This window comes from Pseudomonas sp. efr-133-TYG-5, assembly GCF_030209175.1.
In the GTDB taxonomy this organism is placed as follows: Bacteria; Pseudomonadota; Gammaproteobacteria; order Pseudomonadales; family Pseudomonadaceae; genus Aquipseudomonas.
In genome coordinates, this window is sequence record NZ_JARVSM010000008.1 from 1 (window position 1) to 55,455 (window position 55,455).

The 55,455-nt window shown below is 61.6% G+C and carries 56 protein-coding genes, 1 tRNA gene and 1 pseudogene (1 of these 58 only partly in view); 41 read left to right on the plus strand and 17 right to left on the minus strand.

Features of this window, described 5'->3' with window-relative positions; all coding sequences use genetic code 11:
• Positions 1–769: 769 nt before the first annotated feature.
• The 3 genes and pseudogenes from QRN70_RS23970 (at position 770) to QRN70_RS23975 (ending at position 2,737) form a co-directional block, all read left to right on the plus strand.
• Complete coding sequence (locus QRN70_RS23970) at positions 770–997, plus strand: hypothetical protein (RefSeq protein ID WP_285420371.1); 228 nt, start codon at positions 770–772, stop codon at positions 995–997.
• Positions 998–1,144: 147 nt separating this feature from the next.
• Positions 1,145–1,426, plus strand: a pseudogene (locus QRN70_RS27895) (PAS domain-containing protein); the annotation flags it as partial.
• Between the two features lie 207 nt (positions 1,427–1,633).
• The gene (locus tag QRN70_RS23975; RefSeq protein WP_502941676.1) at positions 1,634–2,737 is read left to right on the plus strand and encodes a methyl-accepting chemotaxis protein; all 1,104 of its coding nucleotides are present in this window, start codon (positions 1,634–1,636) and stop codon (positions 2,735–2,737) included.
• A gap of 34 nt (positions 2,738–2,771) precedes the next feature.
• Here the strand turns inward: QRN70_RS23975 and QRN70_RS23980 are convergent, their stop codons facing one another.
• From QRN70_RS23980 to norR, 5 genes are all read right to left on the minus strand, one after another.
• Positions 2,772–3,521: a YkgJ family cysteine cluster protein gene (locus QRN70_RS23980; RefSeq protein ID WP_285420373.1), complete on the minus strand. Its 750-nt coding sequence runs from the start codon at positions 3,519–3,521 to the stop codon at positions 2,772–2,774.
• Positions 3,522–3,604: 83 nt separating this feature from the next.
• On the minus strand, positions 3,605–3,931 hold the full coding sequence (locus tag QRN70_RS23985) for a hypothetical protein (protein ID WP_285420374.1): 327 nt from the start codon (positions 3,929–3,931) through the stop codon (positions 3,605–3,607).
• Positions 3,932–4,054: 123 nt separating this feature from the next.
• Positions 4,055–4,513, minus strand: a complete 459-nt coding sequence (locus tag QRN70_RS23990) for a GNAT family N-acetyltransferase (RefSeq protein WP_285420525.1) — start codon at positions 4,511–4,513, stop codon at positions 4,055–4,057.
• Positions 4,514–4,540: 27 nt separating this feature from the next.
• Positions 4,541–5,443: a chemotaxis protein CheV gene (locus QRN70_RS23995; protein WP_285420375.1), complete on the minus strand. Its 903-nt coding sequence runs from the start codon at positions 5,441–5,443 to the stop codon at positions 4,541–4,543.
• Positions 5,444–5,660: 217 nt separating this feature from the next.
• Positions 5,661–7,220 (minus strand): nitric oxide reductase transcriptional regulator NorR, encoded by a 1,560-nt coding sequence (gene norR / locus QRN70_RS24000; RefSeq protein ID WP_285420376.1) that lies wholly within the window; start codon positions 7,218–7,220, stop codon positions 5,661–5,663.
• 164 nt (positions 7,221–7,384) lie between these two features.
• Here norR and hmpA point away from each other — a divergent pair, with 164 nt between their 5' ends.
• From hmpA to QRN70_RS24045, 9 genes are all read left to right on the plus strand, one after another.
• Positions 7,385–8,566 (plus strand): NO-inducible flavohemoprotein, encoded by a 1,182-nt coding sequence (hmpA, locus tag QRN70_RS24005; RefSeq protein ID WP_285420377.1) that lies wholly within the window; start codon positions 7,385–7,387, stop codon positions 8,564–8,566.
• Between the two features lie 235 nt (positions 8,567–8,801).
• Positions 8,802–9,362, plus strand: coding sequence for an ester cyclase (locus QRN70_RS24010; protein ID WP_285420378.1), 561 nt, complete (start codon positions 8,802–8,804; stop codon positions 9,360–9,362).
• A 25-nt stretch (positions 9,363–9,387) separates the two neighbouring features.
• On the plus strand, positions 9,388–9,897 hold the full coding sequence (locus QRN70_RS24015) for a disulfide bond formation protein B (protein ID WP_285420379.1): 510 nt from the start codon (positions 9,388–9,390) through the stop codon (positions 9,895–9,897).
• Positions 9,898–10,735: 838 nt separating this feature from the next.
• The gene (gene cyoA, locus QRN70_RS24020; RefSeq protein ID WP_285420380.1) at positions 10,736–11,677 is read left to right on the plus strand and encodes a ubiquinol oxidase subunit II; all 942 of its coding nucleotides are present in this window, start codon (positions 10,736–10,738) and stop codon (positions 11,675–11,677) included.
• A 3-nt stretch (positions 11,678–11,680) separates the two neighbouring features.
• Positions 11,681–13,711, plus strand: a complete 2,031-nt coding sequence (gene cyoB, locus QRN70_RS24025; protein ID WP_285420381.1) for a cytochrome o ubiquinol oxidase subunit I — start codon at positions 11,681–11,683, stop codon at positions 13,709–13,711.
• A gap of 3 nt (positions 13,712–13,714) precedes the next feature.
• Complete coding sequence (gene cyoC, locus QRN70_RS24030) at positions 13,715–14,338, plus strand: cytochrome o ubiquinol oxidase subunit III (protein WP_003227982.1); 624 nt, start codon at positions 13,715–13,717, stop codon at positions 14,336–14,338.
• Positions 14,338–14,673, plus strand: coding sequence for a cytochrome o ubiquinol oxidase subunit IV (gene cyoD / locus QRN70_RS24035; RefSeq protein ID WP_103304512.1), 336 nt, complete (start codon positions 14,338–14,340; stop codon positions 14,671–14,673). The genes cyoC and cyoD overlap by 1 nt, the downstream gene beginning before the upstream one ends.
• 11 nt (positions 14,674–14,684) lie before the next feature.
• Entirely contained in the window at positions 14,685–15,572 is an 888-nt protein-coding gene (cyoE, locus tag QRN70_RS24040; RefSeq protein ID WP_285420382.1) for a heme o synthase, read from the plus strand.
• A gap of 207 nt (positions 15,573–15,779) precedes the next feature.
• Positions 15,780–16,271, plus strand: coding sequence for a RidA family protein (locus QRN70_RS24045; protein ID WP_285420383.1), 492 nt, complete (start codon positions 15,780–15,782; stop codon positions 16,269–16,271).
• Between the two features lie 69 nt (positions 16,272–16,340).
• Here the strand turns inward: QRN70_RS24045 and QRN70_RS24050 are convergent, their stop codons facing one another.
• From QRN70_RS24050 to QRN70_RS24060, 3 genes are all read right to left on the minus strand, one after another.
• The gene (locus QRN70_RS24050) at positions 16,341–17,045 is read right to left on the minus strand and encodes a hypothetical protein (RefSeq protein ID WP_285420384.1); all 705 of its coding nucleotides are present in this window, start codon (positions 17,043–17,045) and stop codon (positions 16,341–16,343) included.
• A gap of 140 nt (positions 17,046–17,185) precedes the next feature.
• Positions 17,186–17,590, minus strand: a complete 405-nt coding sequence (locus QRN70_RS24055; RefSeq protein WP_285420385.1) for a GNAT family N-acetyltransferase — start codon at positions 17,588–17,590, stop codon at positions 17,186–17,188.
• 56 nt (positions 17,591–17,646) lie between these two features.
• Positions 17,647–18,552: a LysR family transcriptional regulator gene (locus tag QRN70_RS24060; protein ID WP_285420386.1), complete on the minus strand. Its 906-nt coding sequence runs from the start codon at positions 18,550–18,552 to the stop codon at positions 17,647–17,649.
• A 102-nt stretch (positions 18,553–18,654) separates the two neighbouring features.
• Here QRN70_RS24060 and QRN70_RS24065 point away from each other — a divergent pair, with 102 nt between their 5' ends.
• On the plus strand, positions 18,655–19,827 hold the full coding sequence (locus tag QRN70_RS24065; RefSeq protein ID WP_285420387.1) for an aspartate aminotransferase family protein: 1,173 nt from the start codon (positions 18,655–18,657) through the stop codon (positions 19,825–19,827).
• 55 nt (positions 19,828–19,882) lie between these two features.
• On the opposite strand, the gene QRN70_RS24070 is transcribed toward QRN70_RS24065, so the two are convergent.
• Entirely contained in the window at positions 19,883–21,802 is a 1,920-nt protein-coding gene (locus QRN70_RS24070) for an alkaline phosphatase D family protein (protein WP_285420388.1), read from the minus strand.
• A 72-nt stretch (positions 21,803–21,874) separates the two neighbouring features.
• Positions 21,875–22,627, minus strand: coding sequence for a hypothetical protein (locus QRN70_RS24075; RefSeq protein WP_285420389.1), 753 nt, complete (start codon positions 22,625–22,627; stop codon positions 21,875–21,877).
• Between the two features lie 241 nt (positions 22,628–22,868).
• On the opposite strand from QRN70_RS24075, the gene QRN70_RS24080 reads away from it, so the two are divergent.
• On the plus strand, positions 22,869–23,321 hold the full coding sequence (locus QRN70_RS24080; RefSeq protein WP_285420390.1) for a hypothetical protein: 453 nt from the start codon (positions 22,869–22,871) through the stop codon (positions 23,319–23,321).
• 11 nt (positions 23,322–23,332) lie between these two features.
• On the opposite strand, the gene QRN70_RS24085 is transcribed toward QRN70_RS24080, so the two are convergent.
• Positions 23,333–23,662: a hypothetical protein gene (locus QRN70_RS24085; protein ID WP_285420391.1), complete on the minus strand. Its 330-nt coding sequence runs from the start codon at positions 23,660–23,662 to the stop codon at positions 23,333–23,335.
• A 92-nt stretch (positions 23,663–23,754) separates the two neighbouring features.
• A tRNA-Leu gene (locus tag QRN70_RS24090) sits at positions 23,755–23,839 on the minus strand.
• Positions 23,840–23,947: 108 nt separating this feature from the next.
• Between QRN70_RS24090 and queA the strand changes: the two genes are divergently transcribed.
• From queA to QRN70_RS24120, 6 genes are all read left to right on the plus strand, one after another.
• Positions 23,948–24,997, plus strand: a complete 1,050-nt coding sequence (gene queA / locus QRN70_RS24095) for a tRNA preQ1(34) S-adenosylmethionine ribosyltransferase-isomerase QueA (RefSeq protein ID WP_285420392.1) — start codon at positions 23,948–23,950, stop codon at positions 24,995–24,997.
• A 14-nt stretch (positions 24,998–25,011) separates the two neighbouring features.
• Positions 25,012–26,127 (plus strand): tRNA guanosine(34) transglycosylase Tgt, encoded by a 1,116-nt coding sequence (gene tgt, locus QRN70_RS24100; protein WP_161794909.1) that lies wholly within the window; start codon positions 25,012–25,014, stop codon positions 26,125–26,127.
• Between the two features lie 43 nt (positions 26,128–26,170).
• On the plus strand, positions 26,171–26,506 hold the full coding sequence (gene yajC / locus QRN70_RS24105) for a preprotein translocase subunit YajC (protein ID WP_041071802.1): 336 nt from the start codon (positions 26,171–26,173) through the stop codon (positions 26,504–26,506).
• Positions 26,507–26,571: 65 nt separating this feature from the next.
• Positions 26,572–28,440 (plus strand): protein translocase subunit SecD, encoded by a 1,869-nt coding sequence (secD, locus tag QRN70_RS24110; RefSeq protein WP_285420393.1) that lies wholly within the window; start codon positions 26,572–26,574, stop codon positions 28,438–28,440.
• A gap of 9 nt (positions 28,441–28,449) precedes the next feature.
• Positions 28,450–29,364, plus strand: coding sequence for a protein translocase subunit SecF (gene secF / locus QRN70_RS24115; protein ID WP_285420394.1), 915 nt, complete (start codon positions 28,450–28,452; stop codon positions 29,362–29,364).
• A gap of 119 nt (positions 29,365–29,483) precedes the next feature.
• Positions 29,484–30,032: a glycine zipper 2TM domain-containing protein gene (locus QRN70_RS24120; RefSeq protein WP_041071808.1), complete on the plus strand. Its 549-nt coding sequence runs from the start codon at positions 29,484–29,486 to the stop codon at positions 30,030–30,032.
• Between the two features lie 239 nt (positions 30,033–30,271).
• On the opposite strand, the gene suhB is transcribed toward QRN70_RS24120, so the two are convergent.
• Positions 30,272–31,090 carry a type III secretion system regulator SuhB gene (gene suhB / locus QRN70_RS24125; RefSeq protein WP_003227916.1) on the minus strand — a complete coding sequence of 273 codons (819 nt, stop codon included), beginning with the start codon at positions 31,088–31,090 and terminating at the stop codon, positions 30,272–30,274.
• Positions 31,091–31,235: 145 nt separating this feature from the next.
• On the opposite strand from suhB, the gene trmJ reads away from it, so the two are divergent.
• The 21 genes from trmJ (at position 31,236) to QRN70_RS24230 (ending at position 50,055) form a co-directional block, all read left to right on the plus strand.
• Positions 31,236–32,006 (plus strand): tRNA (cytosine(32)/uridine(32)-2'-O)-methyltransferase TrmJ, encoded by a 771-nt coding sequence (trmJ, locus tag QRN70_RS24130; RefSeq protein WP_285420395.1) that lies wholly within the window; start codon positions 31,236–31,238, stop codon positions 32,004–32,006.
• A gap of 2 nt (positions 32,007–32,008) precedes the next feature.
• Entirely contained in the window at positions 32,009–32,785 is a 777-nt protein-coding gene (gene cysE / locus QRN70_RS24135; RefSeq protein ID WP_285420396.1) for a serine O-acetyltransferase, read from the plus strand.
• A gap of 236 nt (positions 32,786–33,021) precedes the next feature.
• Positions 33,022–33,513, plus strand: coding sequence for a Fe-S cluster assembly transcriptional regulator IscR (gene iscR, locus QRN70_RS24140; protein ID WP_285420397.1), 492 nt, complete (start codon positions 33,022–33,024; stop codon positions 33,511–33,513).
• Between the two features lie 47 nt (positions 33,514–33,560).
• Positions 33,561–34,775 carry an IscS subfamily cysteine desulfurase gene (locus QRN70_RS24145; RefSeq protein WP_285420398.1) on the plus strand — a complete coding sequence of 405 codons (1,215 nt, stop codon included), beginning with the start codon at positions 33,561–33,563 and terminating at the stop codon, positions 34,773–34,775.
• Positions 34,776–34,858: 83 nt separating this feature from the next.
• Positions 34,859–35,245 (plus strand): Fe-S cluster assembly scaffold IscU, encoded by a 387-nt coding sequence (iscU, locus tag QRN70_RS24150; RefSeq protein WP_003248539.1) that lies wholly within the window; start codon positions 34,859–34,861, stop codon positions 35,243–35,245.
• 34 nt (positions 35,246–35,279) lie between these two features.
• On the plus strand, positions 35,280–35,603 hold the full coding sequence (iscA, locus tag QRN70_RS24155) for an iron-sulfur cluster assembly protein IscA (protein WP_003227904.1): 324 nt from the start codon (positions 35,280–35,282) through the stop codon (positions 35,601–35,603).
• A gap of 8 nt (positions 35,604–35,611) precedes the next feature.
• Positions 35,612–36,133, plus strand: coding sequence for a co-chaperone HscB (gene hscB, locus QRN70_RS24160; RefSeq protein WP_285420399.1), 522 nt, complete (start codon positions 35,612–35,614; stop codon positions 36,131–36,133).
• Positions 36,134–36,184: 51 nt separating this feature from the next.
• Positions 36,185–38,050 (plus strand): Fe-S protein assembly chaperone HscA, encoded by a 1,866-nt coding sequence (hscA, locus tag QRN70_RS24165; protein WP_285420400.1) that lies wholly within the window; start codon positions 36,185–36,187, stop codon positions 38,048–38,050.
• Positions 38,050–38,391: an ISC system 2Fe-2S type ferredoxin gene (gene fdx, locus QRN70_RS24170; protein ID WP_285420401.1), complete on the plus strand. Its 342-nt coding sequence runs from the start codon at positions 38,050–38,052 to the stop codon at positions 38,389–38,391. Before hscA ends, fdx begins: the two co-directional genes overlap by 1 nt.
• 14 nt (positions 38,392–38,405) lie before the next feature.
• A complete protein-coding gene (gene iscX, locus QRN70_RS24175; RefSeq protein ID WP_103520545.1) occupies positions 38,406–38,606 on the plus strand; it encodes a Fe-S cluster assembly protein IscX in 201 nt (66 codons plus the stop codon).
• Between the two features lie 87 nt (positions 38,607–38,693).
• A complete protein-coding gene (gene ndk, locus QRN70_RS24180) occupies positions 38,694–39,119 on the plus strand; it encodes a nucleoside-diphosphate kinase (protein WP_285420402.1) in 426 nt (141 codons plus the stop codon).
• A 28-nt stretch (positions 39,120–39,147) separates the two neighbouring features.
• Positions 39,148–40,296 carry a dual-specificity RNA methyltransferase RlmN gene (gene rlmN, locus QRN70_RS24185; RefSeq protein WP_285420403.1) on the plus strand — a complete coding sequence of 383 codons (1,149 nt, stop codon included), beginning with the start codon at positions 39,148–39,150 and terminating at the stop codon, positions 40,294–40,296.
• 12 nt (positions 40,297–40,308) lie between these two features.
• The gene (pilW, locus tag QRN70_RS24190) at positions 40,309–41,067 is read left to right on the plus strand and encodes a type IV pilus biogenesis/stability protein PilW (RefSeq protein ID WP_285420404.1); all 759 of its coding nucleotides are present in this window, start codon (positions 40,309–40,311) and stop codon (positions 41,065–41,067) included.
• Positions 41,067–42,095, plus strand: coding sequence for a RodZ domain-containing protein (locus QRN70_RS24195; RefSeq protein WP_285420405.1), 1,029 nt, complete (start codon positions 41,067–41,069; stop codon positions 42,093–42,095). Before pilW ends, QRN70_RS24195 begins: the two co-directional genes overlap by 1 nt.
• A gap of 3 nt (positions 42,096–42,098) precedes the next feature.
• On the plus strand, positions 42,099–43,208 hold the full coding sequence (gene ispG / locus QRN70_RS24200; RefSeq protein WP_285420406.1) for a flavodoxin-dependent (E)-4-hydroxy-3-methylbut-2-enyl-diphosphate synthase: 1,110 nt from the start codon (positions 42,099–42,101) through the stop codon (positions 43,206–43,208).
• Between the two features lie 23 nt (positions 43,209–43,231).
• Positions 43,232–44,521, plus strand: a complete 1,290-nt coding sequence (gene hisS, locus QRN70_RS24205; RefSeq protein ID WP_285420407.1) for a histidine--tRNA ligase — start codon at positions 43,232–43,234, stop codon at positions 44,519–44,521.
• 41 nt (positions 44,522–44,562) lie between these two features.
• On the plus strand, positions 44,563–45,204 hold the full coding sequence (locus tag QRN70_RS24210; RefSeq protein WP_285420408.1) for a tetratricopeptide repeat protein: 642 nt from the start codon (positions 44,563–44,565) through the stop codon (positions 45,202–45,204).
• On the plus strand, positions 45,197–46,348 hold the full coding sequence (bamB, locus tag QRN70_RS24215) for an outer membrane protein assembly factor BamB (RefSeq protein WP_285420409.1): 1,152 nt from the start codon (positions 45,197–45,199) through the stop codon (positions 46,346–46,348). The genes QRN70_RS24210 and bamB overlap by 8 nt, the downstream gene beginning before the upstream one ends.
• Positions 46,349–46,484: 136 nt before the next feature.
• Positions 46,485–47,957 (plus strand): ribosome biogenesis GTPase Der, encoded by a 1,473-nt coding sequence (gene der, locus QRN70_RS24220; protein ID WP_285420410.1) that lies wholly within the window; start codon positions 46,485–46,487, stop codon positions 47,955–47,957.
• 170 nt (positions 47,958–48,127) lie between these two features.
• Positions 48,128–49,276 carry a pyridoxal phosphate-dependent aminotransferase gene (locus tag QRN70_RS24225; RefSeq protein WP_285420411.1) on the plus strand — a complete coding sequence of 383 codons (1,149 nt, stop codon included), beginning with the start codon at positions 48,128–48,130 and terminating at the stop codon, positions 49,274–49,276.
• Positions 49,264–50,055: an amidohydrolase gene (locus QRN70_RS24230; RefSeq protein WP_285420412.1), complete on the plus strand. Its 792-nt coding sequence runs from the start codon at positions 49,264–49,266 to the stop codon at positions 50,053–50,055. Before QRN70_RS24225 ends, QRN70_RS24230 begins: the two co-directional genes overlap by 13 nt.
• Positions 50,056–50,245: 190 nt before the next feature.
• Here QRN70_RS24230 and leuA read toward each other — a convergent pair whose 3' ends face one another.
• The 4 genes from leuA to QRN70_RS24250 form a co-directional block, all read right to left on the minus strand.
• Positions 50,246–51,925 (minus strand): 2-isopropylmalate synthase, encoded by a 1,680-nt coding sequence (gene leuA / locus QRN70_RS24235; protein WP_285420413.1) that lies wholly within the window; start codon positions 51,923–51,925, stop codon positions 50,246–50,248.
• A gap of 478 nt (positions 51,926–52,403) precedes the next feature.
• Positions 52,404–53,225, minus strand: coding sequence for a peptidoglycan DD-metalloendopeptidase family protein (locus QRN70_RS24240; RefSeq protein WP_285420414.1), 822 nt, complete (start codon positions 53,223–53,225; stop codon positions 52,404–52,406).
• Between the two features lie 3 nt (positions 53,226–53,228).
• Entirely contained in the window at positions 53,229–54,608 is a 1,380-nt protein-coding gene (gene xseA, locus QRN70_RS24245; protein WP_285420415.1) for an exodeoxyribonuclease VII large subunit, read from the minus strand.
• Between the two features lie 10 nt (positions 54,609–54,618).
• Positions 54,619–55,455: the 3' portion of a LysR family transcriptional regulator gene (locus tag QRN70_RS24250; protein ID WP_285420416.1), read on the minus strand. 54 nt of this gene lie beyond the right edge of the window; only the last 837 of its 891 coding nucleotides appear in the window; its start codon lies off the right edge, out of view — the gene reads right to left on this strand; its stop codon occupies positions 54,619–54,621.

A 55,455-nucleotide genomic window follows, 5' to 3' on the forward strand; every position in this document is an offset into this window, starting at 1 on the left:
TCATCCGGGGGCATCGCCTCCGGTTTGCTGCGCTGCACCTCCTCTCGATGTGTTCGACTTCGTCGAACGGTCGCTGCGCTCCCACCCCCGGATGAACCCCTCCACTCAGCCTGCCGAAGGGGCCGGCACGTCAAGAGCGGTACTTGATCTAACGCTCATCGTGTTGAGTGGTGGGAGGCGGGAGGCGGGAGGCGGAAAGCGGAGAGCGGAGAGCGGAGAGCGGAGAGCGGGAAGCAGAGAGTAGAGAGTAGAGAGTAGAGAGCAGAGAGCAGAGAGCAGAAGGCAAACGCGGACCGCTTGATCGTTCCCACGCTCCGCGTGGGAATACAGCCCGGGACGCTCCGCGTTCCATTCTCGAGTGTTTGCGGATGACTCGGGTGTACCGTTTCCCGCCGCGCAGCTTTGATCGTTCCCACGCTCTGCGTGGGAATGCAGCCCGGGACGCTCCGCGTTCCATTCTCGAGTGTTTGCGGATGACTCGGGTGTACCGTTTGCTGCCGCGCAGCTTTGATCGTTCCCACGCTCCGCGTGGGAATGCAGCCCGGGACGCTCCGCGTTCCATGTTCGAGTGTTTGCGAATGGCTCGGGTGTACCGTTTGTTGCGGCAGAGCTTTTGGCTTGGTTGGCAGAGGTGGTCCGTTAGTCGACCCATCCCGAAAAGGCACTGCTCGTCCCCTTTCGGGGGCTCTTTAAACTCCGCGGGCGCAGGTATACTGCGCGCTTTCGCGGCTCGGCCACCGGGCCGGACTTTTTGCTTCGCGGAGCTTTCATGACTTCCCCAATCGACAACGCTGTCAGCGATGTCCCGGCAGAGCTGGCCGATGCCGGCGAATCCAAACCGACCATCGCTGCGTTCAAGTTTCCGTTCAAGCCTGGTGAGCTGGCGGCGGCCAAAGCGGCCAAGCAGCCGCAGTTCAAGGGCAAGAACGGCGATCGTCACGCCAAGATCCCGGGTGTGGCGCCGTCGGGTACGCGTCGTTCGATGGGCAAGCGCTGATTCCGTCCCGCTTCGGCCGTCACTGTGATTTTTGCTCGCAGTGATGGCTAATTGCTCAGTTCCTGAGCCAGATCAACGTTCAACCAGTAAGTGCGCTTAGAGTCAGCAGCCCTGCCGACTCTTTCCAATAAAACGAGCGCGCTTTCCATGAAGATCAATCTCCCGGTGACTGGGCGCAACGTCGATGTGGCGCCTGACGCGAACATTCTCTCGACCACCGATCTGAGCAGCGCGATCACCTACGCCAACGACGATTTCCTGCGGATCAGCGGTTACAGCCGCGATGAACTGCTGGGCACGCCGCACAATCTGCTGCGCCATCCCGACATGCCCGCGCAGGCGTTTGCGCATATGTGGCAGACGCTCAAGCGGGGGCGGTCGTGGATGGGGCTGGTGAAGAATCGTTGCAAGAACGGTGATCACTACTGGGTCAGTGCCTATGTCACACCGGTCACGCGCAATGGCGCGGCGGTGGAGTATCAGTCGGTGCGGACCCGGCCCGACCCGCGGCAGGTGGCAGCGGCCGAGCGGGCGTATGCGCAGTTGCGGGAGGGGCGGGCGTCGCGTTGGCAGTGGTTGCCGGTGGTCAGCCTGCGGACGCGGATCAGCGCGACGGCCATAGCCCTGTTGGGGCTGGTGCTGGGGATCGAGACATGGCTGCGGCCGGAGACCTTGTGGCTCAATGCCGCGGCATTCGTGCTTGGCAGCGCAGCCTGCGCGCTGGCGCTTGGCGGCTTGCTGCGGCCACTGGAGCGTCTCACCGCGCGGGCCCGCGCGATCGCCGACAATCCGTTGAGCCAGGCGATCTACACCGGGCGCCGCGATCAGTTCGGCCAGATCGAGTTCGCCTTGCAGATGCTCGAGGCGCAGGTCGGTGCGGTGGTCGGGCGGATCGGCGATGCTTCGCAGCGCCTCGCCGGGCACGCCGCGCAACTGGTCGATCATCTGCACAGCAGCCACACCAGCACCCTGGCCCAGCAGGCCGAAACCGATCAGGTCGCTGCGGCGATTCACCAGATGGCCGCCAGCGTGGCCGAGGTCGCCAGCCATGCGCAGCAGGCATCCGTGGCGGCGGACATGGCCGGCACGGAAACCCGCGAAGGGCATCTGCTGGTCGGCGAGAGCCGCAGCGCAGTGCTGCGCCTGGCCGAGGAACTGGCGCGGGCCACCACCGTGATTCATCAGCTCGAAGGCCACAGCAGCGAAATTTCCGGGGTGCTGGAGGTGATCCGCAGCATCGCCGAGCAGACCAACCTGCTGGCACTCAACGCTGCAATCGAGGCGGCGCGGGCCGGTGATGCCGGACGTGGATTCGCCGTGGTCGCCGATGAAGTGCGTGGGTTGGCCCTGCGCACCCAGCAATCGACCAACGAGATCCAGCGGATGATCAGCACCCTGCAGAATGGCGCGCGGGATGCGGTGCTGGTGATGCAGCAGAGCAGCGAACATGTCGACAACAGCGTCGAACAGGCGCAACGCGCGGCACAGGCGCTCGACGGAATCAGTGGCCGGGTCGAGCAGATCACCGAGATGAGCCTGCAGATTGCCGCGGCGGTGGAGCAGCAGAGCGCGGTCAGCGAGGACATCAACCGCAACATCGTCAGCATCCGCACGGCGTGCGAACTGACGGTGGATGAAGGGCGGCAGAGCCAGCTCAACTCAGAGGATGTCGCAGGGCTGGCGGGGGATCTGCGGGCGCTGGCGCGCGAGTTCTGGGGGCGGCGCCAGCTGCGCGAGTGAACGCGTCGCCGTCGCGGGCGCTAGCGGCGCTGAGTCAGGCCGCCCGCAACGAAATGAACGCGTAGCTCTGCGCCGGTTCCGTGACCACCTGCGCACCGGCCGCCAACACCTGCCCGGCGATGTCATCACCGGACACATGAAACCGCCATTCGCTGGCCGCTGCGCTCGCTGGTTGCGCCTGCACCTGCTCGAGCACCGCGGCGAATGCGCCCATGTCCGGCAGGTAGGCGGTAAAGCCATCGCCCTTCAGCGCGGTGGTGCGAATTCCGAGCGAGCCGCAGATGCTGTCCTTGAGCTGAATGTCATCGCGATCGGCCTGGCGCGAACGCTGGATCAGCCCGACCAGTTCCTGATCCACCAGCGTACCGCCGACGATCAGCTGCGGCCCTTGCTGCCACGACTCTGGCGGGCAGTCCTTGGCCATCGGGTCGAGCGCGATGTGCGGATTGATTTCGGCCGGGTAGATGCGGCACACCAGTGGCCGGCGCTCGTAGATGCGGCACAGGTTGTCTTCGTCAAGATTCCGGCAGCGGCCGACGTTATAGGCGGCGAAGGTGATCGCCACGTGCGCCTGCGATTCGCCGCTGCGCACCCGCACCGAGCGGCGTTCGGCATGCTCGCGTTGCTGCGCCGGCAAGCCCAGGCCATTGCCGAGGAAGGCCTCCACCAGGACGATCACCTGACCACCATCGGCCGCCCACATGCGCGTTTCGGCCAGGGTCAGCGGTACATGGTGGTCGGTGCAGCACTTGCCGCAGCCTACGCAGGAAAACGTCGTATTCATTGCGCGATCAATCTTCAATCAAGGTGTGAAGCGGCGCCGGAAAGTCGCCATGCAGGCCCTGATCGAAGCAAGTTGTGCGCCACTCAGCGGGTTTTGCCGGTCGGGCGGATCGAGTCCCACTCGGTGACGTAGGCGGTTTTCGACTTTTTGTTGTACAGGCACAGCTCGGTGCCTTGCTGGCCTTTCATGTGTTTCTGCGGATATTGGCCTTGCAGCAACACCGCGGTGTAGCCGACCCGATCATCGAATTGCGCGGCGTTACCGACCGGTTTCGGGCTCTTCAGGCCGCTGGCCTGGGTGCAGCTGGCGAGCACGGTTTTGTCGTAGGCGGCCCAGGCGTCGGGGCTGGAGGCGTGCGCTTGAGTGGCGAGCGCGCTGAGGCAGAGCAGGCTGAAGGTAAGGGTTTTCATGCGGGGGCATCCTTGGACTGAGTGGAGTCGAAGGTTGGAGTATGGCCAAAGGCATTTGTTGCGTCAGGACTGCAGGCTTTGGCAGCGCCGGCAGGCGCTGTCCAGGCGAGGCTGCGGATGCGCTCAGTCCGGCACCCATTCGCGGCGGACCACATACATCCCGGCACTTTCATACAAACGCTGCGCGCGCAGGTTGTCCTCCAGCACCTTCAAGTCGACGAAGCCTTCGCGCCGCTGCAGAAATGCCTTGAACGCGTGCAGCAGCAAGGCGCGCCCCAAGCCCTGGCCCTGCCGGCGTGGATGCACCACCAGATTCTTGATGTAGGCACTGGTCCAGCACTGCGCCACGCCGACAATGCCCGCGGCATCCCTGGCAATGAAGCACAGCGCCGGGTCGTATTCGGGGTCACGCTCGAAGCGCTGTTGCCAGACCGGCAGCGCCGGCACCCGGCCGCCGCTCTCGCGGTAGCCGAGTTGCATCAACTCATGCAGCGCCGGCGCCAGTTCCGCGCGGTAGGTGCCCAGTTCGACACCCGCTGGCCAGGCGCAGTCCGGCACGTCGGCGCGAAGATCGCGGCGCATCAGCAGGCAGTAGCTGTCGGCCAAGACTCAGTGACCCTGGGCGGCGACATGTTTCGCCGCCTCGATCAGGCAGTGGGTCAGCTCCGGCGAGGAAAACTTGGTCAGCACACCGTTGGCGCCGGCCTGCCGGGCCTTTTCGCTGTTCATCGCGCTGTCCAGCGAGGTGTGCAGCAGCACGTACAAATGGGCGAAATCCGGGGTTTCGCGCAGTGTGCGGGTGAACGCATAGCCATCCATCTCGGACATCTCGATGTCGGAGACGATCAGGTTGATCTGCTGCGCTGTGCCTTGCAGGTCGAGCAGGCAGTCGATGGCTTCCTTGGCACTGCGCGCGGTGTGGCATTGCAGGCCGAGGTTGCGCAGGGTGTGCACCGATTGCTGCAGCGCTACCTGGCTGTCATCGACCACCAGAATGCGCGCATTGCCGAGCACTTCGGCGTCTTCCATGCTCAGCTCGGTCGGGGCCATGTCGATCTGCGCCGGGGCGATGCCGTGGATGACTTTTTCGATGTCCAGCACCTGCACCAGCGTGCCGTCCACCGAGGTCACGCCGGTGATGTAGGCACGGGTGCCGCCGGAGCCGAAGGGCGGCGGTTTGATGTCGGTGGTCAGGCAGTGGACGATCTTGCTCACGGCCTGCACGTGCAGACCCTGTTTCGAACGGCTGACGTCGGTGACGATCAGGCAGCCGCCGTTCGGGTCTTCCAGCGGTCGTTCACCGATGGCGCGGCTCAGGTCGATCACCGACAGCGACGCGCCGCGCAGGGTGGCGATGCCTTTGACGTGGGGGTGCGACTCCGGCAGCTTGGTCAGCGGCGGGCAGGGGATGATTTCACTGACTTTCAGCAGGTTGATCGCCATCAGCTTGCCGCTGCGCAAGGTAAACAGCAGAAGCGAAAGTGAATCTGCGCGGGCTTTGGTGGAAGACATATGAACCTTCTGTGGAAAACGTGGTGGGCGAAGGTGGACATCGCCAGAAACGATTGATGCCGGGTTATCGGCGTCAACAGGTCGGGCTTTAGGTCGGTTGTCGCGGCGGCGGGAGTCAAAAGCCCCTCACCCCAACCCGCTCCCAGAGGGAGAGTAGCCGACCGCATCCCCAATCAGTCCTTTTCTCCAAGGGGGAGAGGGTGGGATGAGGACGCTTTTAGCCTTTGATCCCCAAGCGCTTGGCCATCCGCCCGAGATTCGCCCGATCCAGCCCTAACTCGCGCGCCGCACTCGCCCAGTTATCCTGATTGCGCGCCAGCGCCGCGCTGATCAGGCGCCGCTGATACTGCTCGGTCGCACTGCGCAGATCCGCGCTGATCAGCGGCATCTCGCTCACCGCCCCAGCAGGCGCCTCAACCGAGTTATCCACAACCTCGCGCGGCAGATCCAGATCTGCCGCACTGAGGCTGAGAATCTTCGGCCGGACCTTGCAGTTGCCCAAGGCTTTCAGTGCGCTGCGACCAATCAGGTGTTCCAGCTCGCGCACGTTGCCAGGCCAGGTGTAGGCGAGCAACGCTTCCTGAGCGTCGCTGCTCAGGCGCAGGCTGTTGAGGCCCATGCGCGAGCGGTTCTGTTCGAGGAAAAAACCGCTGAGCAGCAACACGTCGCGCCCGCGATCGCGCAGTGCCGGCACCCGCAACGGGTAGACGCTGAGGCGATGGTAGAAGTCGGCGCGGTAGCGGCCACTGCGCACTTCTTCGGCGAGGTCGCGGTTGGTCGCGGCGATCAGGCGGACATCGACCTGATGTTCCTTGTCCGAACCCAGGCGCTGCAACTGGCCGCTCTGCAGCACGCGCAACAGCTTGGCCTGCACGGTCAGGGACAACTCGCCGACCTCGTCGAGAAACAGCGTGCCGCCATTGGCCAGCTCGAACTTGCCGCGGCGGTCGCTGGTGGCGCCGGTGAAGGCGCCGCGCACATGGCCGAACAGTTCGCTTTCCACCAGGGTGTCGGGCAGGGCGGCGCAGTTGAGGCTGATGATCGGCTTGTCGGCGCGCGGTGAGGCCGCGTGGATGGCCTGGGCCACCAGTTCTTTGCCGACCCCGGTTTCGCCGGTGATCAGTACGGTCAGGTCACTGCCGCCGACCAGGGCGATTTCTTCCACCAGGCGTTTGTGCGCCTTGCTCTGGCCGATCATCTCGCGCTGCTGCTGGCCGCTGGCCTGGCGATAGACCTCGGCGCGCTGGTGCTCGTCCTCGACCCGCAGCGCCAGGCGCTCGATGCGCTCGGCGGCGTTGACGGTGGCGGCGGCGAGGCTGGCGAAGGCTTGCAGGGCGTCCAGTTCGATCGGCTCGAAACGTTCAGGGTCGAGGGCGTCGAGGGTAATCAGGCCCCAGAGCTTTTCATCGACGAACAACGGACAGCCGAGGCAGTCGTGAACTTCCAGGTGATCGTCGAGGCCATCGACCAGGCCGTCATAGGGGTCGGGCAGGTCACTGTCGGCGGCGAAACGGGTCGGCCCGCTGCCGGCCAGCAGCACCGCGAAGCGCGGGTGTTCGCTGACCTTGAAGCGGCGACCGAGGGTGTCGGTGCTCAAGCCGTCCACGGCCAGCGGCACCAGCCATTCGCCATCAAGGCGCAGCAGCGCGGCGGCATCGCACGGCAACAGCGCACGCATGGCTTCGAGCAGGCGTCGGTAGCGCTCGCCCTCGGGCAGTTCGCGGGACAGGTCGGACACCAGGGGCAGCAGGGCGGTCAACAGGGATTTGGCAGTCATGGTCGTGTAGTCAAAGAGACTCGATGTAGTCGAAGCGACTATACGGCGTTGATTGTCCATATGACTACACTGTTTTTAAGTTATTGATTTTTATAGATAAATTAGTTGGCACGAAAGGTGGAATGGATAAGGCAACTTTTCAATATCGCTCGGGAGTCAACCTTATGCTTAGCGTTCAGGATCGTGCCATCGTCAAATCCACCGTGCCTTTGCTGGAAAGCGGCGGTGAAGCGCTGATCACCCACTTCTACCGCATGATGCTCTCTGAATACCCGGAAGTCCGCCCGCTGTTCAACCAGGCGCACCAGGCCAGCGGCGACCAGCCCCGCGCGTTGGCCAACGGCGTGCTGATGTACGCCCGGCACATCGATCAGCTCGACCAGTTGGGCGATCTGGTGGCGAAGATCATCAACAAGCATGTCGCCCTGCAGATTCTTCCGGAGCATTACCCGATTGTCGGCACCTGCCTGCTGCGGGCGATCAGCGAAGTGCTCGGCGAGGAAATCGCCACTCCCGACGTGATGAGCGCCTGGGGCGCGGCCTACGGGCAACTGGCGCAGATTCTGATCGGCGCCGAAACCGCCATCTACGACCAGAAGGAGCAGGCCGTGGGCGGCTGGCGCGGGGCGCGGACGTTCATCGTCGCCGCCAGGGTCGAGGAAAGCGCGGAAATCACTTCGTTCTATTTCGAACCGGCGGACCAAGGCCCGATTCTCGCCGCCGAGCCGGGGCAGTACATCGGCATGAAACTGCTCCTCGATGGCGAGGAAATCCGGCGCAACTACTCGCTGTCGGCCCTGGCCAACAAAGGTCAATACCGCATCAGCGTCAAGCGTGAACCGGGTGGTCGTGCCTCCAACCATTTGCACGATCGACTGCACGTCGGCGCGAGCATTCAGCTGTTCCCGCCTTCGGGCGAATTCACCCTGGCGGCCAGTGACAAACCGCTGGTGCTGATCAGCGGCGGCGTCGGCATCACCCCGACCCTGGCCATGCTCGAAGCGGCGCTGCAGACCGAGCGCCCGGTGCACTTCATCCACTGCGCGCGCAATGGCCGCGTGCATGCCTTCCGTGACTGGATCGATGAGCTGGCCGCACGTCATCCGCAACTCAAGCGTTTTTACTGCTACGCCGAAGATGACGGTGTGAGCCCGGCGGCGGACAAGGTCGGGATGTTGACGCAGGAGTTGCTGGGCGAGTGGCTGCCGCAGCAGCGGGATGTCGATGCCTACTTCCTCGGGCCAAAGGGTTTCATGGCGGCGATCAAGCGTCACCTCAAAGCGCTGGGCGTACCGGAGCAGCAGAGCCGTTATGAGTTCTTTGGCCCGGCCGCTGCTTTGGAGTAATTGTCAAAACCGAGTCGTCTGCATCGCGGGCAAGCCCGCTCCCACAGGATTTGTGGCGTGCACAGAATCTGTGAACGACGCTGAATCTGTGGGAGCGGGCTTGCCCGCGATGGTCGTTATGCGGTCTTGATTGTTAAATTCTGTTTAAAGGTTAATCGTTTCTTAACCGGTTTATCGTTTATTCCCCGATGCTGATGATAGGCGCTCGTTCGTTTACATGATCAGGATCGCCCCCATGTCGCACCTCACCGCATCCCGCCGTTGCCGTCTCGCCGTTTTCAGCCTGTCCGGCTTTTTGCTGGCCAGCCCGTTGGCCCACGCCGAATCCGCGTTGATCCAAGCGCAGACGCTGATCGTCGATCAGAGCCTGCCCAAGGCCCAGCGCGAGGCGATGGAACTGGCGGCGCGGCGTTATGGCAGTTTCTGGAACAGTGGCGATGAGGCTCTGGCCAACGCTGCCCTGTCGCCGCAGTTTGTCGACAAGACGCCACCGGAAGGCCGGGTGCAAGGGCCGACCGGGCCGTTGCTGGCGTCGAAGTTCTTTCGCACGGCGGTGCCGGACCTGAGCTGCGAGATCGAGCAAATGATCGTGGCCGGTGATCGCGTGGTGGTGCATCTGCACTTTCGCGGGCATTTCAGCGGCACGTTCAAGGCTCTCAAAGGGCAGGGCCAGCGTGTAGACTTCCGGGCAACCGATATCTATCAGATCGACAACGGTCGCATCGCGGCCAATTGGCATATCGAAGACAACCTCAGCCTGATGGCGCAGCTGCAAGCGCAGCCGCCCGCCAGCTGAACCATGGACATGAAAGGGAAACGCGATGAGCGAGGAAACGATTCGGTTGGGACGTGAGCGGCGCTACCTGGTACTGCTGGGGATCATCTGCCTGGCGCTGATCGGTGGCGCGCTGTACATGCAAGTCGTGCTGGGCGAGGCGCCATGCCCGCTGTGCATCCTGCAGCGCTATGCGTTGCTGCTGATCGCGCTGTTCGCGTTCATCGGCGCGGCCATGCGCACGCGGCGCAGCATCACCGTGTTCGAGGCGCTGGTGGTGATCTGCGCCATCGCCGGGGCCGGGGTTGCCGGGCATCACGTGTACACCCAGTTCTACCCGGCGGTGAGCTGCGGCATCGATGTGCTGCAACCGATCGTCGATGACCTGCCGCTGGCGAAGATCTTCCCGCTGGGCTTCCAGGTCGACGGTTTCTGCTCGACGCCGTACCCGCCGATCCTCGGTCTGTCGCTGGCGCAGTGGGCGTTGGTGGCGTTCGTGCTGGTGGTGATTCTGGTGCCGCTGCTGACCTCGCGTAATCGAAAAGCCCTGCGCTGAATCAACTCTTCGGCAGATTGGCCGATACAGAAAACGCCTCGATTTGCGTATCAGCCGATCGGGGCGTTTTGCATTTCAGAGTGTTTGTGAAATCACCGTGACGAACGGCAACAGAGGGTGCGTCAGGTGTGCGACATGTTGTCACACACGCCGTGTCGCAGGGCGTTTCCGCGACCCGGATTGGCGTAATGTTACAAAAAAGGATTGGTCTGTTTCCGCATTTTTCTGGTTTTGCACGCGTGTGCCAGATCAGGCAGTTTTAACAAGTTCCGGGAGATGGCCAGAGGCCTTTGAATATCGGGCTTTGCGCCGATTCGCTAGTGGCAGAAAGGCTTCGGAACTGTCTGAACTGAGGTGTAAAGGCCTACATTTTTTGGTGTTTTTGTTGAGAATCGATTTCGATAACATGCGGAACTTTTGCAAAAACGGTGATGGATTGTTGCTCTGAGCGATAAAAATTATTTCGGGATAAGACATGGTGTATAGGGCGCTACCTATCTACAATCGCCCGCACTGAATTCCCGGCACTGTTCAGCCTTTATTAAGGAGCACTTCGATAGGGCGCTGCGCAGGAAGTCGGGTGTCGAGCGGTCGGGAGGCTGCGAGACACCCAGGTGTCGGTGCCTTCCAACTTTCCGCACCAAATGGAATTGGTCTGTAACAAGGCCTTTGACCACGAATTCGAATAAGAACTCACCGCTGTCCCAGGATTTGTCGAGCGTCTGACGCGCGACGGGCGGCCCTTATTCAATCCAAAGAAAATGCCAACCCTTGGCAGGGTGAAGTGTTGGCGATCAAAACCCAACTGCATTGCGCAAGCTGCTTTAGAGGTCGTGAGATGAGTAAAAACAGGTACCCCAGATTACTAGGCCTAGTGCCGCTGCTCGGCACGTTGCTGCTGGGAGGCTGCAACATGACCTTGCTCAATCCAACGGGCCAGGTCGGCCTGGAACAGCGCAACCTGATCATCACCGCGACCCTGCTGATGCTGCTGGTCGTGGTACCGGTCATCGTCATGACGTTCCTGTTCGCCTGGAAGTACCGCGCCTCCAACAAGGACGCCGTCTACACCCCGAAATGGTCGCACTCGACCAAGATCGAAGTGGCTGTCTGGACCATTCCGGTCCTGATCATCATTGCCCTGGGTTACATCACCTACAAGTCGACCCACGCCCTGGACCCGTATCGTCCGATCGAATCCGACGTCAAGCCGGTGACCATCGAAGTGGTCGCGCTGGACTGGAAGTGGCTGTTCATCTATCCGGAACAAGGCATTGCCACGGTCAACAAGATCGTGTTCCCGGCGCACACGCCAATCAACTTCAAGATCACCTCCGACGCCGTGATGAACTCGTTCTTCATCCCGGGCCTGGGCGGCCAGATCTACGCGATGGCGGGCATGCAGACCAAGCTGCACCTGATCGCTGACCGCAACGCTGAAATGGACGGTATCTCCGCCAACTACAGCGGTGCCGGTTTCACCGGTATGAAATTCAAAGCGATCGCAACTTCTCAGGAAGATTTCGACGCCTGGGTAAGTGAAGTCAAAAAGGCACCTAAACAGCTTGATCAAGCTGAATACGCAGCCCTTTCCAAGCCAAGCCAGAACAACCCGGTTGAGCTCTACTCCTCGGTCACGCCGAACCAGTTCCAGATCATCGTCGACAAGTACGAAGGCATGAAACCGGGCAAGCCGCTGAAGCACGAGAAGAAAGAGAAAGAAGTGGCCGCAACGGAAATCGACTCGAATTCGCATTCAGCTGCCGGGGCAGAGGAGTAAACGATGTTTGGTAAATTAAGTTGGGAAGCGATCCCTTTCCACGAGCCGATCGTGATGGTCACCATCTCGATGATCGCGCTCGGTGGTCTGGCGTTGTTCGCTGCAATCACCTACTTCAAGAAGTGGACCTACTTGTGGACCGAGTGGCTGACGTCGGTCGACCACAAGAAAATCGGTGTGATGTACATCATCGTGGCCATGGTCATGCTGCTGCGTGGCTTTGCCGACGCCATCATGATGCGTACCCAGCTGGCCATGGCCACCGAGGGTTCGCCTGGCTACCTGCCACCTGAACACTATGACCAGATCTTCACCGCTCACGGTGTGATCATGATCATCTTCATGGCGATGCCATTCTTCACCGGCCTGATGAACCTTGCAGTGCCGCTGCAGATCGGTGCGCGTGACGTTGCGTTCCCGTTCCTCAACTCCCTGAGCTTCTGGCTGCTGGTGTCCGGCGTCGTGCTGATCAACCTGTCCCTGGGTGTCGGCGAATTCGCCAAGACCGGCTGGGTTGCCTATCCGCCGCTGTCGGGTCTGCAGTACAGCCCTGGCGTGGGGATGGACTACTACATCTGGGCGCTACAGCTATCCGGGTTGGGTACGACGCTAACGGGGGTCAACTTCCTCGCGACCGTGCTGAAAATGCGTACCCCTGGCATGAAACTGATGGACATGCCGATCTTCACCTGGACCTGCACCTGGGCCAACGTCCTGATCGTGGCTTCGTTCCCGATCCTGACCGCTACCCTGGCACTGCTGACCCTCGACCGTTACATGGATTTCCACATTTTCACCAATGAACTTGGTGGCAATCCAATGATGTACGTCAACCTGTTCTGGGCCTGGGGCCACCCTGAGGTATACATCCTGATCCTGCCGGCATTCGGCATCTTCTCGGAAGTGATCTCGGCGTTCACCGGCAAGAAACTGTTCGGCCACCACTCGATGATCTACGCTTCGGGCGCGATCTCGGTACTGGGCTTCATGGTTTGGCTGCACCACTTCTTCACCATGGGTTCGGGTGCCAGCGTCAACGCCTTCTTCGGTCTGGCGACGATGCTGATTTCCATCCCGACGGGTGTGAAGCTGTTCAACTGGCTGTTCACCATCTACCAGGGCCGTCTGCGCTTCACCAGCCAGGTGCTGTGGACCCTGGGCTTCATGGTGACCTTCGCCATCGGCGGCATGACCGGCGTACTGCTGGCCATCCCGGGTGCCGACTTCGTTCTGCACAACAGCCTGTTCGTGATCGCGCACTTCCACAACGTGATCATCGGCGGCGCGGTATTCGGCTACATCGCCGGTTTTGGCTTCTACTTCCCGAAAGCGTTCGGCTTCAAGCTGCACGAAGGCTGGGGTAAAGCAGCGTTCTGGTTCTGGATCTCGGGCTTCTTCGTCGCGTTCATGCCGCTCTATGCACTGGGCTTCATGGGCATGACCCGTCGTCTGAACGCCACCACCAACCCTGAGTGGGTCCCGTACCTGTACGTGGCCATGTTCGGTGCGGTGATGATCGCTGTCGGTATCGCCTGCCAGCTGATCCAGCTGTACGTATCGGTACGTGACCGCAACAAGCCGGAAAACATGTGCGAACACGGTGACCCGTGGAATGCCCATACCCTGGAATGGTCGACCTCGTCGCCACCACCGTTCTACAACTTCGCTGTGCTGCCGAAGGCTGACTGCATCGACCCGTTCACCGAAGCCAAGGAAAACGGTACCGCGTACCAGACTCCGGCCAAGTACGAGCCGATCCACATGCCGAACAACACCGCTACCGGTGTGGTCATGGGCGCACTGCTGACCGTGTTCGGTTTCGCGATGATCTGGCACATCTGGTGGTTGGCGATCGCCAGCCTGGCCGGCACTGTCATCTACTTCGTGATCCACGCTGCACGTGACGATCAGGGCTACATGGTGCCGGTCGATGTGATCGAACGCATCGAAGCCGAGCAGCACAAGCGTCTGGTCGCGGCAGGGAAAATCCCGGCCAATGCCACCCGTGTTGAAACCTCGTTGGAACAGGCTTAAACCATGTCGAACTTAGTGACCAATGTTGGACACGCCCATGGTGACCATGGGCACGATGACCATCACCACGACTCGGGCGAGATGACCGTATACGGTTTCTGGCTCTACCTGATGACCGACTGCATTCTGTTTGCGTCGATCTTCGCGGTGTACGCAGTCCTGGTAAACAACGTTGCCGGTGGCCCGTCGGGCCACGACATCTTCGAACTGCCTTACGTGCTGGGCGAAACCGCTCTGCTGTTGTTCAGTTCGATCACCTACGGCTTCGCCATGCTGGCGCTGTACAAAGGTAAAAAGCAGCAGGTCCTGGGCTGGTTGTTCATGACCTTCCTGCTCGGCGCAGGCTTCATCGCCATGGAGATCAACGAGTTCCATCTGCTGATCTCCGAGGGCTTCGGTCCTAGCCGTTCGGGCTTCCTGTCCGCGTTCTTCACCCTGGTCGGTACCCACGGTCTGCACGTGTCGGCGGGTCTGATCTGGATGGGCATCATGATGTACCAGGTCAACAAGCACGGCCTGACGGCGACCAACAAGACCCGTCTGAGCTGCCTGAGCCTGTTCTGGCACTTCCTGGACGTGGTGTGGATCTGCGTATTCACCGTTGTTTACCTGATGGGGACCCTGTAATGGCTAATGCACACTCCCATGACAGCCATGATGCTGGCCACGGCAGCGTAAAGTCGTACGCCATCGGCTTCATCCTGTCGGTGATCCTGACCGTCATTCCTTTCGGCCTGGTGATGTACCCGAGCCTGCCGAAAGCCACGACGCTGGCAATCGTCCTGCTGTTCGCGGTGATCCAGGTGATCGTTCACCTGTATTACTTCCTGCACCTGGACCGCTCGGTGGCTCAGCGTAACAACGTGATTGCGTTCGTCTTCACGGCCATCGTGATCCTGCTGCTGGTTGGCCTGTCGCTGTGGATCATGTTCAGCATCCACACGTTCATGATGGCGAAGTGAGGTAAGACCCGATGTCGCTCAAGCACTTTATCCAAATCACCAAACCGGGGATCATTTTCGGTAACGTGCTTTCTGTGGCAGGCGGGTTCTTCCTGGCCTCGAAAGGGCATGTCGATCTGGCGGTGTTTCTGGCAGCCATGATCGGCACTTCCCTGGTCGTGGCCTCCGGTTGCGTGTTCAACAACTGCATCGACCGCGACATCGACCTGAAGATGGAACGCACCAAGAACCGCGTGCTGGTCCAGGGCCTGATCTCCCTGAAACTGGCACTGGTCTATGCGACTGTCCTGGGTGTCGCCGGCGTTGCGTTGCTGTACAAGGTGGCCAACCCGTTGGCTGCCCTGTTCGCCGTGATCGGCTTCATCATCTACGTCGGCTTCTACAGCCTGTACCTCAAGCGCAAGTCGGTTCACGGCACGCTGGTGGGCAGTCTGTCGGGCGCCATGCCGCCAGTGATCGGTTACGTGGCCGTGACCAACAGCTTCGACATGGCCGCACTGACCCTGCTGGTGATGTTCAGCCTGTGGCAGATGCCGCATTCCTACGCCATCGCGATCTTCCGCTTCAACGATTACCTGGCCGCATCGATTCCGGTGCTGCCAGTGAAGCGCGGTATCGAAGTGGCCAAGAAGCACATCCTGCTCTACATCCTGGCATTCCTCGTGGCGACCTTGATGCTGACCTTCAGCGGCTACGCCGGCATGAGCTACCTCGCCGTCGCCGCGGCCATGGGCATGTACTGGCTGTACATGGCCTGGACCGGCTACAAGGCGGTGGATGACACGGTCTGGGCACGCAAGCTGTTCGTGTTCTCGATCTTCACCATCACCGCGTTGAGCGTCATGATGTCCCTGGACTTCAAGGTGCCCACCGAGCTGCTGCTGACGTACGCACCGTAAGGTTTGCAGGTTGTACGAAAAACCCCGCCATCGGCTGATGCGCGGGGTTTTTTATTGCGCGAATTTTGCCTGCCGCGAGGTTGCGGTGCCTGGGCAAAAGCCCTAAATTCGGATCCAAACCACGTCAGTGATAGCGTCATGCCACTCCTGCGGCGTGCAACTATCGTAACTTGCAGCACTACCGCATCGATCAAGAGGCTGGGCGACATGACTGAGAGGATGACCTGCGACGAACGCTTCATTGCCCTGGCAAAAGAGCTGAACTACGACATCTACGGCGAGAACACGGCGGGCGGCAACTACGCGCCGCTGATCCGCCATCACGATGAGCTGTACATCAGCGGCATGGTGCCGCGCACGAACGGCAAGATCCAGTACCCGGGACGGGTCGGCCTCGAGTTGAACCTCAAGGATGCACAGGCTGCCGCGAGCATCAGCGCCATGCGTTGCCTGGCGTTGATCGTCGATGCGGTCGGCTCGCTGGACAAGATCCGGGCGCTGTTGCGGGTCACGGTCTACGTCAAGTCGACACCGGATTTCGTCGACCTGAGCGAAGTGGCCAATGGCGCCTCGGACGTGTTCAGCCATGTGCTCGGCGATGCCGGTCGGCACACGCGCACCACCGTCGGCGTCTACCAGTTGCCGAAGAACGCCGCCATCGAAGTGGACATGATCGCGGCGCTGCATCCTTCGACATGACCACCGCTTGCGGCCCACGAAAAAGCCCCGCCTGAATTTCAGTGCGGGGCTTTTTCGTCTGCGTCGGCGTTACTGCGCGGCGATGCTGTAGCCAGCGAACGCGGTCTGCTGTTGCAGCGCGGTGATGATGTTCTTGCGGTTGATCGCGTGTTCGGTGCCGGCGTTGTCGACGAAGGTCTCGCCGTCGATCTCGGCTTCTTCGCCTTCACCGACGAAGGTGAAACCGAGGAATTCCAGGGCCTCGCGGTCGACGCTCAGGCGCGAGCGCGGTGTACGCAGTGGCAGGGTCACGCTGATGCCGTCCTTGCTGATGCTGAACACTTCGGCTTCTTTCTTGGCGCGGGCGGCCTTGCTCTTGCCGCCGCTCGGATTGCTGATCGCCTGATGGGTCTGGTTCAGTACCTTGAGGGCCAGGCCGTAGACGATTTCCTGGAACGCCGGGTCGTCCTTGAAGCTGGACAGGATGCGGCTGATCGGGAATTTGCTGCTGAGGTCTTCGAGGGCGGCGATGTCGGCGGCCTCGGCGTCCTTCAGACGCTTGAGCTGGCCCATCAGCTCATAGGCCTGGTCATCATCGAAGCGGTCGTGAGCCTGGCGGATCGCTGCGCGCAGTTCACGGATCTGCTCGCTCTCGCGGGTCGACTGGAACGCGTCCAGAACCATTTCGCTGATGATTTTGGCTTGTGGAAGGTGTTGTGAAAGATTGATGGAGTTTTCGTATTCCGCTTTGGACGACAGGGTGACTACGGATTCAGCGGTGTTGAAATCGGACATTGAAATTTCACTACTTCTTTAACTTTGAATTGAGGCGAAAACGCGCGGCGGCGTTTTCAGGCCGACTAATTTAGGGGAGCGGGGCGGTGTTGTCACGGAGCAACGGGCCTGTGGTCGAGGTTTTTTCCGAGCGCTGTCGGCTATTGTGTGCGGGGGCGCTCCATGGCGATCAGCGACGTTTCAAACCCCAGGCTGGCAAAGAATGCCTCGGCGCCTTCGCGTCCGGCGCGCAGCACCCAGGTGATGCCGGGGTTGTCGCCCATGACATGCTCGACCAGTGCCCGGCCAATCCCGGCACGCCGGTGCTGTTCGTCGACGACGACCATCGACAGATAGCCGTTGGATAAACCGTCGCACAGGCCACGGGCGAAACCGATGATCCGTGCGCCGCTGAGGGCGACGGCCGTGCGCTGGGAGTTGTGGATAAGCTCGGCGAAGTGCTCGGACGTGCCGGTGCGTTGTCCCCAGCCGTGTTGTCCGAGAAACAGCCTGGCCGCTTCCACTTCACTTGGAAGAAGGTCGCGTACGGTCAGAGAGGGGTTCATGTGCTGGTCGCTCCTTGATGGCGTTTTTGTCGCGGGCAGGCCCATCGCTGCGGCGATCAGCGCTTACCCCATTTGTGCACGGCGAAATCGACGAAGCGGCGCAATTTCGGCAGCCTGTAGCGATCTTGCGCGTAAAGCAGGTGCATCGGTCGACTGGGCGGCTGGTAATCCTTCATCACGGTGACCAGCCTGCCGGCCTGCAGATCGTCCTCGACCAGCGCATCCGGCAGCATCACGATGCCCATCCCGGTGCGGGCGGCCTGATGCAGGCCGGCGGAGCTGTTGATCAGCATCGGCCCCTTCACGGCGACCATTACCTCGCCGTCCGGCCCGCTGAGGCGCCATTCCTTTTCCACCGATTGCCAGTCATCGCCCGCCGGATAGGCGAACGACAGGCAGTCATGCTGTTGCAGGTCCGCGGGCGTCTGCGGCATGCCGCGACGCTTGATGTAGTCCGGCGAGGCGCACACGGTCAGCGTGTAGTCGATCAGCGGCCGGGCGATCAGGCTCGACGGTTCGAAATTGCCCAGGCGAAAAGCCACGTCGAGTCCGCTTTCGAGCAGTTCCGGGCGGCGGTTGGTCAGCACCACATCGAGTTTCAGTTGCGGGCATTGCAGGGAAAATTCGCTGAGGGCCGGGGCCAGGCGCTCGACGCCGAAGGTCAGCGGCGCAGTGATCCGCAGGATCCCGCGCGGCTCGTCGAGGGCCTGTTCGGCGAGGCGCTCGGAGTCGGCCACCAACCCCAGCACTTCCAGGCAACGCTGGTAGTAGACGCTGCCGAATTCGGTCAGGCGCTGCCGCCGCGTGGTGCGTTGCAACAATTGCACGCCAAGCCTTTGCTCGAGCGCCCGCAGATGATTGCCGACCATCGTCGTCGACATTTCGCACTGCAACGCGGCCGCGGTCATGCTCCCGGCTTCCACGACCTTCACGTAGACGCTCATCGCCTGCAACACGTCCATTATCAAGCTCTGCTGTTAAATGATTGAAGTTTTGCCGAGTTTATCCAGTTCTGGTGGCTAACCATACTGCGAACACACCGACCTTCTCTGGAGTTTGCCGTCATGAGCGCCGCCCTGATGAACACCTATCAACCGCTGGCCCTGAGTTTCACCAAGGGCCTGGGCACCCGCCTGTGGGATCAGGCGGGCCGCGAGTATCTGGACGCGGTGGCCGGTGTCGCGGTGACCAATGTCGGCCACTCGCATCCGCGTATCGTCGCGGCGATCAGTGAGCAGGCCGGGTTGCTGCTGCACACCTCCAACCTCTACAGCATCGACTGGCAGCGGCAACTGGCCCAGCGGCTGACGCAATTGTCAGGAATGGAGCGGGCGTTTTTCAACAATTCCGGTGCCGAGGCCAACGAAACCGCCCTGAAACTGGCGCGCCTGTACGGTTGGCGCAAAGGCGTCGAGCAGCCGCTGGTGGTGGTGATGGCCAACGCTTTCCACGGGCGCACACTGGGTACATTGTCGGCCAGCGATGGTCCGGCGGTGCGCCTGGGGTTCAACGAGTTGCCGGGGGATTTCGTCAAAGTGCCGTTTGGCGATCTGGCGGCGCTGGAGCGGGTCCGCCAGGAGCATGGCGCGCGCATCGTGGCGGTTCTGGTCGAGCCGATCCAGGGCGAAAGCGGCGTGCAACCGGCACCGCCGGGTTATCTGCAAGCCCTGCGTGAATTGTGCAGTCGTCACGCCTGGCTGCTGATGCTCGACGAGATCCAGACCGGTATCGGTCGCACCGGCCGCTGGTTCGCGTTCCAGCATGAAGGCATCGTCCCGGACGTGATGACCCTCGCCAAGGGGCTCGGTAACGGCGTGCCGATCGGTGCCTGTCTGGCCCGTGGGCGGGCGGCGGATCTGTTCACCCCCGGCAGCCATGGCAGCACGTTTGGCGGCAATCCGCTGGCCTGTCGGGTCGGCTGCACCGTGCTCGACATCATCGAGGAGCAGGGCCTGCTGGCCAATGCACGGATCCAGGGAGAGCGCCTGCTCAGCCGTTTGCGCGCAGAACTGGCGGACCACGCCAATGTCCTGGCCATCCGTGGCCAGGGCTTGATGATCGGCATCGAGCTGAAACAGCCGATCCGCGACCTGACCCTGATCGCCGCGCGCGAGCATGCCTTGCTGATCAACGTGACGCGGGGCAAGACCATTCGCTTGCTGCCGCCGCTGACGATTGATGAGCGCGAGGTGGGGATGATTGTCAGAGGCCTGGCGCGGCTTCTGGCCAGCGATTGATCAGCCGCTGGCAGGGATAGCGGCAGGCGCGGCGGCCAGGCTCAGCGCCTGCAAGCTAGTGCGGATAGTCGGCCAGATCCGGTGCCAGCATGCGTGTTGGCGGCGCGCCGTTGGCGTTGTGCTGGATGATGGCTTGCGGCTGGCCGTGCTCATTGAAAAACACCTGGCCGATCCCCGCCGAGTTCCACAGGCGTTCGCCGGTCTCGGCGTGTTCCGGCACGTACGGCACGATGCGCATACGGCGGCGCTTGGTCAGCCAGTTGAGTGGTGAACGCGGCGAGTACAGCCAGCGGTTGAGGCGGTCGAACCATTCCAGCAAGGTCTGGGGAAACTCGTTCTTGATGCCGCTGCTGGTGATCTGCCAGATCCGCGGGCCGGCCTTGCGGTGTCGGATCAATACTTCGTAGACGAAGGAATAATGCACATCGCCCGACAGCACCACGTAGCTGCCGGGTGTGCGCGAGTGTCGGAAAATGTTCAGGATCACCTGGGCCGCGCCGCGATGGGCCATCCAGTTTTCCGCATCGACCAGCAGCGGATAACCGCACCAGCTGAACACCTTCTGCACGGTTTCGATCAGCTTCACGCCGAAGATCGGTGCCGGCGAGACGATGATCGCCGACGGATGATCGAGCAGTTCCTGTTGCAATTCGCTCAGGGCTTCCCAGTCGAGCAGGCCGGACGGCTGCTTCAGCGCCATTTCGCTGCGCCAGCGGCGGGTGCGGGTGTCGAGCACCACCAGCGCCGGGCTGCTCGGCAACACGAAGTGCCAGTGCTGGAAGCGCAGCAGTTCATCGATCAAGTCATCCTGAAGTGGGCTGTCGAGATAACGCTTGTTCGCGGTGGCGCTCAGCTGGCGGGTTTTCTCCAGGATCCCGGCGAAGGCATCCGGATTGTTGCCCCAACCCTGGCACAACATATAGGCGATCAACGCATTGCCGATGATCCGTTTCGAGAACGGATGGCCGTAGGCTGTTTCCTCCCACTGCGCAGAAAGATTCCAGTCGTCGGTGATGTCGTGGTCGTCGAAAATCATCAGGCTCGGCAGGTGCGCCAAGGCGCGTGCGACGTTGCCGAGCCCGGCCTTGAAGTCATCGATCCGGGTCTGTTCGAGGTGGTAGCGCTGGCGTCGCTCCGGTGTAAGGGCCGGCGCCTGCGGATCGATCAGCGTCCACGCCGTCGGTGACCACACCAGCAGGTACATGGCCATGACTTCGGCGAAGGTCACCAGGTGATTGTCGGCGCTGCTGCTGGTGAAAATCGGCTTGCGAGAACCGCCGAAAAAGCGCTCGCGCAATGTCTCGTTGCTCTCCAGCGCCGGTAACAAATCCGCGCGGTGGTAGTAACTGGCCGGGTGCTCGTAGAGCCTGGCGCTGTCACTGACCACCGCACCGTCGAGCTGCTCATCGAACAGACCGAGGCGCGCGATCAGCGCATGGATCGCCCGCAACATCGGGCCGGCGACATCATCGGCGTAGACCTGATCGCCGCTCATCATCAACAGGGCGGGGCGCTCTTGCGGCGTGGTTTGCGCTGCCAGCAGCCGGTCGACGCACAACAAACCGTCTGCCGCCGGGTGGTGTGGCTTGCGGCAGGAACCATGCAGCAACTGCTCAATCCGCGAGCGCAGGACGAAGTTCGGACTCGCGGCGTCGTTGTAGAGCAGGTGCGCGGCCCATTCGGCGATGCCCTGCTGGCCGTCGATCAGCACGTCGTAGTCGATGTACGTATCGCAGGGCAGGGCGTTTTCCAGGGGGACGTCGATCAAGTGCACAAAGGCGTAACGGCCTACGGCGATGACCGTGCATTTCGTCGCATCCAGCGGGATGTCTCCTACACCTCGCAGGCGCAGGGTCAGCGCCAGTGGGCGCGTAGCGACCAGCCACAAGACCAGTCGCGTCGGCTCCAGGCGTCGCAGCAGCGGGCCGGCCAACACCGCTGGCAGCGGAGACAGATCATCAGCAGGTCGAGGCATCAAAGGGCAAGGCTCAAGGCGCACAGGCCGGCGATGATAGCGCAGGCGGCGCCTTTCACCCTTAAACCAGGCTTAAGACTCGATCTTTTTCAGCTTCAGATCGAGCAAGTGCCACGCGGCTTTGTCGGTATCCTTGGCGTCCACTTGCTGCACCGAACAGTCAAAAGTGTATTTGACGTCGTCGCCGAGCATGTTGCGCGCGGTGACGGTGCTGCTGATGGTGTAGGTCTGATTGTTGAAGCGCTGGCTGCGAGCATTCTTGGGGTCGGCGATCGCGGCCGACGCGGAAAAGCGCATGGCGCGCTTGATGAGGGGGTCGCAGACCATGAACGCCATCAGCGATCGGTCCGCGTTCGCATGCGTGCCGGCCAATCGGCGGTCAACGGCGAAGTCGTTGCGCACGTTGTCCTTGATGTCCTTTTCCAGCAGCGACGCGGGCAGGCGTTTGCTGTAGTTCGGCAGCAGGGCGGACTCCGGTGGTGACGGCTCGTTCTGGGGGGCGCTGGCGACGTAGTCCGGCAGGTTGTCGTATCCGCTCGGCGTCGCGGGGATGCTCGGTCTGGGCTGATTGGCCATTTCCAGTTCCGGCACCAGGGCCGATGCGGCGTCCTGTACCTCGCTGCTCTCGGTTTGCGCCACAGGGGGTTGGTCTGGCAGCGGGAACAGGGCAAGGGTGATCGACAACACCACCATGGCCACGATAAAACCGGCCAGGACACCGGCGAAGGTGGCGAAGAACAGGTTCCAGCTGCCGCGTTTTTTCACCACCCAGCGCCACATCAAGCCCCAGACCAGCAGAAACACCAGAAAATGCAGAAACTCCATTCGATCCTTTTCCTTAACCAACCAGACACATGAAAACAGCGCCCGTCACTACACGGGGCTGACAATGGACGGCACGATAACAAAATAGAAAGTTCGCGCCACATCAACCTTAGCGTTGTCGGAAATCAGATGGCTGTTAGGTTCTGATGCAACGCGCAAACGGCGCGGCTGCTGAACGTATCGCCCAGCCAGCTACAGTGAACGTGTCACGCAGTGCGTCATGGAACAGAGGAGAGCGAAAATGAAGCGAGTCATCCTGCCGGCGCTGGTCGTGTTGATTGCGGCGCAGTCGCCGGCGTACGCCATCAACGACAAGTATCGCAAACAGCTCGAGCAGTCCGGCTGCACCCAGGTCAGCGAAACCCAGGGCTGCGACATCCACAAGAGCAAGGCGGAAAACGCCAAGGCCGGGTTCAGCAACCCCGCCGCCGAAACCCCGGCCGCACCGACCCCGTATGTCGGGCAGTGGGTGGCCAAGAGCGATTCCGGCGCGACCGTCGCCACCATCCGCATCGATGCCAAGGAGCAGGTCTGGGTCAACGGCAAAAAAGTCAGTGCCAAGCGCACCGATGGCACGCTGCAATTCCGCCAGGGCAAGCTGCTGTTCACCCTCCAGGGCGACCGGCGCCTGCAGAATGAGGATTACTGGACGGACAGCGATGCCGGCACCAAGGGGCCGATCCAGATCGAGTGATCAGCCGCCGCTCAGAGAATGTCTTTCAAGTAACCCTTGAGCGCGAGGAGCGGCCGATCAAGCTGCTCCAGCGACTGCGCCTGGTGCAAATCGCCGGACAACCTGTGCAACTCGCGCCCCAGCGGCTTGCCGACACCGCCCAGCGCCTCCAGCGCCAGCCCCAGGCATTCGTGCATCTTGTCCTGAATCGTCGCCACATCGCCCCGCCGCACCAGCAACTCGAACACATCGCGCTGGTAATCGCCCATGACCAGATCATCCCGCAGAATCGGGCTCAGCCCTTCTTCCTCATACGCCAGTTTGAGGGAGAACAGGGCGACGGTTTCCAGGGATGATTCCATGCGGGTGGATCCTTGAGCGTTCGACGGGATAACGGCGGGGCTTTTCGGCAGACGAAAAAAAAGGCCTTGCTAAGCAAGACCTTTCTTAATTTTGGTGCCCCGAGGGAGACTCGAACTCCCACTCCTTTCGAAAACGGATTTTGAATCCGCCGCGTCTACCAATTCCGCCATCAGGGCTCAATGGCGGCGAAGTATAGAGAGGTGCCTACCGTTGGTCAATCACGTTTCATGGTCAATTTTTGATAATTCCGCTAGACTTTCCGGCCCTGCTAGACGAACCCCATCATGCGCGTTGCTGACTTTACCTTCGAGCTTCCTGATTCGCTGATTGCCCGCCATCCCCTGGCCGAGCGTCGCGGTAGTCGCCTGTTGACCCTGGATGGGGTCAGCGGCGCCCTGGCACACCGTCAATTCACTGATCTGCTTGAGCATTTGCGCCCGGGCGATCTGATGGTGTTCAACAATACCCGGGTGATTCCGGCGCGGCTGTTCGGCCAGAAGGCTTCCGGCGGCAAGCTGGAAATCCTCATCGAGCGGGTGCTCGACGCGCACCGCGTGCTGGCTCATGTGCGCTCCAGCAAGTCGCCGAAGCCGGGGTCGAAGATCCTCATCGACGGCGGCGGTGAAGCCGAGATGCTGGCGCGCCACGATGCGCTGTTCGAGCTGGGCTTCGCCGAAGAAGTGCTGCCGCTGCTCGATCGCGTCGGGCACATGCCGTTGCCTCCTTATATAGACCGCCCGGACGAAGGCGCGGATCGCGAGCGTTATCAGACCGTGTACGCCGAGCGCCTGGGCGCGGTGGCGGCGCCGACTGCGGGGTTGCATTTCGACCAGACGCTGCTGGAGGCGATTGCCGCCAAGGGCGTGGAGACTGCATTCGTCACCCTGCACGTGGGCGCCGGTACGTTCCAGCCCGTGCGCGTCGACAAGATCGAAGATCACCACATGCACAGCGAATGGCTGGAAGTCGGCCAGGACGTGGTCGACGCCGTGGCCGCCTGCCGCGCGCGCGGTGGCCGGGTGATCGCGGTGGGTACCACCAGCGTGCGTTCGCTGGAGACCGCTGCCCGTGATGGCGTGCTCAAGCCGTTCAGTGGCGATACCGACATCTTTATCTACCCGGGCCGGCCGTTCCATGTGGTCGATGCCCTGGTGACCAATTTCCATTTGCCCGAATCCACGCTGTTGATGCTGGTTTCGGCATTCGCTGGTTATCCGGAAACCATGGCTGCCTATAAAGCCGCCGTGGACAACGGCTACCGCTTTTTCAGCTACGGTGATGCGATGTTCATCACCCGTAATCCCGCGCCACGCGGCCCAGAGGAAACAGTATGAGTCGCACCTGTCGCATGTCGTTCGAGTTGCTGGCCACCGATGGCAAGGCCCGTCGTGGTCGTCTGACCTTCCCGCGCGGTACCGTCGAGACCCCGGCCTTCATGCCGGTGGGTACCTACGGCACGGTCAAGGGCATGTTGCCGCGTGACATCGTCGCCACCGGCGCGGAAATCATTCTGGGCAACACCTTCCACCTGTGGCTGCGTCCTGGCACCGAAGTGATCAAGGAGCACGGCGACCTGCACGATTTCATGCAGTGGAAAGGCCCGATTCTGACCGACTCCGGCGGCTTCCAGGTGTTCAGCCTGGGCGCAATGCGCAAGATCAAGGAGGAGGGCGTGACCTTCGCCTCCCCGGTCGACGGTTCGAAAGTGTTCATGGGCCCGGAAGAGTCGATGCAGGTGCAGCGCGACCTGGGCTCCGACATCGTGATGATTTTCGACGAATGCACGCCGTATCCGGCTGACGAAGATGTCGCGCGGGTGTCGATGGAACTGTCGTTGCGCTGGGCGCAGCGTTCGAAGAACGCGCACGGCGACAACACGGCGGCGCTGTTCGGTATCGTCCAGGGCGGCATGCACCAGGACCTGCGCATGCGCTCGCTGGAAGGCCTCGACAAGATCGGCTTCGATGGCCTGGCCATCGGCGGTCTGTCGGTGGGCGAACCGAAGCATGAAATGATCAAGGTGCTGGATTACCTGCCGGGCATGATGCCGGCTGACAAACCTCGTTACCTTATGGGCGTTGGCAAACCGGAAGATCTGGTTGAGGGTGTGCGCCGCGGTGTGGACATGTTCGATTGCGTGATGCCAACCCGTAATGCCCGCAATGGGCATCTGTTCATTGATACCGGCGTGCTGAAGATCCGTAACGCGTTCCATCGCCATGATGATTCGCCGCTCGATCCGACCTGCGATTGCTATACCTGCCAGAACTTCTCCCGCGCTTATCTGCATCATCTGGACAAGTGCGGCGAAATGCTCGGCAGCATGCTCAATACCATCCACAATTTGCGCCATTATCAGGTGCTGATGGCTGGTTTGCGCGAGGCTATTCAACAGGGTACATTGGCCGCCTTTGTCGATGCCTTCTACGCCAAACGCGGACTTCCCGTTCCGCCTTTGGACTGAGTTTTCTGACCCCAAGATTCAACATTTGCAACTGGAGTGCTAAATGAGCTTTTTTATCTCTAACGCCATGGCTGACGCGGCTGCACCGGCTGCAGCGCCTATGGGCGGCGGCTTCGAGTGGATTTTCCTGGTCGGCTTCCTGGTCATCTTCTACCTGATGATCTGGCGTCCACAGGCCAAGCGCGCCAAAGAGCAGAAGAACCTGCTGAGCAGCCTGGCGAAGGGCGACGAAGTGGTCACCACCGGCGGCATCGCCGGCAAGATCACCAAAGTGGCCGATGACTTCGTGGTACTGGAAGTTTCCGACACCGTGGAAATGAAGTTCCAGAAGGGCGCTATCGCCGCCACGCTGCCAAAAGGCACGCTGAAAGCGATCTGAAGGCAACAACTTCTACTCAATCGACGGGGCGCGCAAGGCGCCCCGCGTTCATAACGGGCGGCGTGATGCTGAACAAATATCCTCTGTGGAAATACATTCTGATCCTGGCGGTGCTGGCGATCGGTCTGATTTATTCCGCTCCCAATCTATACCCCGATGACCCGGCCATTCAGATCAGTGGTGCCAGCACGGCGCTGCAGGTCAACCAGGCCGATCTGGATCGCGTCAGCACGGCGCTGCGTGAGTCCGGCATCAACGTCAAGGCCTCGAGCCTGGCGGCCAACGGCAAGGGCGGCCTGATCCGTCTGACCAAGGCTGAAGACCAGTTGCCGGCCAAAGACGTGGTGCGCAAGGCATTGGGCGACGACTACGTGGTCGCACTGAACCTGGCCCAGACCACTCCGCAATGGTTGCGCAGCCTCGCCGCGCACCCGATGAAGCTGGGTCTGGACTTGTCCGGTGGTGTGCACTTCCTGCTCGAAGTGGACATGGACAAAGCCCTCGATGCCCGCCTGAAAGTCTACGAAGGCGACGTCAAGAGCCTGCTGCGCAAAGAAAAACTGCGTTATCGCAGCCTGCCGCAACTGGACGGTGCCATTCAGTTGGGCTTCAGCGACACTGATTCCCGCGAACAGGCTCGTGCGCTGATCCGCAAGAACTTCAACGATTTCGACATTGTTCCGGCCGACCTCAACGGTCAACCGGTGCTGCGTCTGGCGATGACCCCGGCCAAGCTGGCGGAAATCCGTGAATACTCCATCAAGCAGAACCTGACCACGGTACGTAACCGCGTCAACGAGCTGGGTGTTGCCGAGCCGATCGTCCAGCGTCAGGGCGCCAACCGCATCGTGGTTGAGCTGCCGGGCGTGCAGGACACTGCCGAAGCCAAGCGTATCCTCGGCAAGACGGCCAACCTCGAGTTCCGTCTGGCCGCCGAGCCGGGTGCTTCGAAAGCCACGTCCGAGACCTTCGAATTCCGTGAGGGCAAGCGTCCTCCTGCGCAGATCGAGCGTGGCCTGATCATCACCGGTGACCAGGTCACCGACGCCAAGGCCGGTTTCGGCGAGCACGGCACGCCGGAAGTGAACATCCGTCTGGATGGCCACGGTGGCGAGCTGATGAGCCGCGCAACCCGTTCGAACGTCGGTCGCAGCATGGCGGTGATCTTCATCGAACAGCGTCCGGTTACCACTTACACCAAGCAAGTGGTCGACGGCGTCGAGAAAGACGTGCCGGTACAGACGTTCAAGGAAGAGAAAAAGATCATCAGCCTGGCGACCATCCAGTCGCCGCTGGGTGCGCAGTTCCGTATTACCGGCCTCAACGGCCAGGGCGAATCGTCCGAGCTGGCGCTGCTGCTGCGTGCCGGTGGTCTGGCCGCTCCGATGTACTTCGCGGAAGAACGTACCATCGGCCCTAGCCTGGGTGCGGACAACATCACCAAGGGTATCGATGCGTCGCTGTGGGGCATGCTGTTCGTCTCGCTGTTCATCATCGCCATCTACCGCTTCTTCGGCCTGATCGCCACCGTCGCGCTGGCGGTGAACATGGTCCTGCTGCTGGCGCTGATGTCGCTGCTGGGCGCAACGCTGACCCTGCCGGGTATCGCCGGTATCGTTCTGACCATGGGTATGGCGGTCGACGCCAACGTGCTGATCTTCTCGCGGATTCGTGAAGAGATCGCCGCCGGCATGACCGTGCAGCGTGCAATCAACGAAGGCTTCGGCCGGGCATTCACCGCGATTCTCGACGCCAACCTGACCACCCTGTTGGTCGGCGGCATCCTCTTCGCCATGGGCACCGGCCCGGTGAAGGGTTTCGCAGTGACCATGTCCCTCGGGATCTTTACCTCGATGTTCACGGCCATCATGGTGACCCGCGCGATGGTCAACCTGATCTTCGGCGGTCGTGACTTCAAGAAGTTGTGGATTTAAGGGGCTGCCATGTTACGTACAATCAACTTCATGGGCGTTCGCAACGTTGCGTTCGGCGTCACCGTGTTCCTCACCGTTCTGGCCTTGTTCAGTGTTTTCCACAAGGGCATGAACTGGGGCCTGGACTTCACCGGCGGTACGCTCATCGAGCTGACCTACGAGCGTCCGGCCGACGTCACCAAGGTGCGTGAGCAACTGACCACGGCCGGTTATCACGAAGCCATCGTGCAGAACTTCGGTGCAACCACCGACCTGCTGGTGCGCATGCCGGGCGAAGACCCGCAACTGGGTCACCAGGTCGCGGACGCTCTGCAGAAAGTCGGCGGCGACAACCCGGCAACGGTCAAGCGCGTCGAGTTCGTCGGCCCGCAGGTGGGTGAAGAACTGCGCGACCAGGGCGGCCTCGGCATGCTGCTGGCGCTCGGCGGCATCCTGATCTACCTGGCTTTCCGCTTTCAGTGGAAGTTTGCCGTCGGTGCCATCGTTTCGCTGGTCCACGACGTGATCGTGACCGTGGGTATCCTGTCGTTCTTCCAGATCACCTTCGACCTGACGGTGCTGGCGGCGGTACTGGCGATCATCGGCTACTCGCTGAACGACACCATCGTCGTGTTCGACCGGGTTCGTGAAAACTTCCGTGTCCTGCGCAAGGCTTCGCTGATCGAGAACATCAACATCTCGACCACCCAGACCCTGCTGCGGACCATGGCAACGTCGATCTCCACCCTGTTGGCGATCGCCGCGCTGCTGTTCTTCGGTGGCGACAACCTGTTCGGTTTCTCCATCGCGTTGTTCATCGGTGTGCTGGCGGGTACCTACTCGTCGATCTACATCGCCAACGTGGTGCTGATCTGGCTGAACCTGAGCACTGAGGATCTGATTCCTCCGGCCGCCACCGAGAAGGAAGTCGACGACCGTCCATGACGGCCATCGTTTTCCAGCGGTCAGGCAAAAAAGGCGCGAGTTGAACTCGCGCCTTTTTTTATGCTCCAAGGCTGGGAGAAGCGCGGGCGCGTCCCGCATGTGATGGTCAGGAGGTTCATGTGAACAAGTCGTTGCTGGTTGGTGCGGTATTGGGTGCTGTCGGTGTAACAGCCGGGGGTGCTGTTGCCACCTACAGCCTGGTTAAAAGCGGCCCTGAGTATGCGCAAGTGCTGGCCGTCGAACCGGTCAAAACACAGATCAAGACTCCACGTGAAGTGTGCAAGGATGTAGCGGTGACCCGTCAGGCGCCGGTCAAGGATCAACACCAGATCCTCGGTACTGCCATCGGTGCGGTAGCGGGCGGTCTGCTGGGTAACCAGATCGGTGGCGGTACCGGCAAGAAGATTGCCACGGTGGCCGGTGCGGTCGGTGGCGGCTATGCCGGTAACAAGGTGCAGGAAGGCATGCAGAATCGCGATACCTACACCACTACCCAGACTCGCTGTAACACCGTGAATGACATCAGCGACAAGGTCGTCGGCTATGACGTGCGCTATTCCCTCGATGGCAAGGAAGGCAAGGTGCGCATGGATCGTGATCCGGGCAACCAGATTCCGGTCGACAAGGAAGGCAAGCTGATCCTGTCGCAGAATCAGCCGGGCCAATAACCGTCCCGTCGTTGTAAAAAAAGCACCCTGCGGGGTGTTTTTTTTGTGCCTGCGATTCAGGCTTCGGCGCCCATCCCTGATGTGGGGGCGAGCCTGCTCGCGAAAGCGGCATGTCAGGCAGCATCGATATTGAATGTCAGACCACCTTCGCGAGCAGGCTCGCTCCCACTAGGGTGGGTGGTGATCTCACAGGCATAAAAAAAGCACCCCGAAGGGTGCTTTTCTGTTTCGCTGGCAGCTTAGCGCTTCAGCGAAGCCGGCAGGTGCGGCTGGATCGCCGTCAGAACCGCCTTGAAGCATTTGGTGTTGCCGGCAACGATGTGGCCTTTCTCAAGGAAGTCGTGACCGCCGGTGAAGTCGCTCACCAGGCCGCCTGCTTCCTGAATCAGCAGGGCGCCGGCTGCCATGTCCCACTCGGACAGGCCCGATTCCCAGAACGCGTCGAAACGACCGGCGGCCACGTAGGCCAGGTCCAGGCTGGCGGAACCGGCACGGCGGATGCCGGCAGTCTGGCCAACCAGGGCGCGGAACATGCCCAGGTAGTTGTCGAGGTTGTCCATCTGGTCGTCACGGAACGGGAAGCCGGTGCCGAGCAGGGCGCCGTCGAGGCTGGTGCGACCGCTGACGCGCAGGCGACGACCGTTCAGTTGAGCGCCACGGCCACGGCTGGCGGTGAATTCTTCCTGGCGAACCGGGTCCAGAACAACGGCGTGTTCCAGGCGGCCGCGGTATTTGCAGGCGATGCTGACAGCGAAATGGGGGATGCCGCGCAGGAAGTTGGTGGTGCCGTCCAGTGGATCGATGATCCACAGGTACTCTTCGCCTTCGATGCCGTTGCCGACGTGCATGCCGGTCTCTTCACCCTGGATCGAGTGATTCGGGTAAGCCTTGCGCAGGGCGTCGATGATTTTCTGTTCGGCGGCGCGATCCACCTCGGATACGTAATCCTTGGCGTCTTTTTCGTCGACCTTGATGGTATCCAGGCGCTCGATGGAGCGGAAGATCAGTTCACTGGCGCTGCGGGCGGCGCGCAGCGCGATATTCAGCATGGGCTGCATGGATGTGTCACCTAAGGTTGTTAAAGAAAGCCGCGCATTCTATCAGAACTTTTCTTCAGGTGAAGGTCGCTGTTCGCTTTCATAGCTTAACGGTAGGCTGTTCTGTAAGATTTGCACCCCTTTCCCCAGTCCGAGAGCGCCTTCCGTGCTGCAAAACATTCGTGTCGTCCTGGTCAATACCAGCCACCCGGGGAATATCGGCGGGACCGCGCGCGCCATGAAAAACATGGGTCTGTCGCGGCTGGTACTGGTCGATCCGCGGGTGTTTCCGCACCATGAAGCGGATGCCCGCGCCTCCGGCGCCGGCGATATCCTTGAAAACGCCCAGGTCGTCGCCACCTTGGAAGATGCCTTGGTCGGCTGCAATCTGGTGCTCGGTACCAGCGCCCGCGATCGGCGCATTCCCTGGCCGTTGCTCGATCCCCGCGAATGCGGGACCAAAGTGGTCGAGGAGGCCGGGCAGGGCGCCGAGATCGCTCTGGTATTCGGGCGCGAAGACTCCGGTCTGACCAATGACGAGCTGCAGCGATGTCACTATCACGTGCACATCCCTTCCGATCCTGAATTCAGCTCGCTGAATCTCGGGGCGGCGGTGCAGGTGTTGAGCTACGAAGTGCGTATGGCCTGGCTGGCCGCTCAGGGGCAGCCGACCAAGATCGAGAAAGAAGAAGTGGCTTCGGTGAAAAGTGCCGAGCTGGCAACCATGGATGAGCTGGAACGCTTTTATGAGCATCTGGAGCAGACGCTGGTGGCCATCGAATTTCTCGATCCGGAAAAGCCGCGGCACCTGATGGCGCGCCTGCGCCGGTTGTACGGACGCAGCTCGGTCAGCCGGGCGGAAATGAATATTTTGCGTGGCATCCTCACGGAAACCCAGAAAGCGGCCCGTGGTGAGCTTCTTAAGCGGAAGGAATAATGATGTTCGAGCGTTTGCGTGAAGATATCCAGAGCGTATTTCACCGAGATCCGGCGGCGCGTAACGCTTTTGAAGTCCTGACCTGCTACCCCGGCATGCATGCGATCTGGATTCACCGGCTGGCCGGCATGCTCTGGCGCAACGAGCTGAAATGGCTGGCGCGGCTGGTGTCGAACTTCGGTCGCTGGTTGACCGGCATCGAGATTCATCCGGGGGCGAAAGTCGGTCGGCGCTTCTTCATCGATCACGGCATGGGCATTGTCATCGGTGAAACCGCCGAGATTGGCGATGACGTGACTATTTACCAGGGGGTAACCCTGGGCGGTACCAGCTGGAATAAAGGCAAGCGCCATCCGACGCTGGGTGACGGTGTCGTGGTCGGTGCGGGCGCCAAGGTGCTGGGGCCGTTCACCGTGGGTGCCGGTGCCAAGGTCGGTTCCAACGCGGTCGTGACCAAGGAAGTGCCGCCAGGTGCAACCGTGGTGGGTATTCCGGGGCGGATCATCGTCAAGTCCGATGACGAGCAGGATGCCAAGCGCAAGGCCATGGCCGAGAAGATCGGTTTCGATGCCTACGGCGTCAGCGAGGACATGCCCGACCCGGTGGCGCGCGCCATCGGACAGCTGCTCGATCACCTGCAGGCGGTGGATGGGCGTCTGGAAGGGATGTGCGGTGCACTGAAGGATCTGGGCAGCAATTACTGTGCGAAAGATCTGCCCGAGCTGCGTGAAGAAGACTTCGCCTGCGTCAAAGGCAAGGATCAGAGTCAGGCCAGCTAGGTCCGGGCAACCCTTTCGCGAGCAGGCTCGCTCCCCCTTGGAATGCGTTCTTCTGTGGGAGCGAGCCTGCTGGCGATGAACGAAACGCGGTACTGCTGGCTGTGCGCCGCCAGCCTTTGCTATGATGCGCGCGCTCTTTTGCGGGTAAACCTGACTAAAGTACTAGGTCTTAAAGTTGACTTAAATACTCGGGAATTGCATACTCGCACCCATTCCGAACTCCGTGGTAATTGTCCATGCGACTGACTACAAAAGGCCGATACGCCGTGACCGCCATGCTTGACTTGGCGTTGCACGCGCAGCACGGGCCGGTGTCCCTGGCCGATATCTCCGAGCGCCAAGGCATCTCCCTGTCCTATCTCGAACAGCTTTTCGCCAAGCTGCGCCGCAGCAACCTGGTTTCCAGCGTTCGCGGTCCGGGCGGTGGCTACCAGTTGTCCCGCGACATGCAGAGCATCCAGGTCGCCCAGGTGATCGATGCGGTGAACGAATCGGTCGATGCAACCAAATGCCAGGGCCAGGGCGATTGCCATTCCGGCGACACCTGCCTGACCCATCATCTGTGGTGCGACCTGAGCCTGCAGATTCACGAATTTCTGAGCGGTATCAGCTTGGCTGATCTTGTGACTCGCCGTGAGGTGCAAGAAGTAGCCCAGCGTCAGGACCAGCGCCGTTGCAACAGCAAGGCGCCACGCCTGGACAAGATTGAAGCGTCCGCCGTCGAATGACAGCCGAAGAGCTAGCGGCACGCCAGCCCTGATTTAGGAGATAGTCCATGAAATTGCCGATTTACCTTGATTACTCTGCGACCACCCCGGTTGATCCGCGTGTTGCGCAAAAAATGAGTGAATGCCTGCTGGTCGACGGAAACTTCGGTAACCCGGCGTCGCGCTCCCACGTGTTCGGCTGGAAAGCTGAAGAGTCGGTCGAAAACGCCCGTCGTCAGGTGGCCGACCTGGTCAACGCCGACCCGCGCGAAATCGTCTGGACCTCCGGTGCCACCGAGTCCGACAACCTGGCAATCAAGGGTGCGGCACATTTCTATGCCTCCAAGGGCAAGCACCTGATCACCAGCAAGATCGAACACAAGGCCGTTCTCGACACCATGCGCCAACTGGAGCGTGAAGGTTTCGAAGTGACCTACCTCGAGCCGACCGAAGATGGCCTGATCACCCCGGCGATGATCGAAGCCGCGCTGCGCGACGACACCGTCCTGGTATCGGTGATGCACGTGAACAACGAAATCGGCACCATCAACGACATCGCGGCGATCGGCGAACTGACCCGTTCCAAGGGCGTTCTGCTGCATGTCGACGCGGCTCAGTCGACCGGCAAGGTCGAGATCGACCTGCAGAAGCTGAAAGTCGACATGATGTCGTTCTCTGCCCACAAGACCTACGGTCCCAAAGGCATCGGCGCGCTGTACGTCAGCCGCAAGCCGCGTGTGCGCATCGAAGCGACCATGCACGGCGGCGGTCACGAGCGCGGCATGCGTTCCGGCACCCTGGCGACCCACCAGATCGTCGGCATGGGCGAAGCGTTCCGCGTGGCCAAGGAAGACATGGCTGCCGAGAACGTGCGCATCAAGGCCCTGAGCGATCGCTTCTACAAGCAGGTCGAGCATCTGGAAGAGCTGTACGTCAACGGCAGCCTGACCGCCCGCGTTCCGCACAACCTGAACCTGAGCTTCAACTACGTTGAAGGCGAGTCGCTGATCATGGCGCTCAAGGATCTGGCCGTGTCGTCCGGTTCGGCGTGCACCTCGGCTTCCCTGGAGCCTTCGTACGTGCTGCGTGCCCTGGGCCGCAACGACGAACTGGCACACAGCTCGATCCGTTTCACCTTCGGCCGCTTCACCACCGAAGAAGAAATCGACTACGCCGCGCAGAAAGTCTGCGAGGCCGTTACCAAGCTGCGCGCTCTGTCGCCGCTGTGGGACATGTACAAAGACGGTGTCGACATTTCGAAAATCGAGTGGGCGGCACACTGATTTCAAGTCGCCGCGAACCGGCCCTGCGGACTTCGGTTGCGGGGCTTAAAGAGCGACTCTCTGATGAGTGAGGAATAAGCATCATGGCTTACAGCGAAAAGGTCATCGACCACTACGAAAACCCGCGCAACGTCGGCAAGATGAATGCCGAAGACCCGGATGTCGGCACTGGCATGGTCGGCGCCCCGGCGTGCGGCGACGTCATGCGCCTGCAGATCAAGGTCAACGAGCAGGGCGTGATTGAAGACGCCAAGTTCAAGACCTACGGCTGCGGTTCGGCTATCGCTTCCAGCTCCCTCGCTACCGAGTGGATGAAGGGCAAGACCCTGGACGAAGCCGAAACCATCAAGAACACCCAGCTGGCCGAAGAACTGGCCCTGCCGCCAGTGAAAATCCACTGCTCGGTACTCGCTGAAGACGCCATCAAGGCCGCTGTTCGCGATTACAAGCAGAAGAAAGGCTTGATCTGACTTTCAAGATTTGGCGACGAGTAAGGAGTCAACGATGGCTATCAGCATGACAGAAGCGGCTGCTCGACACGTGCGGCGCTCCCTTGACGGGCGCGGCAAAGGTGAAGGGATTCGTCTGGGTGTTCGCACCACGGGCTGTTCCGGCCTTGCCTACGTGCTGGAGTTTGTCGACGAGGTGGTTGCAGAGGACCAGGTGTTCGAAAGTCACGGCGAAAAAGTGATCATCGACCCGAAAAGCCTGGCTTACCTGGACGGCACCGAGCTCGATTTCGTCAAGGAAGGGTTGAACGAAGGCTTCAAGTTCAACAATCCCAACGTCCGCGGTGAATGTGGCTGCGGCGAAAGCTTCAACATCTGAGGCTTGTCGTGGGTATTCCTTGTCATTTCGCTTTATTCGAGCTGCAACCGAGCTTCCGTCTGGATCTCGAGCAGTTGGCCACACGCTACCGTGAGCTGGCGCGCGGCGTTCATCCGGACCGCTTTGCCGATGCTTCCGAGCGCGAGCAGCGGTCGGCGCTCGAGCAGTCTGCGCGGCTCAACGACGCCTATCAGACGCTCAAGAGCCCGGCGCAGCGTGCACGCTACCTGCTGACCATCAGCGGGCATGAAGTGCCGATGGAAGTCACGGTTCACGACCCCGAGTTTCTCCTGCAGCAGATGCAATGGCGCGAAGAGCTCGAAGACCTCCAGGACAGCGCCGATCTCGACGGTGTCGCGGTGTTCAAGCGGCGCCTGAAAGTGGCCCAGGAAGCGCTCAACGAAAGCTTCGCAGCCTGTTGGGATGATGCAGCGCAACGCGAGCAGGCCGAACGCCTGATGCGGCGCATGCAGTTCCTCGACAAGCTCACCTACGAAGTGCGCCAGTTAGAAGAGCGCCTCGACGATTAACCCAGTGCCGCTCCGGTCGCACGCCTGATATACAGATAAGTCCTGATCACGATGGCCCTACTGCAGATCGCCGAACCCGGCCAAAGTCCTCAACCGCACCAGCGTCGTCTGGCTGTGGGGATCGACTTGGGCACTACCAATTCGCTGGTCGCTGCGTTGCGCAGTGGTCTTTCCGAGCCGCTGGCCGATGCCGACGGGCAGGTCATCCTGCCGTCCGCCGTGCGTTATCACGCCGATCGCGTCGAAGTTGGCGAGTCGGCCAAACTGGCTGCGTCCACCGATCCCTTGAACACCGTGCTGTCGGTCAAGCGCCTGATGGGCCGTGGTCTTTCCGACGTCAAGCAACTGGGCGAGCAACTGCCATACCGCTTTGTCGGCGGCGAATCGCATATGCCGTTCATCGACACCGTGCAGGGGCCGAAAAGCCCGGTGGAAGTTTCCGCCGATATCCTCAAGGTGCTGCGCCAGCGCGCCGAAGCGACTCTGGGCGGTGAACTGGTCGGTGCGGTGATCACCGTTCCCGCCTATTTCGACGATGCCCAGCGTCAGGCCACCAAGGATGCGGCGAAACTCGCCGGTCTGAACGTGCTGCGCCTGCTCAACGAGCCGACCGCGGCCGCCGTGGCCTACGGTCTGGATCAGCACGCCGAAGGCCTGGTCGCGATTTACGACCTGGGCGGCGGTACGTTCGATATTTCGATTCTGCGCCTGACCGGCGGCGTCTTCGAAGTGCTGGCCACCGGTGGCGACAGTGCCCTGGGCGGCGATGACTTCGATCACGCCATTGCTGGCTGGATCATCGAAAGCGCCGGTCTGTCTGCCGATCTCGACCCGGGAGCGCAACGCAATCTGCTGCAGACTGCCTGCGCGGCCAAAGAAGCGCTGACCGATGCCGCCAGCGTTGAAGTCGCCTACGGTGACTGGAAAGCGCAACTGACCCGCGAAGCCTTCGATGCGCTGATCGAGCCAATGGTTGCCCGCAGCCTGAAAGCCTGCCGCCGCGCCGTGCGTGATTCCGGTATCGAACTGGAAGACGTGCATGCCGTGGTCATGGTTGGCGGTTCGACCCGCGTTCCGCGTGTGCGCGAGGCGGTGGCCGAAGCCTTCGGTCGCCAGCCGCTGACTGAAATCGATCCGGATCAAGTGGTGGCCATCGGGGCCGCGATCCAGGCGGATACGCTGGCCGGCAACAAGCGCGATGGCGGCGAACTGCTGCTGCTCGATGTGATTCCGTTGTCCCTGGGGCTGGAAACCATGGGCGGCCTGATGGAGAAGGTGATTCCGCGCAACACCACCATTCCCGTGGCCCGCGCCCAGGATTTCACCACCTATAAAGACGGCCAGTCGGCCATGGCGATTCACGTGTTGCAGGGCGAGCGCGAGCTGATCAGCGACTGTCGCTCCCTGGCTCGTTTCGAGCTGCGCGGCATTCCGGCCATGGTCGCCGGCGCGGCGAAGATCCGCGTGACCTTCCAGGTCGATGCCGACGGTCTGCTCAGCGTCTCGGCCCGTGAGCTGGGTTCGGGCGTTGAAGCGAGCATTCAGGTCAAGCCGTCCTACGGTCTGACCGACGGCGAAATCGCCAAGATGCTCAAGGATTCGTTCCACCACGCCAATGACGACAAGGTCGCCCGTGTCCTGCGTGAACAGCAGGTCGATGCCCAGCGCCTGATCGAAGCGGTGCAGGGCGCTCTGGAGGCGGATGGCGAGCGCCTGCTCGACGCCGAAGAGCGCATGGTCATCGAACTGCAGGTGCAGGAACTCACCGAACTGATGAAAGGCACCGATGGTTATGCCATCGAGCAGCAGACCAAGCGTCTGTCGCAGGTGACCGATGCCTTTGCCGCCCGCCGCATGGATCTGACGGTGAAAGCCGCTCTGTCGGGGCGCAATCTGAATGAAATCGAGGATATCTGATGCCGCAGGTCATTTTTCTGCCCCACGAGAAGTTCTGCCCTGAAGGCATGGTGGTCGAGGCCGAGCCCGGCACGTCGATTCTCGATCTGGCCCACGAGCACCACATCGAGATGGAAAGCGCCTGTGGCGGCGTTTGCGCCTGCACCACCTGCCACTGCATCATCCGCGAGGGTTTTGACTCGCTGGAAGAGGCTGACGAGCTGGAGGAAGACTTCCTCGATCGCGCCTGGGGCCTGGAAGCGCAGTCGCGCCTGGCCTGTCAGGCCATCGTCGGTGACGAAGACATCACCGTCGAGATCCCGAAATATTCGCTTAACCATGCGGCCGAAGCGCCGCACTGACTGGTAAGACTGTCATGAGCTACGGTTGGAATGATGTTCAACGCATTGCAGAAGAGCTGGCCGAGGCCCACGAGGGTCTCGATCCGTACTCTGTAGGTTTCGTCCGTCTGCAGCATATGATCGAGGAACTGCCTGACTTCGATAAGACTTCTGGCCGCGTTGGCGAGAAGGTGTTGGAAAGGGTTCAGGAGCTTTGGGCCGCAGAATTGGACTGATTGTCTCGCAGGTTAGGCAATACCCAAGAACCCGCGTATAATTCGCGGGTTTAATTTTTCGCAAATTACCGTTTCTGGAGTTACACCATGGCTGTTCAACGTACTTTCTCCATCATCAAGCCTGACGCCGTTGCTAAAGGCGCTGCCGGCGAAATCGTTACCCGTTTCGAAAAGGCTGGTCTGAAAGTTGTTGCTTCGAAAATGAAGCAGCTGTCCAAAGCCGAAGCTGAAGGCTTCTACGCTGAGCACAAAGAGCGTGGTTTCTTCGGTGACCTGGTTGCTTTCATGATCTCCGGTCCGGTTATCGTTCAGGTTCTGGAAGGTGAAAACGCTATCGCTCGCAACCGTGAGCTGATGGGCGCTACCAACCCTAAAGAAGCTGCTGCCGGCACCATCCGTGCTGACTTCGCCGAGTCGATCGACGCCAACGCCGTTCACGGTTCGGACTCCGAAGCCGCTGCTGCTCGCGAAATCTCGTACTTCTTCGCAGCTACTGAAGTAACCACTCGCTAAGCATTGGCTTGAGAGTGAAGGTGAATCCATGACTACATCGACTGTTAAAACCAACCTGCTGGGGCTGACCCAGCCGGAAATGGAAAAATTCTTCGACTCAATCGGGGAGAAGCGTTTCCGTGCCGGTCAGGTAATGAAATGGATTCACCACTTTGGCGTCGATGATTTCGACGCCATGACGAACGTCAGCAAGGCCTTGCGCGAAAAGCTCAAGGCTGTTGCTGAAGTTCGCGGTCCCGAAGTGGTCAGCGAGGACATTTCCAGCGACGGCACCCGCAAGTGGGTGGTGCGCGTGGCGTCCGGCAGCTGTGTCGAGACCGTGTACATTCCCCAGGGCAAACGCGGCACCTTGTGCGTTTCGTCCCAGGCAGGCTGTGCCCTGGACTGCAGTTTCTGCTCCACCGGCAAGCAAGGCTTCAACAGCAACCTCACCGCCGCCGAAGTCATCGGCCAGGTGTGGATTGCCAACAAATCCTTCGGCAGTGTTCCGGCCACCATCGACCGCGCCATCACCAACGTGGTGATGATGGGCATGGGTGAACCGCTGCTGAACTTCGACAACGTCGTCGCCGCCATGCATCTGATGATGGATGACCTCGGGTACGGGATCTCCAAGCGCCGCGTGACCCTGTCCACGTCGGGTGTGGTGCCGATGATCGATGAGCTGGCCAAGCACATCGACGTATCCCTGGCGTTGTCCCTGCACGCACCGAATGACGCATTGCGTAACCAATTGGTGCCGATCAACAAGAAGTATCCGCTTAAGATGCTGCTCGAGTCGTGCCAGCGCTACATGTCCGCCCTTGGCGAGAAACGTGTGCTGACCATCGAGTACACCTTGCTCAAGGACGTCAACGACAAGCTCGAGCACGCGGTGGAAATGATCGAGCTGCTCAAGGATATTCCGTGCAAGATCAACCTGATTCCGTTCAACCCGTTCCCGCATTCCGGGTACGAGCGGCCGAGCAACAACGCCATCCGCCGGTTCCAGGATCAGCTTCACCAGGCCGGTTACAACGTCACTGTGCGCACCACCCGTGGTGAAGACATCGACGCGGCCTGCGGTCAATTGGTAGGGCAGGTGCTGGATCGCACCCGTCGCAGCGAACGTTACATCGCCGTGCGCGAGTTGAGCGCCGACAGCGATCTGGCACAGAACGCCGCGAACACTAACTAAGAGAGGATCTCTATGTCCCTGCGCTTTGCGCTGCTGTTGCTGTTGGCCAGCCTGTGTGCTGGCTGTGTCCTGTCGGGTGACTACAACCCGATGAAGACCAGCAAGGGCCGCGATGAGGCGCGGGCTGCCTACGTGCAGCTGGGGCTGGGATACTTGCAGCAGGGCATGACCGAGCGGGCCAAGGTGCCGCTGAAGAAAGCCCTGGAGCTGGACAGTTCGGATCCGGACGCCAACGCCGCCCTCGGTCTGGTATTCCAGGCTGAAATGGAGCCGAAACTGGCCGACGAGCATTTTCGCAAGGCGTTGTCCTCGCGCCCCGCCGATGCCCGTATCCTCAACAATTACGGCAGTTTTCTCTACGAAGAACAGCGTTACAAGGAAGCCTACGAGCGTTTTGAACAGGCTGCCGCCGATACCCTGTATCCTGAGCGCTCCCGTGTGTTCGAAAACCTCGGCATGACCGCGGCGAAGCTTGGCCAGCGTGATGTGGCGCAGCAGCAGCTGGAAAAAGCGTTGCGCTTGAATCGCCAGCAACCGCGCGCCTTGCTGGAAATGGCTGAGTTGTCATTCGAAGACAGGCATTATGTGCCCGCGCGTGACTATTACGACCGTTACAGCCTGCTAGCCGAGCAAAATGCACGTAGTCTGTTGCTCGGCGTACGCCTGGCAAAAGTGTTTGAAGATCGCGACAAGGCCGCCAGTTATGGCCTGCAATTAAAACGACTCTATCCCGGTACGCCGGAATATCAGCAATACCTGTCGGAGCAATGATGAAAGCGGCGCATCCCGAAGTTGTAGCAGCGACTCGCGTTAACCCCGGTGAGACCTTGCGCCAGGCCCGCGAAAGCAATGGCTGGTCGCTGGCCGAAGTGGCCCTCAAGCTCAACCTCACCGTGACTTCCCTGAGCAACCTTGAAGCCGGCGCGTTCGACAAGCTGCCGGGGCATACCTTCGCTCGCGGTTACATTCGCGCGTACGCCAAGTTGCTCGGCATGGACCAGACCGTACTGGTCCAGCAATTCGACCAGTCTACCGGCACCGATTCGCAGGGCAGCAACGTGCATGCCCTGGGGCGCATCGAAGAGCCGGTGCGGGTTTCCCACACCATTTTGCGCATTGTCAGCCTGTTGCTGCTGATCGCGGTCATCGGCGGCGGTTTCGTCTGGTGGCAGGATCAGACGTCGCAGCGCACCAAGGACATGAGCCTGGCCCCGGAGCACGTCGAAGTCGAAGGCGCCGATGGCACCACGCAGATTCATCCGCTGGACGAGCCAGAAGACCAGGCCGTCGCCGAAGCTCAGACCGAAGGCTCGACCGCGCTGGCCCTGCCGCAGTCCGAAACCGCTGCTCAGGCCCCGGCTGAGGCAACCGCGCCAGCACCCGTGCCGAGCACTCCGGCCGCTGCGCCCGCCGCACCTGCCCACACGCCTGCTCCGGTCGTTGCCACGCCTGCAACGCCGGCACCTGGCGTTCCGGCCACGCCAGCACCTACCGTCACCGCTCCCGTGATTGCGCCAGCGCCTGCGGCCACCGCCGAGGCCGCTGTTCCCGCTGCCGGCGACGGTCAGGTTCAATTGCAGTTCAGCGCCGATTGCTGGGCACAGATCACCGATGGCCGCGGTAAGGTGCTGTTCAGCGGCCTGAAGCACAAGGGCGACAGCGTGGCCGTTTCCGGCAAGCCGCCGTTCGCCGTGCGTCTGGGCGTTGCCCGCGCCGCACAGGTCAGCTACAACGGCCAGCCGGTCGATGTCGCTCCGTTCACCAGTGGCGAGACCGCTCGCCTGAAGTTGGGTCAATAAGTCATGCACGGCGAATCTCCTATCAAACGTCGCGAATCGCGCAAGATCTGGGTCGGTAACGTGCCGGTGGGCGGCGATGCGCCTATCGCTGTGCAGAGCATGACCAACAGCGACACCAATGACGTCGCCGCCACCGTGGCGCAGATCAACCGTCTGGAAGCAGCGGGTGTCGACATCGTCCGCGTCTCGGTGCCGGACATGGACGCCGCCGAGGCCTTCGGCAGGATCAAGCAGCTGGTCAAGGTGCCGCTGGTGGCCGACATCCATTTCGACTACAAGATCGCTTTGCGCGTGGCCGAACTGGGCGTCGACTGCCTGCGCATCAACCCGGGCAACATCGGTCGTGAAGACCGCGTGCGTGCGGTGGTGGATGCCGCCCGTGACCGCGGCATTCCGATCCGTATCGGCGTCAATGCCGGTTCCCTGGAAAAAGACCTGCAGAAGAAGTACGGCGAGCCGACCCCGGCTGCGCTGGTCGAATCGGCCCTGCGTCACGTCGAGCACCTCGAACGCCTGAATTTCCAGGACTTCAAGGTCAGCGTGAAAGCTTCCGACGTGTTCATGGCCGTCGAGGCCTACCGTCTGCTGGCCAAGGAAATCGTCCAGCCGCTGCACCTGGGGATCACCGAAGCCGGTGGATTGCGCTCCGGTACAGTGAAATCCGCCGTCGGCCTAGGTATGCTGCTCGCCGAGGGGATTGGCGATACTATCCGCATCTCGCTTGCGGCCGATCCGGTCGAGGAAGTGAAGGTCGGCTACGACATCCTCAAGTCTTTGCACCTGCGTTCCCGTGGCATCAACTTCATCGCCTGCCCGAGCTGCTCGCGGCAGAACTTCGATGTGGTCAAGACCATGAACGAGCTGGAAGGGCGCCTGGAAGACCTGCTGGTACCGCTGGATGTCGCGGTGATCGGCTGTGTGGTCAACGGCCCCGGCGAAGCCAAGGAAGCCCATATCGGCTTGACCGGCGGTACGCCAAACCTGATTTACATCGACGGCAAGCCGTCGCAGAAACTGACGAATGACAATCTGGTGGACGAGCTGGAAAAGCTGATCCGCGAGAAGGCGGCCGAGAAGGTCGAAGCTGACGCAGCGGTTATCGCGCGCGGCTGATCGAACGAATTTAAGGATTTATTGTGAGCAAGTCTCTGCAAGCCATTCGTGGCATGAACGACATCCTGCCTGAACAGACCCCGCTGTGGCGTTATTTCGAAGGCACCGTTGCGCGTCTGCTGGATAACTACGGTTACAAGCAGATCCGCATGCCGATTGTCGAGTTCACCGAGCTGTTCAAGCGCTCGATCGGCGAAGTCACCGACATCGTCGAAAAAGAGATGTATACCTTCGACGACCGCAACGGCGACTCCCTGACCCTGCGTCCGGAAGGTACCGCGGCGTGCGTGCGTGCCGTGCTCGAGCACGGCATCACCGGTGGCGGCCAGGTGCAGAAACTCTGGTACATCGGCCCGATGTTCCGCCACGAGCGTCCGCAGAAAGGCCGTTATCGCCAGTTCCACCAGATTGGTCTGGAGGTGTTCAACCTCGACGGTCCGGACATCGACGCCGAGCTGATCATCATGACCTGGCGCCTGTGGGGCGAGCTGGGCATCCGTGATGCGGTCAAGCTCGAACTCAACAGCCTGGGCACCAGCGAGTCCCGTGGCCGCTATCGTGAAGCGCTGGTCGAGTACCTCACCGCGCATCACGACAAGCTCGACGAAGACAGCCAGCGGCGCCTGAAGAGCAACCCGCTGCGCGTGCTCGACACCAAGAACGCCGAGACCCAGGCCGTCCTGGTCGACGCGCCGAAAATGGCCGACTACCTGGATGACGAATCCCGCGCGCACTTCGAGGGGCTGAAGGCGCGTCTGGATGCCGTGGGCATTCCTTACGTGCTCAACCCGAAACTGGTGCGCGGCCTGGATTACTACAGCAAGACCGTTTTCGAGTGGGTCACCGACAAGCTCGGCGCCCAGGGCACCGTGTGTGCCGGTGGTCGCTACGACGGTCTGGTCGAGCAGATGGGCGGCAAGCCGACCCCGGGCGTCGGTTTCGCCATGGGCATCGAGCGCCTGGTACTGATGCTGGAAACCCTCGAGCAGATCCCGCAAGAGATTTCCCGTCAGGTCGACGTCTACCTCTGCGCCTTCGGCGAAGAGGCGGAACTGGCCGGTCTGGCCCTGGCCGAGCGGGTGCGTGATCAGCTTCCGAACCTGCGCCTGCAAGTCAATGCCGGCGCCGGCAGCTTCAAAAGCCAGTTCAAGAAAGCCGACAAGAGCGGTGCGCTGTACGCACTGATCCTCGGTGACGACGAAATGGCCCAGCAAGTGGTAGGTTTCAAACCCCTGCGTGGCCAGGGCGAACAACAAAGCATTGCCTGGGATGCGCTCGCTGCGCACCTGGCCACCTGCGTCGTGCAGGGTTGAAGCTGTCTAAACAGCCGATTTAGCGATTAAGGAGTATTGGGGTGTCGAGTACCGAAGACGAACAGTTGGCGGATTTGAAGGACTGGTGGACACGCAACGGCAAACCTCTGGTCACCGGCGGCCTGTTGGCACTGGTTATCGTGTTCGGCTGGCAGGCTTATCACAAGTATCAGAGCAACCAGTCGCAAGGCGCCTCGGTGCTCTATCAGCAATTGCTGGAAACCACGCTGACCCCGGATGGCAAGCCTGACGCCGCGCGCGTGGCGGATCTGGCCGGCAAGCTCAACAGCGAATTCGGCGGCAGCGCCTATGCGCAGTACGGCAGCCTGTTCGTGGCCAAGGTAGCGGTTGACGCCGGCAAGCTGGATGACGCCGCCACCGAGCTGAAAGCCATCGTCGACAAACCGGCCAACCCGGCGCTGGGCGAAATCGCCCGTCAGCGTCTGGCGCAGGTGCTGGGTGCCCAGAACAAGGCTGACGAAGCCCTGAAACTGCTTGAAGGCGATGCCGACAAGTCGTTCCTGGCCACTCGCGAAGAACTCAAGGGCGACCTGCTGGTACAGCTGGGTCGTACCGATGAAGCGAACACGGCGTATCAAAAAGCCAAGGCGGCACTGTCGGATGAAGCGGCGGTCGGTGGCCTTCAAATCAAGCTGGACGACCTGGCCAAAGGGGATGCGTGACGTGATCCGTTGGAAGCATGCAGCATTGCTGGCTCTGGCCATTCTGGCCGCGGGTTGCAGCAGTAACAGCAAGAAAGAACTGCCACCGGCCGAGCTGACCGACTTCAAAGAAGAAGTGGTTCTGCACAAGCAGTGGAGCCGCTCGATCGGTGACGGTCAGGGCGAAACCTACAACATGCTGGTACCGGCGATCGACGGTGACACCATTTACGCGGCCGATGTGACCGGCGTCGTGATGGGCCTGGATCGTCGCAACGGCGACGTGAAATGGGACAAGGATCTCGAGCTGCCTGTCTCCGGCGCCGTTGGCGTGGGTTACGGTCTGGTCATGGTCGGCACCCTGCGCGGCGATGTGATCGCCCTCGACGCCATCAACGGCGAAGAGAAGTGGCGTGCTCGCGTCAACAGCGAAGTCCTCGCGCCACCGGCCAACAACGGTGACGTGGTGGTGGTGCAGACCCAGGACGATCGTCTGATCGGTCTGGATGCAGCCACCGGCAGCCAGCGCTGGGTCTACGACAGCACGCCTGCCGTGCTGACCCTGCGCGGCACCAGCGCACCGCTGGTGACCAACCGTCTCGCGGTGGCTGGTCTGTCGACCGGTAAAGTGGTCGCGCTGGACATCTCCAACGGCGTGCCGGTCTGGGAGCAGCGTATTGCGATTCCCCAGGGCCGTTCGGAGCTGGAGCGCGTGGTCGACATCGACGGTGGTCTGCTGTTGTCCGGCGGCACGCTGTACGTCGCCAGCTATCAGGGCCGCGTCGCGGCGCTGGATCTGGAAAGCGGTCGGCAACTCTGGCAGCGCGATGCGTCGAGCTACGCCGGTATCGCCCAAGGCTTTGGCAACGTCTACGTGAGCCTGTCCTCGGGTACCGTCGAAGGCGTCGACGAGCGTTCCACCACCGCGCTGTGGAGCAACGATTCGCTGGCCCGTCGTCAACTGTCGGCACCGGAAGTGTTCTCCAGCTACGTGGCGGTCGGTGACCTGGAAGGTTACCTGCACCTGTTGAGTCAGGTGGACGGCCGTTTCGTCGGTCGTGAGCGCATCGACAGCGACGGCCTGCGTGCCCGTCCGCTGGTGGTGGGCGACACGATTTATGTGTATGGCAACAGCGGCAAACTGGAAGCCCTGACCATCAAGTAACAACTATGCTTGGGGTTAACACCCCAGGCGGCCCCGGATTCACGGGGCTTGCAGCGCTATCAGGCGTTGCCCCGAGCACCAGCCGCTGCCTCGCAGCGGCTTTTGTATTTTCTGAAATAACGAAGTGGAGAGCCGCATGGTTCCCGTAATCGCCCTGGTGGGCCGACCGAACGTCGGCAAGTCCACCTTGTTCAACCGCCTGACCAGGACTCGCGACGCCATCGTCGGCGACTTGTCCGGTCTGACCCGTGATCGCCAGTACGGTGAGGCCAAGTGGCAAGGGCGTTCCTACATTCTGATCGACACCGGCGGTATCTCCGGTGACGAACATGGTATGGACGAAAAAATGGCCGAGCAGTCGCTGCTGGCCATCGAAGAAGCCGATGTCGTGCTGTTCCTGGTTGATGCCAAGGCCGGTTTCACTGCCGCCGACCAGATGATCGCCGAGCACTTGCGCAAGCGTAACAAGCGTTCCCACGTGGTCGCCAACAAGGTCGACAACATCGACCCGGAAATGGCCCGCGCCGAATTCGCCCCGCTGGGCATGGGCCACGCGATCCCGATCGCCGGTGCTCACGGCCGCGGCATCACCCAGCTGCTGGAAGCCGCCCTGAGCGAATTCCCGCGCGATGATGACGAGCCGCAGGAAGGCGAAGAGGAAGAGCTCGTTGCCGAAGGCGAGGAAGCCAAGCGCATTCCTGGCCCGAGCGAAAAGGACGGGATCAAGATCGCCATCATCGGCCGGCCGAACGTCGGCAAGTCGACCCTGGTCAACCGTATGCTCGGCGAAGACCGGGTCATCGTCTACGATCAGCCCGGCACCACCCGCGACAGCATCTACATCCCGTTCGAACGCAACGAGGAAAAGTACACGCTGATCGACACCGCCGGTGTGCGCAAGCGCGGCAAGATTCACGAAGAAGTCGAAAAATTCTCCGTGGTGAAAACCCTGCAGGCGATCAAAGACGCCAACGTGGTGATCTTCGTCATGGACGCCCGCGAAGGCGTGGTCGATCACGACCTCAACCTGCTCGGCTTTGCCCTTGAAGCCGGTCGTGCGCTGGTGATTGCCATCAACAAGTGGGACGGCATGACCCCGAGCGAGCGCGACTACGTGAAGGTCGAGCTGCAACGTCGGCTGTTCTTCGTCGAGTTCGCCGACATCCACTTCATCTCGGCACTGCACGGCACGGGCGTGGGCAACCTCTACGCCTCGGTGCAGAACTCGTTCAAGTCGGCGGTCACCCGCTGGCCGACCAGCCGCCTGACGCAGATTCTCGAAGACGCGGTCAGCGAGCACCAGCCGCCGATGGTCAACAGCCGCCGGATCAAGCTGCGTTACGCTCACCTGGGCGGTGCGAACCCGCCGATCATCGTGATCCACGGCAACCAGATCGAAAAAGTGCCGAAGTCGTACGTGCGCTATCTGGAGAACACTTACCGTCGTGTGCTGAAGCTGGTCGGTACGCCGATTCGCATCGAGTTCAAGGGCGGCGAGAACCCGTACGAAGGCAACAAGAACACGCTGACCGACCGCCAGGTCAACAAGAAGCGTCGCTTGATGTCGCACCACAAGAAGGCCGACAAGAAGCGCCGCGACAAGAAATAAAAGCAGCGGCGAGTGTCGAGCTGCAAGCTTCAAGTCAAAGCAAAAAGGGCTCGGTCAGAGCCCTTTTTTGTGGGCGCTGGTTTTAGCTTGCAGCTTGTCGCTTGTAACTTGCCGCTTGAGATTTATGGCTTGCAGCTTGAAACTTGCAGCTCACCTGCAAGGGGCTACCGATGATCACCAGTAAGCTGCCGAATGTCGGCATCACTATTTTCACGCAGATGTCTCAGCTCGCGGCGCAGACCGGAGCGATCAACCTGTCCCAGGGGTTTCCCGATTTCGATGGCCCGCAGTCCCTGCGCGACGCCGTCGGTCGGCACATCGCCAGCGGTCACAACCAGTATTCGCCAATGACCGGCCTGCCTGCACTGCGCGAGCAGATCGCGGCGAAAATCGCCCGCAGCTATGCCGTGCACGTCGATGCCGACAGTGAGGTGACGGTGACACCGGGCGCGACGCAGGCGATCTTCTGTGCGATTCAGGCGGTTATCCACAGCGGCGACGAAGTCATCGTGTTCGACCCGTGCTACGACAGTTATGAGCCGGCAACGCAGTTGGCGGGTGGTCGTTGCGTGCATGTGCAGCTGAGCCCGGACGATTTCTCCATCGATTTCGACAAGCTCGCGGCAGCCCTCGGCCCGCGTACGAAAATGATCGTTCTCAACACCCCGCATAACCCGAGCGGTGCGCTGATCAGCCGCGCCGAGCTGGATCAACTGGCGGCGTTGATCCGTGGTCGCGACATCTACCTGATCAGCGATGAGGTCTACGAGCACCTGGTGTTCGATGGCGTGCCGCATGTCAGCGTGCTGGCCCATGAAGAGCTGTACCAACGCGCCTTCGTGGTCAGCTCGTTCGGCAAGACGTACCACGTCACGGGCTGGAAAACCGGCTACGTGGTAGCGCCACCGGCGCTGACCGCGGAGTTGCGCAAGGTGCACCAGTACGTCAGTTTCTGCGGGGTCACGCCGCTGCAATACGCCCTGGCCGACTTCATGGCCGAGCATCCGGAGCACGTCGAAGAGTTGCCGGGGTTCTACCAGGCCAAGCGCGACCTGTTCTGCGATTTGCTGGCGACGTCGCGTTTCAGCTTTACCCGCGTGACCGGCACTTACTTCCAGTTGGTCGACTACTCGCAGATCCGCCCGGACTTGAACGACGTCGACATGGCGATCTGGATGACCCGTGAGCACGGCGTCGCCAGTATTCCCGTCTCGGTGTTCTACCAGAATCCACCGCAGGGCCAGCGCCTGGTGCGCCTGTGCTTTGCCAAACGCGAGGAGACGCTGCGCGAAGCGGCGGCCAAACTATGCGCGATCTGAGTGCGTTGCCCGATCTCAATCTGGCGCTGATCCAGACCAGCCTGGCCTGGCATGACCGTCAGGCCAATCTCGAGCACTTCGACGCGCTGTTGGAGCAGGCCCGGGGCGCAGACTTGATCATTCTGCCGGAGATGTTCACCACCGGCTTCTCCATGGCGTCCGAGACCCTCGCTGAAGCCGAACATGGCCCGACCAGCAAGTGGATGAAGGCGCAGGCGGCGAAATTCAATGCGGTGATCACCGGCAGTGTGATCATCCAGGCCGCCGACGGCAGCCATCGCAACCGCTTGTTGTGGGCGCGACCGGACGGGGAAGTGCTGCATTACGACAAGCGCCACCTGTTCCGCATGGCCGGTGAGCACAATCACTACACCCCCGGCGAGCGCCAGGTGCAGTTCGAACTCAAGGGTTGGCGGATCCGCCCGCTGATCTGTTACGACCTGCGCTTCCCGGTGTGGAGTCGCGACGCCCAGGACACCGATCTGCTGCTGTACACCGCCAACTGGCCCGGTGCGCGGCGTCTGCACTGGAACCGCTTGCTGCCGGCGCGGGCCATTGAAAACCTGTGCTACGTGGCGGCGGTCAATCGCATCGGCACCGACGGCAAGGGTTTTGCCTATACCGGCGACAGTCAGGTGCTGGATTTCCAGGGCGAGACGTTGCTCGCGGCGGGGGAGGCTGACGGGGTGTTCAAGGTGGTGCTGGAAGCGGCGCCATTGGCGGCGTACCGCGAGCGCTTTCCGGCGAATCTGGACGCGGACACCTTCGAGTTCACCTGATACTGATGCAGAGTCTGACAGGTCCCTATCGCTAGCAGGCCGGCTCCCACAGTGGATCGTGTTCACAGAACAATCTCCCAGTGGGAGCTAGCCTGCTAGCGGTAAGGCAATGACAGACAACACAAAACCAGCAGGCATAAAAAAGGCCCCGAGGTGCACACCTCGGGGCCTTTTGCATTGCAGCGGTGTGTTACGCCGCTTTCGCTTCCGGCTGGCTCAACGAGCGGTTCAGCGCGCTGAACAGCGCCTTGAAGCTGGCGGTGGTGATGTTTTCGTCGATGCCGACGCCGTGCACCGCACGCTCACCGTTCACGCGCAATTCGATGTAGGCCGCCGCTTTGGCGTTGGTGCCCGCGCCGATGGCGTGTTCGTTGTAGTCCATGATTTCCACCGGCACCGGCAGGCCGGCCACCAGGGCTTCGAGGGCGCCATTGCCCTTGCCGCGCCAGTGCAGGTTGGTTTCGCCCTGACCCTTGCTTGCCACTTCCACTTCGACGGCGCTGTTGCCGTTTTCTTCCTGCAGGCGATGGCTGACCAGCGCATACGGGGTGTTGGCTTGCAGGTACTCGCTGATCAACAGGGCGTGGATCTGCTTGGCGGTCATCTCCAGGCCCAGGCGATCGGTTTCGCGCTGTACCACCTGGCTGAATTCGATCTGCATGCGACGCGGCAGGCTGATGCCGTATTCCTGTTCCAGCAGGTAGGCGATGCCGCCCTTGCCCGACTGGCTGTTGACGCGGATCACCGCCTCGTAGCTGCGGCCGATGTCGGCCGGGTCGATCGGCAGGTACGGTACTTCCCACAGGGTGTCGGGTTTCTGCTGGGCGAAGCCCTTGCGGATGGCGTCCTGGTGCGAGCCGGAGAACGCGGTGTGGACCAGATCGCCGACGTATGGGTGACGCGGGTGCACCTGGATCTGGTTGCATTCCTCGACGACTTTGCGCACGCCATCGATGTCGGAGAAATCCAGTTGCGGGTCGAGGCCCTGGGTGTACATGTTCAGGGCCACGGTGACCAGGTCGACGTTGCCGGTACGCTCGCCGTTGCCGAACAGGCAGCCCTCGACACGGTCGGCGCCTGCCATCAGGCCCAGCTCGGTGGCGGCCACGCCAGTGCCACGGTCATTGTGGGTGTGCAGGCTGATGATCACGCTGTCACGACGGTTGATGTTGCGGTGGAACCACTCGATCTGGTCGGCGTAGACGTTCGGCGTCGCGCATTCCACGGTGGCCGGCAGGTTGAGGATGATCTTGTGCTCGGGCGTCGGGTTCCACACCTCGATCACCGCGTCGCAGACTTCCTTGGCGAACTCCAGTTCGGTGGCGCTGAAGGTTTCCGGCGAGTATTCGAACGTCCACTGGGTTTCCGGTTGCTGAGCGGCATATTTGACGAACAGCTTGGCGGCATCGACCGCAATGGCCTTGATGCCGGCCTTGTCCTGGTTGAAGACGATGCGGCGGAACGACGGCGAAGTGGCGTTGTACAGGTGAACGATGGCTTTTTTCGCCCCGCGCAGCGATTCGAAGGTGCGCTCGATCAGGTCTTCACGGCCCTGGGTCAGCACCTGAATGGTGGTGTCGTCGGGGATGTGGCCGTCTTCGATCAAGGTACGGACGAAGTCGAAGTCGGTTTGCGAAGCGGCCGGGAACGAGGCCTCGATTTCCTTCACGCCGACCTGCACCAGGGTTTTCCAGAAGCGCAGCTTTTTCACCGCGTCCATCGGTTCGATCAGCGACTGGTTGCCGTCACGCAGGTCGGAACTGCACCAGATCGGCGCGGCATCGATGGTTTTCGACGGCCAGGTACGATCCGGCAGGTTGATCACAGGAAACGCGCGGTATTTCGAAGACGGATCTTTGAGCATGCTCATCGGGAAATTCCTTGTTGTCTGGGCCGAAAAGAGGCGGCCTGCCGGTGGAACGAATGTTCTTGGAAAAGCGTGGGACGAGGCGCAGCGATTCAGCCTGGCAGTCGTGCGCTGACGAGGCACAGGCTGCGGTGCTGGCGAAGCTGAATGAGGGTGTGAGCGGTTTTCATGTCCTCAACCCTAACCGCGAGGGAAGAGGATGGCAAGCAGTCGAAAAAAATTGAGAGGAATACTCGAAATGCGGGATTTTGCAGAATTTTATTGCGTGTATGGCAGCGTTTCTTATTGATGTTTGCGTGAGGTTAGATGGGGGCGCAATTGATGTTGGGCGGGTTTCAGCAATGTTTTCGGGTTGGATAGAGCGCATTCGCGGGCAAGCCCGCTCCCACAGTGTCCGTGTCGTACACGAAACTTATGTACACCCGAGAAACCTGTGGGAGCGGGCTTGCCCGCGAGTAGGCCATTGGCCTCAATACATAATTCAGGGCTGGAACGCGCCGATGAAAATCGCCGGATCCACCCGCGCATCGTTCAGGCTGATATTCCAGTGCATGTGCGGCCCGGTCGCCCGACCGGTCGAGCCGACCTTGCCGACCACCGCCCCACGGGCCAGTTGATCGCCCACCTTCACATCGATTTTCGACATGTGGCAGAACATGCTGATGAAGCCCTGGCCATGGTCGACGAACACTGTGTTGCCATTGAAGAAGTAGTTGCCGGTGAGAATCACCTTGCCGGCCGCCGGCGTCTTGATCGGCGTACCCGCCGGCACCGCGAAATCCAGGCCGGCGTGGGGATTGCGCTCTTCACCGTTGAAGAAACGGCGCACGCCGAACTTGCTCGACAGCGGCCCGTTGACCGGCTTGTCCAGCAACAGATTGCTCGGTGTGTTGGGGCTGAAGCTGCGGTAAGCCTTGATCTGCTCGGCCAGCTCGCCCTCGATGCGCTTGAGGTTGGCCGGGTTCGGATTGACCTGCTGGGTGTTCTTCAGGGTGATGTGCTGTTCCGGGTATTTCTTGTTGCCGACGGTGAAACCCAGGCTGCGCCCGGCGCTGCTGATCTGCTGGGGGCCGGGTTTGACCGTCAGCGGCACGCCGACAATCGCCAGCCAGTTGTTCTGTTCCTTGACCACCAGCACCGGTTTGCCCTGATAGGTGGCTTTGGGCGCCTGGGCGGCGCTGCCCAGATCGACCACCGCCACGCCGCCCGGCACCGGTTTGTTCAGCAGGCGGGTGATGTAACTGTCGGCGTGGGCGTTGCAGGTCAGGCACAGCAACAGCAGCGGAGCGAGAAAACGCGGCATGGATCAGTCCAGTAGAGAAAGGGTGACGGGCGTCAGGTGATTGTCCTCGACGCGCACTTGCAGTTCGCCTTCGCCGAGCCTGGCCTTGAGGCGCTGGCCGGTGTGGGTCTGCGCGGCATGGCGGATCGCGTTGCCGCGCTCGTCGAGCAGAATGCTGTAGCCCCGACCGAGGGTCGCCAGCGGGCTGACCACATGCAGCGTCTGCATCTGGCTGTGCAATTGCAGGCGGCGGCTTTTCAGGCCTTCGCGCATGGCCCGCGGCAGGCGTTCAGCAAGGCTGTCGAGACGCTGGCGGAGCAGGGCCAGGTGCCGTCCCGGATGCTGCCCGGCGAGCCGGGTTTCCAGACGAATCAAGCGTTCGCGGCGGGTATTGAGCTGGCGTTCGAAGGCGCGGCGCATGCGCATGTCCAGATCGTCCAGGCGCTGCGCCTGCTGACGCAGGCGTTCGCCGGGGTGGCGCAGGCGTCGGGCCATGCCTTCGAGGCGCAGGCGATCACGCATCAGGCGGTCACGCATGCGCATCACCAGGCGCCGGTGCAGGCTGTCGACCTGGCGGATCAGATGGCTGGAGTCAGGCGCCAGCAGTTCGGCGGCGGCGGACGGCGTGGGGGCGCGCACGTCGGCGACGAAGTCGCTGATCGACACGTCGGTTTCATGGCCGACGGCGCTGACAATCGGCGTCACGCAGGCATCTACCGCACGGGCCACGGCTTCTTCGTTGAAGCACCAGAGGTCTTCCAGCGAGCCACCGCCGCGCGCCAGGATCAGCGCATCGAAGCCACGGGCATCGGCCAGTTTCAGCGCGCGGACAATCTGCGCGGTGGCCTCGCGGCCCTGCACGGCGGTCGGAATCAGGGTCAGTTGCACCTGCGGCGCACGGCGGCGGAACACGCTGATGATGTCGCGGATCACTGCGCCGGTCGGCGAACTGATAATGCCGATGCGCTGCGGATGTGCCGGCAGCGGCACTTTGCGCTCGGCGCTGAACAGGCCTTCGGCGCTGAGCTTTTCCTTCAGGGCATCGAAGGCCAGGCGCAGCGCGCCGTCGCCTGCCGGCTCCACGGTATCGAGGATCAGCTGATAGTCGCCACGACCTTCGAACAGCGAAACCTTGCCGCGCACCTTGACCGCCAGGCCATCCTTCAGCGCCTGGCGCACCCGCGCCGCGTTCTGCCGGAACAGCGCACAGCGCACCTGGGCGCCGCTGTCCTTGAGGGTGAAATACACGTGGCCCGACGCCGGGCGGGCGAGGTTGGAGATTTCGCCTTCGACCCAGATGTTGCTGAACACGTCTTCGAGCAACACCCGCGCGCGGCCGTTGAGCTGGCTGACAGTCAGGACTTCGCGGTCGAGGCCGAGTCTTGCAAAGGGATCTTTAATCATGGGGCGCAGTTTAAAGGCTTTCGCCGCGGAATGTCTGGAGGAAGTGTTGCACCAAGGGCGGCGGATCTTGCCGACAGGCGAGGGCCACGGTGCTCTGGCAATCGGCCCCGGCCAGCGGCAGAAAGCTTACCCCGGGCGGCGCGAGGTCCTGCATCGACTGCGGTAGCAGGGCGATGCCGAATCCGCCCTGGATCAGCTGTAACTGAGTGGTCTTGCGCGACATCACCCGTGCCGCTTTCGGAAAGAAACCCTGGCGCATGCACAGCTCGGCACATAAATAGCTCAGCCCGCCGCGTTGCGGATGGGGAATGGAAATGAACGCTTCGTCCTTCAATTGCGCCAGCTCGACGCGGGTTGCCCGCGCCAGGCGATGATCGGCCGGCACCGCCAGCAGTAGCGGCTCGGTAAACAGCGGCAGCAGCTGAATGCCGTCGCGCTGGCGCAACACCGGCAGGCGCAACAGGCCGATATCGAGGCGGCCCTCGGCCAGTTCCTCCAGTTGCGCCTCCGAGGACAGTTTGCCGATGTCCAGCGAAACCCCGGGCTGGCGCTCGAGGTAAGCGCCGATGCCCGCCAGCACGCGCCCACTGATCGGCACCGTGCTGGAGTGGCTCAGGCGCAGGGTGCCGAGCTGGCCGTTGCCGACCTCGGTGGCCATGGCGCTGGCCTTGTTCAGTTCGTTGAGCAGATTCCTCGCCCGCGGCAAAAATGCCTGGCCTGCCGCCGTCAGCCGGGGCTGGCGCGCGGTGCGTTCGAACAGCGGCGTCTGCAGGCGGGTTTCCATGTCCTTGATCTGCCGGCTCAAGGCCGATTGCGCGATGAACAGGCGCTCAGCGGCAGCACTGAA

Excerpts from the sequence above, each read along its gene's own strand:
- QRN70_RS23970 (WP_285420371.1), top strand. The coding sequence starts at position 770 with ATGACTTCCCCAATCGACAACGCTGTCAGCGATGTCCCGGCAGAGCTG.
- QRN70_RS23980 (WP_285420373.1), bottom strand. The coding sequence starts at position 3,521 with ATGAATACGACGTTTTCCTGCGTAGGCTGCGGCAAGTGCTGCACCGAC.
- QRN70_RS23985 (WP_285420374.1), bottom strand. The coding sequence starts at position 3,931 with ATGAAAACCCTTACCTTCAGCCTGCTCTGCCTCAGCGCGCTCGCCACT.
- QRN70_RS23990 (WP_285420525.1), bottom strand. The coding sequence starts at position 4,513 with ATGCGCCGCGATCTTCGCGCCGACGTGCCGGACTGCGCCTGGCCAGCG.
- QRN70_RS23995 (WP_285420375.1), bottom strand. The coding sequence starts at position 5,443 with ATGTCTTCCACCAAAGCCCGCGCAGATTCACTTTCGCTTCTGCTGTTT.
- norR (WP_285420376.1), bottom strand. The coding sequence starts at position 7,220 with ATGACTGCCAAATCCCTGTTGACCGCCCTGCTGCCCCTGGTGTCCGAC.
- hmpA (WP_285420377.1), top strand. The coding sequence starts at position 7,385 with ATGCTTAGCGTTCAGGATCGTGCCATCGTCAAATCCACCGTGCCTTTG.
- QRN70_RS24010 (WP_285420378.1), top strand. The coding sequence starts at position 8,802 with ATGTCGCACCTCACCGCATCCCGCCGTTGCCGTCTCGCCGTTTTCAGC.
- QRN70_RS24015 (WP_285420379.1), top strand. The coding sequence starts at position 9,388 with ATGAGCGAGGAAACGATTCGGTTGGGACGTGAGCGGCGCTACCTGGTA.
- cyoA (WP_285420380.1), top strand. The coding sequence starts at position 10,736 with ATGAGTAAAAACAGGTACCCCAGATTACTAGGCCTAGTGCCGCTGCTC.
- cyoB (WP_285420381.1), top strand. The coding sequence starts at position 11,681 with ATGTTTGGTAAATTAAGTTGGGAAGCGATCCCTTTCCACGAGCCGATC.
- cyoC (WP_003227982.1), top strand. The coding sequence starts at position 13,715 with ATGTCGAACTTAGTGACCAATGTTGGACACGCCCATGGTGACCATGGG.
- cyoD (WP_103304512.1), top strand. The coding sequence starts at position 14,338 with ATGGCTAATGCACACTCCCATGACAGCCATGATGCTGGCCACGGCAGC.
- cyoE (WP_285420382.1), top strand. The coding sequence starts at position 14,685 with ATGTCGCTCAAGCACTTTATCCAAATCACCAAACCGGGGATCATTTTC.
- QRN70_RS24045 (WP_285420383.1), top strand. The coding sequence starts at position 15,780 with ATGACTGAGAGGATGACCTGCGACGAACGCTTCATTGCCCTGGCAAAA.
- QRN70_RS24050 (WP_285420384.1), bottom strand. The coding sequence starts at position 17,045 with ATGTCCGATTTCAACACCGCTGAATCCGTAGTCACCCTGTCGTCCAAA.
- QRN70_RS24055 (WP_285420385.1), bottom strand. The coding sequence starts at position 17,590 with ATGAACCCCTCTCTGACCGTACGCGACCTTCTTCCAAGTGAAGTGGAA.
- QRN70_RS24060 (WP_285420386.1), bottom strand. The coding sequence starts at position 18,552 with ATGGACGTGTTGCAGGCGATGAGCGTCTACGTGAAGGTCGTGGAAGCC.
- QRN70_RS24065 (WP_285420387.1), top strand. The coding sequence starts at position 18,655 with ATGAGCGCCGCCCTGATGAACACCTATCAACCGCTGGCCCTGAGTTTC.
- QRN70_RS24070 (WP_285420388.1), bottom strand. The coding sequence starts at position 21,802 with ATGCCTCGACCTGCTGATGATCTGTCTCCGCTGCCAGCGGTGTTGGCC.
- QRN70_RS24075 (WP_285420389.1), bottom strand. The coding sequence starts at position 22,627 with ATGGAGTTTCTGCATTTTCTGGTGTTTCTGCTGGTCTGGGGCTTGATG.
- QRN70_RS24080 (WP_285420390.1), top strand. The coding sequence starts at position 22,869 with ATGAAGCGAGTCATCCTGCCGGCGCTGGTCGTGTTGATTGCGGCGCAG.
- QRN70_RS24085 (WP_285420391.1), bottom strand. The coding sequence starts at position 23,662 with ATGGAATCATCCCTGGAAACCGTCGCCCTGTTCTCCCTCAAACTGGCG.
- queA (WP_285420392.1), top strand. The coding sequence starts at position 23,948 with ATGCGCGTTGCTGACTTTACCTTCGAGCTTCCTGATTCGCTGATTGCC.
- tgt (WP_161794909.1), top strand. The coding sequence starts at position 25,012 with ATGTCGTTCGAGTTGCTGGCCACCGATGGCAAGGCCCGTCGTGGTCGT.
- yajC (WP_041071802.1), top strand. The coding sequence starts at position 26,171 with ATGAGCTTTTTTATCTCTAACGCCATGGCTGACGCGGCTGCACCGGCT.
- secD (WP_285420393.1), top strand. The coding sequence starts at position 26,572 with ATGCTGAACAAATATCCTCTGTGGAAATACATTCTGATCCTGGCGGTG.
- secF (WP_285420394.1), top strand. The coding sequence starts at position 28,450 with ATGTTACGTACAATCAACTTCATGGGCGTTCGCAACGTTGCGTTCGGC.
- suhB (WP_003227916.1), bottom strand. The coding sequence starts at position 31,090 with ATGCAGCCCATGCTGAATATCGCGCTGCGCGCCGCCCGCAGCGCCAGT.
- cysE (WP_285420396.1), top strand. The coding sequence starts at position 32,009 with ATGTTCGAGCGTTTGCGTGAAGATATCCAGAGCGTATTTCACCGAGAT.
- iscR (WP_285420397.1), top strand. The coding sequence starts at position 33,022 with ATGCGACTGACTACAAAAGGCCGATACGCCGTGACCGCCATGCTTGAC.
- QRN70_RS24145 (WP_285420398.1), top strand. The coding sequence starts at position 33,561 with ATGAAATTGCCGATTTACCTTGATTACTCTGCGACCACCCCGGTTGAT.
- iscU (WP_003248539.1), top strand. The coding sequence starts at position 34,859 with ATGGCTTACAGCGAAAAGGTCATCGACCACTACGAAAACCCGCGCAAC.
- iscA (WP_003227904.1), top strand. The coding sequence starts at position 35,280 with ATGGCTATCAGCATGACAGAAGCGGCTGCTCGACACGTGCGGCGCTCC.
- hscA (WP_285420400.1), top strand. The coding sequence starts at position 36,185 with ATGGCCCTACTGCAGATCGCCGAACCCGGCCAAAGTCCTCAACCGCAC.
- fdx (WP_285420401.1), top strand. The coding sequence starts at position 38,050 with ATGCCGCAGGTCATTTTTCTGCCCCACGAGAAGTTCTGCCCTGAAGGC.
- iscX (WP_103520545.1), top strand. The coding sequence starts at position 38,406 with ATGAGCTACGGTTGGAATGATGTTCAACGCATTGCAGAAGAGCTGGCC.
- ndk (WP_285420402.1), top strand. The coding sequence starts at position 38,694 with ATGGCTGTTCAACGTACTTTCTCCATCATCAAGCCTGACGCCGTTGCT.
- rlmN (WP_285420403.1), top strand. The coding sequence starts at position 39,148 with ATGACTACATCGACTGTTAAAACCAACCTGCTGGGGCTGACCCAGCCG.
- pilW (WP_285420404.1), top strand. The coding sequence starts at position 40,309 with ATGTCCCTGCGCTTTGCGCTGCTGTTGCTGTTGGCCAGCCTGTGTGCT.
- QRN70_RS24195 (WP_285420405.1), top strand. The coding sequence starts at position 41,067 with ATGAAAGCGGCGCATCCCGAAGTTGTAGCAGCGACTCGCGTTAACCCC.
- ispG (WP_285420406.1), top strand. The coding sequence starts at position 42,099 with ATGCACGGCGAATCTCCTATCAAACGTCGCGAATCGCGCAAGATCTGG.
- bamB (WP_285420409.1), top strand. The coding sequence starts at position 45,197 with ATGCGTGACGTGATCCGTTGGAAGCATGCAGCATTGCTGGCTCTGGCC.
- der (WP_285420410.1), top strand. The coding sequence starts at position 46,485 with ATGGTTCCCGTAATCGCCCTGGTGGGCCGACCGAACGTCGGCAAGTCC.
- QRN70_RS24225 (WP_285420411.1), top strand. The coding sequence starts at position 48,128 with ATGATCACCAGTAAGCTGCCGAATGTCGGCATCACTATTTTCACGCAG.
- QRN70_RS24230 (WP_285420412.1), top strand. The coding sequence starts at position 49,264 with ATGCGCGATCTGAGTGCGTTGCCCGATCTCAATCTGGCGCTGATCCAG.
- leuA (WP_285420413.1), bottom strand. The coding sequence starts at position 51,925 with ATGAGCATGCTCAAAGATCCGTCTTCGAAATACCGCGCGTTTCCTGTG.
- QRN70_RS24240 (WP_285420414.1), bottom strand. The coding sequence starts at position 53,225 with ATGCCGCGTTTTCTCGCTCCGCTGCTGTTGCTGTGCCTGACCTGCAAC.
- xseA (WP_285420415.1), bottom strand. The coding sequence starts at position 54,608 with ATGATTAAAGATCCCTTTGCAAGACTCGGCCTCGACCGCGAAGTCCTG.